We start from the raw sequence: 57,671 nt of genomic DNA, 5'->3' as shown, positions 1-57,671 counted from the left end.
GGGTAATGAATTCGGTCAGGAATTCATGCAAACCCACGTCGAAGATCGCGGATATGTCCTGATTTTGCAGGCTCGCATAGATTTTGTCCGCTGTCTCGTGGCACGCAACACGATTGCCATAATCTTTCGACAGATAATCCAGATGTTCGGCGATGCTGCGATAGCAATAATGGAGTGAGCGCGGCATGCGGCCATTCAGGATCAGATAGTCCGCCACCTGCGCCGGACGGTAATCACCATCATAAACCCAGCGATAGGAACGATGCGCAGATACCGATCGCAGGATCGATTCCCATTGATAATTGTCCAGCGTCGTGCCGACATAGGAAATGGCGGGTAGCAGGACATAGTATTTCACATCGAGAATGCGGGCCGTGTTGTCGGCGCGCTCGATAAAAGTACCGAGGCTTGCAAAATCGAAGATTTCGTTGCGCAACATCGTGCCATGGAAAGAGCCGCGAATGAGCGCAGTCTCGCGCTTGATCTGATCGAGAAGCTGCGGGAGATCACTTTCCTTCAACGGCCTGCACAACGATTTTTTGAGCGACATCCACGCTTCATTGACACTTTCCCACGCCTCGCGTGTCAGCGCCGTGCGCACCATGCGCGCATTGGAACGCGCGGTTTCAATGCAGGTCATTACACTTGACGGATTATCCGCATCGCGCAGCAGGAAATCAGCAACGTTGGCAGCATTATAGACATCGTATTTAGCGGAAAAACCCTGACTTGCACCCGCTGAAACCGCCACCGAAGACCATTCCTCCGGTGCATCAGACGTTTTCGTCAGTGCCATGCGAAGCCCCGCATCGACAAGGCGTGCCATATTTTCGGCGCGCTCGATATAGCGAAACATCCAGTACAGTCCGTTTGCCGTACGGCCAAGAAGCATAAATCATTCCCCTTTTCGTGCACTGATCTTGTCGTCAGTTGCAGCACTTCAATTCGGTTGTTTCAGTCGTCGAGCACCCACGTGTCCTTGGTTCCTCCGCCCTGGCTGGAATTCACGACAAGCGATCCCTCCTTCAATGCCACACGGGTGAGCCCGCCGGGTGTTATGCGGATGCGATCCGAAACCAGCACGAATGGGCGGAGATCGACATGGCGCGGCGCAAGCCCACTTTCCGTGAAGATGGGTGTCGTTGACAGCGCGAGCGTTGGCTGAGCGATATAATTGCGCGGCCTTGCTTTCAGTTTTTCCGCGAAAGCATCCCGTTCAGCCTTGGTCGAAGACGGTCCGACCAGCATTCCATAGCCACCAGAACCATGCACTTCCTTGACGACAAGCTCGGCCAGATTGTCGAGCACATAAGCGAGGCTGTCAGGCTCGGAACAACGCCATGTCGGCACGTTTTCGAGAATGGCTTTGCGGCCCGTGTAAAACTCTATGATTTCCGGCATGTAGGAATAGATCGCCTTGTCGTCGGCGATGCCGGTTCCGGGCGCATTGGCGATCGTGATATTCCCGGCCCGGTAGACATCCATGATGCCGGCAACGCCAAGCGTCGAATCCGGCCTGAATGTCAGTGGATCGAGAAACGCATCATCAACACGCCGGTAGAGCACGTCGATGGCCCGATAACCTTGTGTAGTCCGCATCGCCACACGTCCGTCAACGACGCGCAGATCGCTTCCCTCGACCAGTTCGACGCCCATCTGGTCGGCAAGGAATGCGTGTTCGAAATAGGCGGAATTGTAAATGCCGGGCGTCAGCACCGCGACAGTCGGCACATCCTGCGTACCCGGAGGCGCAACGCTTGCCAGCGACTGGCGCAGCAATTGCGGATAGTTCTCGACCGGTCGGACCTTGACGTTCTGAAACAGTTCGGGAAAGAGCTGCATCATCGTCTCGCGGTTTTCCAGCATATAGGAAACACCGGACGGCGTGCGGGCATTATCCTCCAGCACATAGAACTGGTTTTCGGCGGTTCGTACGATATCGACGCCGATAATATGGGTGTAGACGTTGCCCGGAGGACGGAAACCGATCATTTCAGGCAAGAAGGCTTCATTCCTGAAAATCAGCTCTTTCGGAATGCGCCCTGCCCGGACGATCTCCTGTCGGTGATAAATGTCATCAAGGAAGGCATTGAGCGCCATGACGCGCTGTTCAATGCCCTGCGACAGGCGCCGCCATTCCTGCCCCGAAATGATGCGTGGGATGATATCAAAGGGGATGAGGCGCTCGCCCGCCTCCTGATCGCCATAGACAGCAAAAGTGATACCCGTCTTACGGAAGACGCTTTCGGCGTCATCGCTTTTCTGTAGAAGTTTGTGCGGATCCTGTTGGTCGAGCCACTGCTTGAGAAATTCGTAAGGCTGGCGGACATTCCCGCCATGGTTGAGCATCTCGTCAAATGGCTTCACTTAATTCCCCTTCTTTTCCTTATTATTCAGTCCGGAATTAGGGAAAAGCAAGCACGGAAATCATGCAAAAGCGCAAAGCTGGGTTGCGCAGTTTCTTCGTGACAGATGATCTCAGGCGCGCTCTAATTCGCCCGCCAATGCAATTTCGATGATGGTTCAGCCTGGCCGGTGGGCCTTTACGACTGTCGGATCGGTATCGATACGTCCGGCCCCGATCAGGTCAAGACAATAAGGCACCGCTGGAAAAATCGCCTGCAAGGTCATGGCAATCGAAGCAGGTTTGCCGGGAAGATTGAGGATGAAGCTCTTGCCGCGGCTGCCCGCCGTCTGGCGGGAAAGAATAGCGGTAGGGGTCTGTTCAAGGCTGACACGGCGCATCAGTTCACCGAAACCGGGCAGCTCCTTATGCAGGACAGCCTGCATGGCTTCCGGTGTTTCATCGCGCGGGCTCGGCCCTGTGCCGCCTGTTGTCAGGATCAGGTCGCAAGCTGCCTTGTCGCAAAGATCGATAAGCGTATCGCGCACCGATTCCATGCCATCGGGAATAACGCGACGAATGGTTTCGTAAGGCGTAACGACAGCGCCTTTTAACCATGCTTCCATGGCCGGGCCGCTCAGGTCTTCGTATTCCCCGCGACTTGCACGGTCGGAAACAGTCACGAAACCGATCTTTACCATCACACCCTCACAGTAAGTTTTTGGATTTCAGCAGACTTCGGGCGATCTTATAGGCGTTCGCCGGTATGATGTGAAGGTTTGTACACCGCAAATGAAAACGCCGCCCGAAGGCGGCGTCTTGCATATGATGTAACCCGAAAATTACGGCGTAACGTCGAAGCCGAACCACTTTTCCGAAAGACGCTTGATCGTGCCGTCAGCCTTTGCGGCTTCAATGGCTTCGTCGAACATCTTCTTCAGTTCGGTATCGTCCTTGCGCAGACCTACAGCAACGCCACGACCCAGAATACCGCCTTTGAAGAATGGACCGGTCATGACAATGTCTTCATTGCCCGGCTTCTTGGCGGCGTCCGTGAGGTAAGCGAGCGAAGCCACGATGAGGTCAACACGACCGGCCTTCAGGTCGAGATCGTGCTGTTCCGTGGTCTTGTATTCGCGGATGTCGATGTTGTCCTTGAAGTACTTGTCGAGGAGGGTCAGGCCAAGCGAAGCGGTCTGGACGCCAACGGTACGCCCCTTGATTTCAGCCGAAACTTCGTCAATCGCCTTCTGCGCAGCCACTTCATCCTTGGCGAGATAAAGGGTTTCGCCGGTGTGTGGCAGCTTGGCGTAAGGGCTGTCCTTCAGCGTTGCGAAAGTCTGCGGCGTCAGGCCGTAGGAAATCGAGAAGCTGATGGTTTCTTCACGCTTCGGCGTTGCGGTAAGACCAGCCATGATCGCATCGAACTTGCCAGCGTTGAGCGCCGGAATGATGCTGTCAAAAGGCTGAGCGACCATCGTGCACTCGACCTTCATGCGAGTGCAGAGATCCTTGTAAAGTTCGACTTCATAGCCATCCAGCGAGCCATCGGGCTTGGTGAAGTTGTACGGTCGGAATGCGCCTTCCGTGGCGATGGTGATCTTCGTCCACTTCTTTTCCTCGGCATGGGCCGAGATGCTCGTCAGAGCAAGAGCGGAAATGAACACGGCTTTGAAAAGTCCGATGGTCTTCATTGCAGTCATCCTGTTGCGGTTGTTTCTGTCCGGCTGTCGCCGGAACACAGAATTTCGATGATTAAGCAGCGTTCTCGTGGCTGATGAACTTGCGGAAACGTTCGGATTTCGAGTTGCCGAACACATCTTCCGGCGCGCCGTCTTCTTCCACCAGTCCCTGATGGAAAAATACCACGCGGTTGGAAACGTCGCGCGCGAAGCCCATTTCGTGGGTCACGACCAGCATGGTGCGGCCTTCTTCCGCCAGGCTGCGCATGACGCGCAGCACTTCGCCGACCAACTCCGGATCGAGCGCCGAGGTCGGCTCGTCAAACAGCATGACTTTCGGCTTCATCGCCAGCCCGCGGGCAATCGCTGCGCGCTGTTGCTGTCCGCCCGAAAGATGAGCCGGATAGAAATCACGCTTGTCGGCAATACCGACCTTCGCCAGCAAGGCTTCCGCCTCGGCGATGCATTCTGCACGCGGACGTCCCTGCACGTAGATCGGTGCTTCGATGATGTTTTCCAGAATGGTCTTGTGGGACCACAGATTGAAGCTCTGGAACACCATTCCGAGTTCCGAACGAATGCGCGAAACCTGCTTCTTGTCCGTCGGGTAGGCTTCACCCTTCGAATTTTTCGCCATGCGGATGGTTTCACCAGAAACCGTCACAGTGCCCGACGTTGGAATTTCCAGAAGATTGATGCAGCGCAGGAAGGTCGACTTGCCCGAACCGGACGAACCGAGGATCGAAATGACCTCGCCTTCACGTGCTTCGAGTGAAATGCCTTTCAGCACTTCATTGGCACCGAAGCTCTTGCGCAGGTTTTCTACTTTCAGCGCCACCGGTGCATTGGGGGAAACGATTTTGCTCACGATGTTTGTCCTTCGGAGGAAAGCTTGACGACCGGCTGGCGCAGATAAGGGGTCAGCTTATATTCTGCAAACATCAGCGCACGCGTCAGAACGAAGTTGATGGCGAGGTAGATCGCACCGGCGATCACGAAGATTTCTATGGCTCGATAGCTCTCGGCGATCAGCTTTGCTGCGATGCCGGTCACTTCCATAAGCGTGATGATCGATGCAAGAGAGGTTGCCTTGATCATCGATATCATCTCATTGCCGTAGCCCGGCAGCGCCTGACGGATCGCCAGCGGCATGACAATGCGCCGGAAGCAAGTAAAGGACGACATGCCACAGGCTTTAGCAGCTTCGATCTGGCCATGCGGCACCGACAACAGGCCACCACGGATGATTTCGCTCGCATAGGCCGCATTGTTCAGTGTCAGCGCGATGATTGCACACCAGTAAGGTTCACGCAAAACCGGCCACAGGAACGAGTAGCGGATGGCCGGAAACTGGCTGAGACCGTAATAGATGATGAATATCTGCACCAGAAGCGGCGTTCCGCGGAACACAAAGACGTAAAGGCGCGCAATCCAGTCCAGCACCTTGACGCCCGACAGTCGCATCATGGCAAAAAGCAAGGCCAGTATGGCGCCAAATATGATGGAGCTTACCGCAAGCTTTAGAGTCAGCGGAACCCCGCCCAGCATCTGGAAGAATGCATCGGAATAGAATTCAAGGTTCATTTTGCCCTCCTGACGCCGCGTGAGAAGTGGCGCTCGGCCATCTGCAGAAGTCCACCGGAAACCGACGAAATCAGCAGATAGAGCGCACCGGCAATGAGGAAGAAGTTGAAGGGCAGACCCGTCGAGCCCGCTCCGATTTGGGCTTGACGGAGAAGCTCGACCACACCGGCAACAGATACCAGAGCGGATTCCTTGAGCGAAACCTGCCAGACATTGCCGAGGCCCGGCAGAGCATGCCGCAGAGCAAGTGGCGCGATGATGCGACGAAATTTCAGCATCTGGCCCATGCCGCAAGCGGTTGCAGCTTCAATCTCTCCTTTGGAGACAGCCCTGAATGCACCTCGGAACACTTCCGTGTGGTGCGCGCCGCAGGAAATGGCGATTGCCAGGACACCGGCCAGAAAGCCCGGAAAGCCGATAAAGCCTTCCGCACCGAAATACTTGCCGAGTGCTGTTACCGCCGCGCTACCGCCGAAATAGAACAGATAGATGACGAGAAGGTCTGGAATACCGCGAATGATCGTGGTGTAGCCGTCGGCGACAGCGCGAAGCGTGCGACCGCCGGAAATCTTCGCCCAGGCGGCGAAAACGCCAATGGCGGCGCCGAGAAGGAAGCCCAGAACGGCGAGCGCCACACTCACCAGTGCACCCATCATCAGCACATGGCCCCAGCCGTCCGGCCCGAAGCTCAAAATATCGAGAAAGCCCATCTGCTTCATGATGCGTCAGGCCCTGTTGGAATTGGGGGATTGAATGTCATTTCAATTTTCGAAATCTGCTTGCCCGACCACATCATTTTGCGGTTTCGGGCAGAGCGGGTTGAACGCTGTCCGGAATCGGATTGACGAAAACGGTTCCGTTGAGCCGTTTTTCATGATCCTGCTTTGCTTTCTCGATCTGCCCCGGATTACGGAACAATTCGATGGCTGTGCTACCCATGATCTTGGCAGCATGGGCCATCCCCTTATGCGCTGCCGGCAGCTTGCCCTGTGCCACCATTTGCCACGAATGAAGCGGCGTGCCGATTGCGCAGGTCGCGCCGCGCATCTGCACGGTAGGAACAACCCAGCTCACGCTTCCGACATCGGTGGAACCGACAAGGGTGTTATCGCCTTTATAAGGCGTATAGATATCTTCGCAAAGTGCCAGACCTTCTTTGGGTTCGACGCCGAAGCGACGGAAGGCATCGGAAATGTCTTCCCTGGAAAGCGTCCTCTGGAAGAGGCTTGCGGTTTCGCGGTCCCGCTCGTCAAAGTCCGGAGGCCCGAGACGTTCGAGCTGCAAATGCATCATCTGTTCCAACGGCGTGTTGCCGATCAGGTCGGCATCCCCGCTGACGATTTCGCTGCGGACCGTCGTTTCAGTCATCAGCCCAGCGCCTTCGGCGATCTTCTTGACACGCTCCAGAAGGGTCTGCATTTCCGGCAGGCTGCGGGCGCGAACGAGATAACGCACCGTTGCCTTGGCCTGCACCACATTCGGCGCAAAACCACCCGTATCGGTCACGGCGTAATGAATGCGCGCCGTGGATGGCATATGCTCGCGCATATAGTTCACGCCGACATTCATGAGTTCGACCGCGTCCAGCGCACTGCGCCCCAGATGCGGCGCCGACGAAGCGTGAGCCGCGCGACCGCTGAAGTGGAAATCGATTTCGTTGCAGGCGAGCGAAACCGGATCGTTGACGCCCGCAAACGGTGCCGGGTGCCAGCAGAAGGCAATGTCCACATCGTCGAACAGCCCTTCGCGGACCATGAAACCCTTGGCCGAACCGCCCTCTTCCGCCGGGCAACCATAATAGCGCACGCGGCCCTTGATACCCTGTGCGGCAAGATAATCCTTCACTGCCGCGGCAGCGAGCAGAGAGCCTGCTCCCAACAGGTTGTGGCCGCAACCATGTCCGTGACCACCTGCCTCGATCGGTTGTTCCTCAACCAGTCCTGATATCTGGCTCAGACCCGGCAATGCATCGAATTCACCAAGAATGGCGATGACCGGTCCTTCGTCGCCAGCCTCGCCCATCACAGCCGTTGGCAGGCCTGCAATGCCGCGTTCGACGCGAAACCCTTCGGTTTCCAGCATAGCCGCATGGGCATCGCTCGATTTGTATTCTTCGTAGTTTGTTTCAGGATTATCCCAAACCGTATCGCTCAGTTCGAAATATGCGGCGCTCTTGGCGTCGACGATATCCCAGATATCGTGATGGTTTTTCAACTCGGCTCCATCGCTTATTATACCGCCGTCATACGGGATGAAGGCGGGCATCAGGACGTCCCGGCAACGAACCTGCCGAAAACTTCCTCAGACTGCAATTTTTGATGATGCTGATAGAACTCGGGCCCTGCTCTCGCAAGGGCAGATCGGAGAGTTGACGCAGAATTGCTTATTTTCAGGCGATTTTCTGCCCTCAATTTGCTGTTTCGCTTCAATTCGTCCGATTGAGTTGGCTTCTGGCCTCCCACACGCCTCAATATTCCTCGCACCTGTACCCAGCAGTACCCGAGACGAATGGCGAGGAGTAGCCGTGATATTGGTCAAAATTATCGGATGTTTTTCCAATATGAAAGGTTCTGCCTGACAAATTGCCAACAAGTTCGTGGAGCAGCGCGATTACCGTCTCCATTACACTTGAGTGCCCGTGCGCGACACGATAGTTCGTTGAATGAACAGAACTCCCAAGGCAATGGTCATGGTACAGGCGACGAAACCAGCAAATTTCATCATCCGTCCACTCCAGCGAAGCGAAGTGACTGACATCTGGCAGATCGATCGTAGTGAGATCATTGAGGAAATGTATCGTCTGGAAGGAGAAAAGCTTCTTCTGGAGCCACAGTTCTATGACGTGCGAGGCTGGCCGGAAGGCGAAGCGGAGATCTATACACCTATCCTGCTCGACTGTTACGACCATGAAGGCGTATTTCTCGCAGCCTATCTCAATGACACCCTGGTCGCCATCGCGGTTACGGATGTGCGTCCTGTCGGCGCATATCCTGACCTACATCAGCTTGGTTTCATGCATGTTAGCAATGCCGTTCGGGGAATGGGGCTTGCAGGCGAACTCTATCGACGCAGCATCGCCATGGCGAAGGAAACCGGAGCGGAAGGCTTTTATATTTCTGCGACGCCCACACGGCGGACCATCGATTTTTATCTGAGGCAGGGCGCGAAGGTCACAACGATGCCCGATCCGCTGCTGTTCAACCGTGAGCCGGAAGACATTCACCTCATCCATCGATTCAACGCGCAAGCTTCTTGACGCGGAACTGAAACCGCTATCATCGTCAGCCATGCGTATTCTGCTCGTCGAAGACAATCTCACCCTCGCAAACTGGCTGGCAAAAAGCCTGCAACAGTCAAACTACAGCGTCGATACGGTGCACGACGCAGCCGATGCGGAACAGGCGCTTGCCTTCACGCAATACGATCTGGTGATCCTTGATCTTGGCTTGCCCGACAAGACCGGACTCGATGTGCTGGAACACGTCCGCCGCAGAGGCAATGAGGTACCCGTTATCATTTTGACAGCCAACGCGAGCCTCGACGGGCGCATCCGCGGATTGGATGCTGGTGCTGACGATTATCTGGCAAAGCCCTTCGAACTCAGCGAACTTGAGGCACGCATTCGCGCTCACCTTCGCCGGTCAAGCCAGCGGACCGCGCCAGTCGTAACCTGCGGCTTACTGCGTTTCGACACCAACACTCGATTATTCTCTCTCGGAAATGACCCGCTGTCGCTTACGCCTAAGGAACATGCGGTTCTGGAACAACTTCTGCGACGTATCGGAACGACCGTCAGCAAGGCCACGCTTGTTCAAGGCATCTACAATTTCGACAGCGAGACCGACGAGAATGCCATCGAGATTTACATTCATCGCCTGCGCAAAAAACTGGAAGGCACCAAGGCTGAAATCGTAACCTTGCGCGGCCTCGGCTATCTGCTGCGCGAAGCGAATTGAGATGAAACGGCTATTCACCCGCCTTTCCCAAAGTCTGCGCGCGCAACTCGTTTCGTGGATTGTGTTCCCGCTGATTATCGTTGCCGGGATCAATCTGTGGACCGCGTGGCGCGCGTCAGAAAACATGGCTGGCATCGTGTCAGACCGCATGTTGACGGCATCTGCACGCGCCATCGGCGAAGCAACCGCCGCCTCGCATAATGCTATCGATGCCGTCATCCCTCCGGTCGCATTGGAGATGTTTTCGACCGGAAATGGCGACCGGGTCTATTATCGTGTCGAGACGTCGGATGGCCGCTTGCTGGCAGGCTTTCCCGACCTGCCAAAACCGGCCAAAATCGCGGATTACGACCCGCTCCACTATGAGGGCACCTATCGCGACCATCCCTTGCGACTGGTTGTCGTGCGTCATCCTGTTGCCGCGCCACCCAACCTGCCACAAGCCGTCGACGTGGTCGTGGGTGTCACGCTTGCCGGATATACCGCCATGCAGCGGGAGCTATGGCTGAATTCTGTGCTGGAACAATCGCTGCTTATCATTGTCGCCGGTGCCCTTTCGCTATTGGGCTTGCGCTTTGTGCTGCGCCCGCTGATCCGGCTCCGCAACGAGGTCCGCAATCGCACATCCGAGCTGGAACCATTTGATCCGCAGACAGTCCAGACCGAACTTAGACCGCTCGTCACAGCGCTTAACCAGTATATGGAGCGCGTGCGCAAGCAGATGTCGGCGCAGCGCCGTTTCATCCAGAACGCAGCGCATCAGTTGCGTACACCGCTTGCGACGCTTTCGACGCAGGCCAGTTTCGCTGAACGGGCAACCGGTGAAAGCGACCGCAAGGATGTTCTGGCAGGAATCAAGAATACAGCCATGCAGCTCTCACGGCTTGCCGGGCAATTGCTCACGCTTTCGCGTGCCGAACCGGGCAGCAGGCGTCCCCGCGCCGACCGGGTTGATCTGGCGGAAGCGGGACAACAAATTCTGGAAAGCCTCGCGGGCAAGGCGTTCGACCGCAAGATTGATCTCGGGTTCGAACTTAAAGCGACCAAGCCGATGATTTCCGGCGATGGCACAATGCTGCGCGAGATGATCGTGAATCTGGTGGACAATGCACTCACCTACACGCCTGAAGGCGGCATGGTAACGCTTGCGATCGATCAAGATGGACGAAAAATCAATATCCGGGTCGAGGACAACGGTCCCGGTATCCCGGCTAGCGAGTATGAGCACGTTTTCGAACGCTTCTATCGTGTTCCGGGCACGCTTGCGGACGGAAGCGGACTAGGCCTTGCCATCGTGCGCGAAGTCGCTGACACGGCGGGCGGTCATGTGGAGCTTTCCCAAACGAAAGGCGGCGGGCTTACGGTGACTATCACCTTGCCCGCCGCCTGACATTCATGCATTTGACCGACGATCAGCTTCCCTGTTCGGAAAGCGCCTGTGGACGCCATTTCACCAGATGGTTTTCGACCAGTGTGATGATGTATTCCACGACGAGCGCCAGAACCGCCAGAATGACCATGGCGGCAAAAACGCCATTGGCATTGAACGTGCCCTGAGCGGTTGAAATCATAAGGCCTACACCCTTTTTTGCGCCGAGAAACTCGCCGACAACCGCGCCAACGAGCGCAAAGCCGAAGCTGACGTGAAGGCTCGCCAGAATCCAGCTCATCGCCGATGGTACGATGACAGTGCGCGTGATCTGCGAACGGGATGCCCCCAATATCTGCGCATTAGCGATTAGCGCACGGTCGGCCTCACGCACGCCCTGAAACGCATTAGCGAAGACCACGAAGAACACCATGACGACGGCCAGCGCAACTTTCGATGCCATGCCAAGGCCGAGCGCGATGATGAAGATCGAGCCCAGCACGACGCGCGGGATAGAATTGGCGATCTTGATATAGATCGAAAACACATCGGCAAGGAATTTGTTGCGGCCCAGCAAGATACCGCAAATGATGCCGCCTACTGCACCGATCAGGAAGCCAAGCGCGGTTTCCTCAAGCGTTACGATGATCTGTTCCGAAAGCGGCCCCTGAGACGTGCCTTCCGTGATCCAGATCCATATCTGATCGGCAATGCCCGAAGGACTTGCAAAGAAAAACGGATCGATCAGCCCGGTCCGCGCGCCGAGTTCCCAACCGCCCAGAACGGCGACAAGAATAGCAAGGCGTACGAGGATAACGACCGCGCGTCGGCGACGCGCATCGGCACGAAATTTCGCTTCGGTGCGCGCAAGTTCGTCAGCACTTGCACTGGCTTGCAAATTTGCTGACGCGGAGAGAGTTTGTGTTGTCATAGCATTTTCTCCGATTAGTTTCCGTTGGCCAGAGCGCGCTTTTGGCCGATCTGCACTTCTTCCCGCAAATCGTCCCAGATTACTTTGGCAATATCGACGAATTGACTGTCGTATCGGATATCCTCCATGACGCGCGGGCGTGGAATGTCGATGTCATAAACGCTCTTGACGGTGGCAGGACCTGCAGTCAGCACGTAAACCTTGTCGGCCAGCGCGATAGCTTCTTCGAGGTCGTGCGTGACGAAGATGACCGATGCGCCGGATTGCTGCCAGAGATCGAGCAATTCGCCCTGCATCAATGTACGTGTCTGCACATCAAGCGCGCTGAAAGGTTCATCCATGAGCAGGATTTTCGGCTCATTGATGAAGGTCTGCGCCAGTGCCACGCGCTTGCGCATACCGCCCGAGAGCTGGTGCGGATAATGCTTTTCAAAACGGGCAAGGCCGACGCGTGCGATCCAGCTACGTGCCTTGTCATAAGCCTCCTCCTTGCCCATACCGCGATAGCGTGGACCGGCACTCACATTATCGATGACATTGAGCCAGGGGAAAAGTGCGTCTGCCTGAAACACGAAACCGATATCGGGGCTGATACCTTCAATGGGTTTGCCCATCAGGCGAACTTCACCGGCACTTGGCTTGGCGAGACCGGTTACGAGATTAAGCGTCGTCGACTTGCCGCAGCCGGTTGGGCCGACAACACAGGCAAATTCACCCTGCGCAACATTCATGGTGAAGTCGCGCAATGCGGTCATCATCTTGCCGTCAGGGGTGACGAAACGGCGGGTCACATTGTTGAGCGCGATTGCAGGCACGCTATTGCCAGCTTTCTCACGCGCAATGGTTCTGGGGGCTTCCATCAGCATGGGTTCCTCGCGGGTATGCGGCACCGCTCGCACGCGAACCATATCGCGTGCCTTGCAATGCGGTTGAGTATGAAGGCAGCGGGACCGACGTTCGTGGTCGAACGTCGGTCGGGCGCTATTTACTTCGCAGCGTCGAGCGTTGCGTTGGCCTTGTCCACGAACTCGGTCGTGAATGTCTTCGAAAGATCGACCTGCTTTTCCTGAAGCGGCTTCTTGAAGGTCGCGAGAACCTTGAGCACGGTTTCAGGACCATCCTTCGGCATCCGTCCGTCCGGTGTGTACTGCGCCTTGCCCTCGGCAAGTCCCTTCACGTAAAGGTCCTTGTCGCCAACATAATAATCCTTGGGCATCTGGTCGGCGATTTCTTCAGCACTGTGCGAAGCGATATAGCGCATGGTTTTGACCAGAGCGTTGGCAAGTTTCTGCGCGTCTTCCTTGTGAGTTTCAAGCCATGCGCTCTGAACGTAGAACGACGCAGCAGGGTATGGTCCGCCTAGCGCTTCGATGGTCTTGTCCGGCGTACGCATGTCAACCAGCACCTTGGCGTCGCCGCTCTTGAGCATATTGGCGACAGTCGGTTCCGTGGTCATACCCGCCTGAACAGCATCCTGCTTGAAGGCTGCGATGAAAGTGTTACCCGCGCCGACCGGCAGTAACGTGTAGTCGCCCTGCTTCAAGCCATTACGCATGGCAAGATATTGGGTAAGAAAATCTGTTGAAGAGCCGAGACCCGTGACGCCGAGCGTGTGGCCCTTGAAATCGGCAGGCGACTTGATCTGGTCTGCATATTTGCTGGATACCAGCTCAACTTCGCCTGGAGCCTGACTGAACTGAACGATGGACTGGATGAACTTGCCCTTCGACTGCAGATCGATCGTATAATCGTAAAACCCGACCACGGCCTGAGCTGCACCGGCCAAAAGTTCGTTTTCTGCATCCACACCCGCGCGGCTGTTAATCAGCTCGACATCAAGGCCTTCGTCCTTGAAGTAACCGAGCTTTTCCGTCAGCACTGCAGGAAGATAAATCTGTTTTTCCATACCACCAACGATTACCGTCAGCTTCTCGGCATGGGCTGCGCCTGCGCCAAAAACCATCGCGCTGCCAATTAAGGCCGCACCAAACAAATGGCGGCATGAATCGATAAAGATTGTCATCTATGCTCCTCCGAGAGCTCCTGTTGGCCCAGCAAAGCCAAGCCCCTCCTAATATGCGCTGATTCCTCAATCGGTTCTGAATGGTTACCGCAGGCAAGCTTTCAACCAGCTTTCAACAAACTTACAGTGGGCTTGCAAACCCAACGAATTGGGAACCAGAGATTATCGCTATTTGCGCTCAGAGAAACCGAACCACCAGAAGTAATGCCATGATGCGTTTGATACCGCTGTCATAAAACGATCAGTTGCTTTCCCCCTGAATTAGGGGTTCAATCGGTCAAACGGGGAGGCAGTCATGCCATTTCGCGGCAACAAGTATCAGGGTACATACGCGCCAACGGATCTTCGGGTCCTGCAGGCTGCCTATAATCGGTGCTGCGTATTACTCGAGCCGTGTGCGACCACAAACGAGAGCAAAGAAGCCCTCGCGCGCGCGATTATAAGAACATATGAATCTGGTGAACACGACCCCGAAAAGATCGCCGAAATGGTCGCGAAGCTGCAGCTTGCTCGCGTCTAGAGTATTTCCAGCAAAAGCGTGAAGTGGTTTGCGTTTGGGAATGCTTTTAAAGTGATGGGAGAGCAGGTTGAACGGTTCAATTAAAACATGAGCCATGAGGACAACTATATTGACGGAGGGTCAGTTCAAACACGCTATTTGCTTCCGGCAAAGCACTAGTAAAACCCATATGAAAGCCTGAGCAATTTTACTGCAGACTGATTATTTTACATAAACTAAACAATTATCGGTTATAAGTTTTGCAATCGGCTGTCTTTTAGTATAGCGGATCGCACGAAATTACGGGTTTTCGGGTGGAATGATCTATCCGTCAGCCATCTGCGGAATGCGTAGAATGCCATTTTCGAGAGATTACTACTTCGGGCGTTTCAAACCCACCGAGTTGGAAAAGCTGCAAGCGGCTTATGTGAAGTCGTGCGAAACAATGACTCGTTGTCCTATCACCTCTCCCCACAAAGACGAAATGGCGCGCGAAATCATCCAGATTTATGAATGCGGTGTCGTCGATGCTGACAAGATCGCCGAACTCATGGTTCAGATTGAGGCGGTAAAACCGCGCCCTATGAGTGAACAGCTACTCGGCTTGACGACAAACGAGTCCAAGATCGCCTGACAAAATCACTTCAGGAAAAACACCCGGATGCGAAGGTCGCATCCGGGTGTTTTTTGTTCAGCGCTGCGCGACAGGACGAACAAGCGGGGTTACTCGACGGATAGTGACCCGGCGATTTTCCTGCTCTGCGGCTTGCGTGCGAATCTTGAGGAATCGCTCACCATAACCTTGCGTAACGAGATTTTCTGGCGGGATTTCATAGACTTCCGTCAGGAGACTTGCGACGGATTCAGCCCGCTTGTCGGACAGAACCAGGTTCGAACGATCCGAACCGACGGCATCCGTGTGTCCCTCAATAAAGAACGTCTCGCCAGGGTCCTTGGCCAGCACTTTCTGCATGGCGGTTGCAACCTTGCGCAGTGTCTTGGCCTGCGAAAGGGAAACCTCGGCACTTCCGGTCGCGAAGTGGATCGTATCCAGATCGATACGACGCACCTTGTCACGCAGGCGGGCGGAATGACGGACTTCGTCAATCGTGTAGACGCGTTCCACACGCTCAACTGGCGGCATGGCGAGGAAGTCATAGAAATCGCGATCCGGATCGTCCGCGACGTCGATGATGTAATCCCTAACCGGAATGGTCAGGCGCATCGGGGGCAATTCGTAGCCGACATCAATAATAGAGGCTCGCGGATTGTCGTCATATTCCGGCGCATAGATCATCAAATGTTCGTTGCCGTCCCGGTCAATACGGGAGCGCTGAAGAATGTCGCCATATCGATCATAAACCGTGACGATCTGATTTCCGCCCGGACGAACGATGGTTTCACGGGTGCGTCCGCGCGGCAGCTCATCATAATAGGTATCCTCCGCATCGCGGCGCAATCTCGGACGATCATCACCACGTACGAAAATACGGTCACCCACATCGAGAATGACGCGATTATCTACTTCCTCAATCACTTTGACGTTCGTGACATTGTTGGTCACGTTATTGACTGTCGTATTGTTGATAACCGTATTGTTCACCACTGTGTTGTTGATGATATTTGTGGTTTCCGGCACGGCAAAAACCGGTGCCTCCTTTATACGGGTACCCTCTTCCTTGAGATTGGCTTCGATTTTCTGCGGCAATGCGGCCTTCACTTCGTCCGGAATCGCAACCTGTGCCGCCGCATCATTTGGGGGCAGCGGTGCACTCTCCTCAGACGAACGCTGTTGTTCACGCTGCTTGCGACGCTCTTCACGCGACTGGCTCCCACCGGAATTGTCGGCATCCTTGTCGCTGTCGAGAATGGCGGCGCCATTTTCAACCGGCAAGACAACGGTGTCGTCTGTCTTGGCAGGGTCTTTCGCAATCTCTTGCTTTTCCTCGGTCGAACGCTGATCAACTATCTCCGGTGCTGGCTCCGGCGTAAGCTTTTGCTGGCCTTCGGTCGATTGCGGTTGTTCGACCGGCCGCACAGGTTGAGCCTCATTCTGCAGCTCCTCCGTTGCTTTCGGTTCCTGCGGTTGAGCTTCCTCGGGATGCTCTACAATCGATTCTTCTGCTGGTTCTTTCTGCGAAGGCGTTACCGGGTTTGCCTCTGCCGGTTGCTCGGCTGGCTTTTCCTCTTCCTGAGCGGGAGCCTCCTTGGCTGGCTTTTCGGCTGCAGGTTGCTCGGGTTTAGCTTCATGGTTCGCTGCTGGAGCTTCCTTTACCGGCTTCTCCGCGGGCACGGCTTGCTCTTGAGGCTCAACGGCCTTGCGAGCTGCATCCTCATCAGCCTTCTTTTGTGCTTCGGCTCGACGTAGGGCTTCCTCTTCGGCAGCCTTCTGCTGCTGTTCGCTCTGGCGCTGTGCCTCTTCCTCGGCCTTGTTCTTCTCGGCAGCCTGTTTGGCTTGTTCTTCAGCCTGTTTCTGCGCTTCGCGCTCCGCAGCCTTCTGTTGCTCCTCGGCTTGCTTCTGTGCTTCGCGTTCGGCCGCCTTTTGCTGTTCTTCAGCTTGGCGCTGCGCCTCTGCGTCCGCAGCGCGCTTCTGCTCTTCTGCTTGACGCTGGGCTTCCTCCTGAGCTGCCTTTTGCTGCTCTTCGGCTTGTCGACGGTTTTCTTCCTCGGCAGCGCGCTGTTGTTGTTGTTCAGCCCGACGTGCTTCTTCTTCCGCTGCGTTTTGCTGTTCTTCAGCCTCGCGCTGTTGCTGCTGCAACTGTTCGTCGGACGGCTGCTGGTCTCCATTTTCTTGCGCCAGCAAGATTGGAGCCGTCAACGTATCCGCCAGTACGGGTTGCGCAAGAATGGAGGCTGACAGAACCGGCACGGCAACCGTGGCAAGAAGCTTCGAACGAATAGACATATCCTTCTCCTTCTGGAAGGCAGAATTGATATGCGTCTCACCCACAGATTCGCGAGGAGAGACGCCATAGAGCCGCCAGCGATATCCATCGAATTGGGACAAATTCCGGCAGCTTCACAAATCCGTTATCGTAATCCACATGAACGCAGGCTGAACTCAAACTTTCCAGACCTACGAGATTTGCCGCATTCTCTTGGCCAAAAGCTCGATACCTTCCGCAATGCGATTAATCGGAATGGAAGAATAAGCGATACGGAAATAACGACATGGCCGGTCGTCGCTCCAGAAGAATGGCGACCCTGACTCGATTAACACGCCATCCTCGCGCAGATCGCGTGCGAGCTTGTCGGCATCCATACCTTCCGGCCCTTCGATCCAGAATGCCGTGCCACCAAAACCCGACTTGCCGGCGATTTTCAATCCTTCGCGATCAAGCGCGTCGATCATGACGATGTGACGCTTGTGATATTCGATCCGCATACGGTGGATTACCGCATCGTAATGGCCAAGCGCCAGAAAGTAAGCGGCCGTTCGTTGCAGATGACCGGGCGGATGGCGCAGCAAGAGCGCACGTAGTGCTCTCGCCTCGCGAATGACAGGTGCCGGTGCAACCAGATAGCCTAGCCGAAGTCCCGGAAACAGCGACTTGGAGAAGCTGCCTACATAGAGAACGCGACCATATTGGTCGAGCGACTTCAGCGCCGGTGTCGGTGGCTGCAGAAAGCTCATCTCGAATTCGTAATCATCCTCGACGATCACGAAATCACGTTCAGCAGCGGCTTCCAGGAGGGCGATACGTCGCGCGCGCGGCATGGTGGCGGCCGTTGGAGACTGGTGACTTGGTGTAACAAAGACCGCATCGATCTCATCTGGCAACAGTTCCGGCGGCAAGCCGCCATCATCAACGTCGAGGGCTGTTACACGAGCTCCCGTCAGATGAAGCGTCGCGCTGATATCCGGATGCCCCGGGTTCTCACATACGACATGCGAACGTCGCGTCAAAAGCAGATGGCTGACGATCCAAAGCGCGTTCTGTGCTCCCACCGTGACCAATATCTCGTCCGGTTCAGCCCGTATTCCTCGGCTAGGTAGCGTGCGTGAACGGATATAGTTGACCAGTTCGACGTCGTCAGCGGCAGCAAAATCTCCAGCCATGAGAATAAAGTCTTCTCGTGCCAAGGCGCGCCGGGCATAATCGCGCCATGCGGCAAGATCGAACAAAGTCTGGTCCATCTGGCCATATAGAAACGGGTAGCGATACTTCCGCCAGTCCAGCGGCTTGCGAATGGTCTTGGCAATATTGAATCCGAGACGCAATTTGGACGACCAGTCAACCGCGGTATCGGGTGTCTGCAAGAAATCTCTGTCAGGACGACTGATGGGAGGGGTTATGGCCACGTGATAGGCACTGCGTGACCGCACTTCCAGATATCCCTGGGACACAAGCTCCTGATAGGCCAGCGTTACAGTCAGGCGTGAGACTTTCAGATAATCTGCCAGCCCCCGTGTCGAAGGCATGCGCGCACCCGGTAAAACAGCACCGGAGAGGATGGCCGATACAGTCGTTTCACGGATCTGCGACTGCAATCCGGTGTTTCGGCTGCCATCTATGAAGAAGATCGTCGGCGAGACGGCGTCCAAGGCTTTACTCCATCAGTATATCTGTAATTTCGTCCAAATTTGCGTCGGTTTTTCCGCTTCACGCTCCACTTAGCAATAGTGTTTCTTCTTTCTGTTTCTCTACGTGGAATAATTTCGACGGCAAGGTGAGCGTGCCCGCCGATTTTCGGGCTGCGCCATCTTGATCCCCAAGCTGGACTTATTGACTATTCCAACTGGATATAAGGCAAATTTGATGAGATGGCTATCGTTTGTAACTGGAACTGCAGATTGGCGAAAAACGCCAACAGTCATGACTAAGTCAGGTATGGTTCTTAAATGGAAGGGGAACTCCATGAACTATTTCAATAGCATGAAACGGGTGGCGTTATTTTCGGCCGTAGCAGCGCTTTCTACGTCTGCGGCCTATGCCGAAACTACGGTCGTGGTTGGCTATCAACAGATCGTCGGTCCGTTTCTGACCGCGATCGCTGACGGAAAGTTCGATGCGGCAGTCAAGGAAGCCGGTTACACGATCGATTGGCGCCAGTTCGCATCGGGTGGTGATATTTCGACGGCACTTGCGTCCGGTAACGTGCCCGTCGGTGTGATCGGTTCAACGGGTATCGCAGCGGCCGCCACACGTGGTGTCGACCTGCAACTATTCTGGATTCTCGATAATATTGGCAAATCGGAAGCACTGGTAGCACGAGAAGGCTCGGGCATCGACAAACCGGAAAATCTTAAGGGCAAGAAGATCGGCGTGCCCTTCGTTTCGACCTCGCATTTCCATCTGCTCGTTGGCATGAACGATATCTGGAAGATCAATCCGCGTGATGCGGAGATCCTCAACATGACACCGCCGCAGATCGTTGCCGCCTGGCAACGTGGCGATATCGATGCTGCCTATGTCTGGCCCCCTGCTCTTTCCGAAATCCTCAAGACTGGCAAGGAAATCGCCAATTCTGAAGAAATCGGCGCAAAAAGCGTTCCAACCTTCGATGGACTTGTGGTGGACAAGAGTTTCGCCAGCGAGAATCCCAAATTCATGACCGCCTTCACCACCGTGCTGAAGGACGCTTATGCCGACTACAAGGCCAATGGCAGCCAGTGGACGGCAGATTCCGGACAGGTCAAAGGCATGGTCAAGCTGATCGGCGGCAATGCCGCTGACATACCGGGCGCACTCGCGCTGCTGTCCTTCCCGACAGCCGAAGAACAGGCCTCCCCAGCGTGGCTTGGCGGCGGCAAGGACAGCGGGGCGCTCAAATCCGTCACCCAGAGCGCAAAATTCCTCGTCGATCAAAAGCAACTCGACCAGGCTCTGGATGACTATAGCGGCAACGTAAATGGCAGTTTCGCCGAAGCCGCCGCGAAGTAGTTGCGTGAAGTAATTCAAGCACCTCCCACCAGCGGCATGCCCTGGGCAAGCCGCTGAACCGAGACGGTTCCTGCAGTGTTTTGCCTTTTGGCTCAAGCCGGAACCGCTCCTTCGTTCCCGAAAGGTGACGTCATGGAAACCTTGAACGTATCGAATGTCAGTCTGACCTATCCCGGTCTTTATGTGGAAGAAGCCGTGATCGCGCTGAAGGGTGTTAATCTGCGCATCGACAGCGGGGATTTCGTGGTGGCGCTTGGTGCATCCGGTTGCGGCAAGACCACACTTCTCAATCTCATGGCAGGGTTCATGATCCCGTCATCCGGTGAAATCACGTTAGGCGGAAGGCAAGTGCGCGGCCCGGGCGCTGATAGAGGTGTCGTGTTCCAGAAACATGCGCTGCTTCCCTGGCTCAATGTAATCGACAACACTGAATTCGGGCTCAAGCTTCAAGGTGTGCCAAAGGCGGAACGCCGTGCGCGTGCCACCAAGAATCTGGCTCTGGTCGGCCTACAGGATTTCCACAATCACAAAATCTACCAGCTTTCCGGCGGTATGCAGCAGCGTGTCGGTATCGCCCGCGCACTGACCTGCGATCCGGCGATGCTGCTCATGGATGAACCCATGGCAGCGCTCGATGCCCTCACCCGCGAAACGATCCAGGAACTGCTTTTGCGGGTGTGGCAAGTGACCAACAAAATGTTCTTCTTCATCACTCACAGCGTCGAAGAGGCCCTGTTCCTCGGTTCGCGACTGATCGTCATGTCACCGCGTCCCGGACGGATCACCCATACCTATGATCTGGATTTCAACCGACGCTTTCTGGAATGCGGTGACGCGCGCGCCGTCAAGTCCAGTCCCGATTTCATCAAGATGCGTGAGACAATTCTGGGGATTATCTATGGCGATGAACGTGCATCAGGAAACCCGGAACTGGTCCATGCTTGAGTTTGTAACTCGGGCAAGACCAGTCAAACCCGGTAAAATCTATGGCGCCCCCGGCGACGGCAACAGCGGCTTTATCAGCCTCGTAACCGCACTGATTTTGTTGGGGCTGTGGTTTCTCGTAACGGGAATGGGCTGGGTCAAACCGCTGTTTCTCCCCTCTCCTTTCGCGGTCTATGGCAAGTTCATAGTTGCCATGACCGACGGCGTAGCAAACTCCACTCTGACCGAACATACGCTCGTCAGTCTCGGACGCGTATTGGGTGCTTTCGCTATTGCCTGTATTACGGCAATTCCCATCGGTATCATGATGGGCATGAGCAGCTTCGTACGTGGCGTTCTCGATCCGATAATCGAGTTCTATCGCCCGCTGCCGCCGCTTGCGTATTTGCCGCTGATTATTATCTGGCTCGGGATCGGTGAGTTCCCGAAGGTGTTTCTCATCTTCCTCGCGATTTTCGCGCCGATGGCGATTGCGGCCAGAGCAGGCGTTCGCTCGGTCTCCACGGAGCAAATCCACGCCGCCTATGCAATGGGTGCCTCGCGGACGCAGGTGATAACACAAGTCATCATGAAAGCAGCCATGCCGGAAATCTTTACGGGCATGCGCATCGGGATCGGCGTAGGCTGGACGACGCTGGTTGCCGCGGAAATGGTGGCGGCCAATCGCGGCCTTGGCTTCATGGTGCTCAACGCGGCACAGTTTCTGGCCAGCGACACCGTCATCATGGGCATCATCGTCATCGGTGTGTTTGCTTTCGCCTTCGACCTTTTGATCCGTTACATGGAAAAGGTTCTCATCCCGTGGAAGGGTAAAGTCTGATGGCGGTGCAACCGCTTTAATCAGCCCGACCCAAATCTCATTCGCAATATCAATCGCGCGGCAATTCTGCCGCGCCACAGGGAAGCTTTGCCTAAAAGCGGGTTAGGCTTCAGACTTATCAAGGAGCATTGGAATGTCCGCCGGACAACTCACAGAGAAGCATTTTTCCGACCTCTTCGACGCCTTCAACCGGCACGACATCGACGCGATTATGGCCTTTTTCGCCGATGATTGCGTGTTCTACACCATCGGCGGCGAGGAAGTTTACGGCACCCGCCTCGAAGGCAAGGATGCCATTGCCAAGGCTTTCTCCGGCGTCTGGACCGCCATGCCCGATGTAAAATGGGACGGACACAGACACTTCGTGAGTGGCGACCGTGCCGTGTCCGAGTGGACCTTTCGCGGAACCGATACCAACGGCGCACGCGTCGAGGCCGAAGGCTGCGATCTTTTCACACAGCGTGACGGCAAGATCGTCCGCAAGCAGGCATTCCGCAAGAACCGGCCTTTGCTGAAGGCGTAAGCCCCAACAATGTCCGTCGGTGATTTGGAGGACCGACATATGGATACCCACACTCTCAACAGTTTCACCGCCACTCAGCCATTCGACCCCGCCTATGATCCGGTGGTTTCGAAGACGCCCGGACAGGGGCGTGACTATGCCCCGACCTACTGGATCGGCACTGCCGGACCGGCGCCGGAAGACGATGGCCCTATTCGCGGAGACGTCGAAGCCGATGTCGTGATTGTCGGCTCAGGTTATACTGGTCTTTCTGCAGCGATCCACCTCGCCCGGGATCATGGCGTCAAGGCCATGGTGCTTGAAGCAAATGGCGTTGCCTGGGGGTGCAGCACTCGCAATGGCGGTCAGGCGCAGATTTCCGCCGGTCGGCTCAAGCGTTCGCAATGGATCGAGCGTTGGGGCGTAGAGGTTGCCCGGAAGTTGCATAAGGAAATTGCCGAGGGTTTCGATCTCTTCCGCGCGCTTATTGCCGAGCCGGAAATCGATTGCGATCCGCAGGATGGCGGTCATCTGTACATCGCCCATCGCGACAAGGTCATTCCTTCGCTGGAGAAAGAGTCCCGCCTGCTGAACGACGTGTTCGGCTATCGGACGCGCATGGTTGGTCGCGACGAAATTCATCGCGATTTCATCCGGGATCAGGAAGCCCGCGGCGCAATGTACGAACCGGATGGCATGGGCATTCATGCTGCAAAGCTCGCCTTCGGCTATCTTCGGCTTGCCCGCAAGCTAGGCGCAAAGGTGCATACTGCAAGTCCGGTTCTCAGCTGCCGCAAGAACGGCAATGTTTTCCATCTCAACACACCGAACGGTACGGTCAAGGCGCGACAAGTATGTTTTGCAACAGCAGGATACACCTCGCCCGGCCTCCATCCTCTCACCCGTTACCGGCTGATGCCGGTGCTGTCGAACTCTGTTGTGACGCGACCGCTGACGCCGGATGAAATTAAAGCATGTGGCCCGAAGACCGGCATTCCGCTAACTGATACGCGCACGCTTCGCCACTATTATCGTTTTCTGCCCGACGGGCGGATGCAGATCGGTAGCCGCAGCGCCATTACGGGAGCCGATGCACCAAACCAGAAATATTACGATCTGTTGCTTTCGGGGCTTTACCGGAAGTTCCCGGCGCTGACCGGCATCAAGATCGATTACTCCTGGTGGGGATGGGTCGATGTCAGCCATGACATGATGCCCCGCATCTATCGTCCCGATCCGACGCAGGAAATCTATTATGCCATGGGCTACGGCGGCAACGGCGTGATGTATTCCGCACAGGCCGGACGCCGGGTCGCCCAATTGATGACCGGTCGTGGACAAGAATTGGACCTGCCGATCTTCACCTCCGAACTGCCGAGCTACGGCATGCTGACGCCATTTAGGCGCATAGGGCAGCGTGCGATGTATCGCTGGTATGCGCTGAAAGACGAAGTTCTCTGAATTGTAAGGAAAGGTATTCGCCATGAAGATGACGACGGAAGAGGCTTTTGTTAAGGTTTTGCAGATGCATGGGATAGAGCATGCATTTGGGATCATCGGATCTGCGATGATGCCGGTTTCGGATTTGTTTCCGAAGGCTGGCATTACGTTCTGGGATTGTGCGCATGAGACGAATGCGGCGCTGATCTGCGACGGCTATACGCGTGTGACTGGCAAGATGGGCATGGCGATTGCCCAGAACGGTCCGGGCGTGACCGGCTTCGTGACCGCCATCAAGACGGCCTACTGGAACCACACGCCGATGCTGCTCGTCTCTCCGCAGGCTGCCAACAAGACCATCGGTCAGGGCGGTTTCCAGGAAGTCGACCAGATGGCGCTGTTCGAGGAGATGGTCTGCTATCAGGAAGAAGTGCGCGATGCGACCCGCATTCCCGAAGTGCTGAACCGGGTGATCGAGAAGGCATGGCGCGGCTGCGCACCGGCACAGATCAACGTTCCGCGCGATTTCTGGACCCAGGTTATCGATGTCGAGCTGCCGCAGATCGTGCGGCTGGAACGCCCGAGCGGTGGGCGCGATGCCATCGCCGAGGCTGCAAAGCTTCTGACGGAAGCAAAATTCCCGGTCATTCTCAACGGTGCCGGTGTCGTCATCGGTGGCGCGATCCCGGAATCCATCGCACTTGCCGAAAGGCTCGATGCGCCGGTCTGCTGCGGCTATCAGCACAATGATGCCTTCCCCGGCACCCATCCGCTATCCGCAGGACCGCTCGGCTATAACGGCTCCAAGGCCGCGATGGAGCTGATCGCCAAGGCCGATGTGGTTCTGGCGCTCGGCACCCGCCTCAATCCGTTCTCGACGCTGCCAGGCTACGGCATCGACTACTGGCCGAAGGACGCCAAGATCATTCAGGTCGATATTAATCCCGATCGCATCGGCCTCACCAAGAAGATCTCTGTCGGCATTTGCGGCGATGCCAAACAGGTTGCGCGGCAGATCCTCGACCAGATGGGCGCCAATGCGGGCAATGCCGGTCGCGACGAGCGCAAGCAGCTCATCCATCAGCGCAAGTCCGCCTGGCTGCAGCAGCTTTCCTCAATGGATCACGAGGATGACGATCCGGGCACACACTGGAATGCCGGTGCCCGCGAGCGCGAGAAGGACCGCATGTCGCCGCGACAGGCATGGCGCGCCATTCAGGCCGGCATGCCGAAGAACGCCATCATGTCCACCGACATCGGCAATAATTGCGCCATCGGCAACGCCTATCCAAGCTTCGAGCACGGACGCAAATATCTGGCGCCGGGCATGTTCGGCCCCTGCGGTTATGGCTTCCCGTCCATCGTCGGCGCCAAGATCGGCCAGCCCGACACGCCGGTGGTCGGCTTTGCCGGCGACGGTGCCTTCGGCATCTCCATGAACGAGATGACCTCCATCGGTCGCAAGGGCTGGCCTGCGATCACCATGGTCATCTTCCGCAACTATCAGTGGGGTGCCGAAAAGCGCAACACGACGCTGTGGTACGACAACAACTTCGTCGGCACCGAGCTCAATCCAAACCTGAGCTACGCCAAGGTGGCGGATGGCTGCGGCCTCAAGGGCGTGACCGTCGATAGCCAGCAGGCACTCACCGAGGCCTTGCAGACGGCAATCGACGAGCAGGCCAAGGGTGTGACCACCTTCATCGAAGTCGTGCTCAATCAGGAACTGGGCGAACCATTCCGCCGCGATGCGATGAAGAAGCCCGTCGTCGTGGCCGGTATCGACAAGGCCGACATGCGCCAGCAAATGCCTGTCTGAACCAGTTCGTCAGAGCATTTCCTGTTTTGATTGTATCATTGGAAATGCTCCATCTGTTTGTTTTTACGCATGTCTTTATCCCGAAACCGGTTCCCACTTTCGGGAGACATGCTGTAATGATCAGGCCGGGAGCGCAACTCCCGGCCATTCCAGAGAAATATATATCCATGCTGCCGTTGGAAAAGATTTTTGAGAAAGCCCGGTCGAGGCCGTGCCACATCGTGCTGGCCGAAGGCGAAGACCCGCGCATCATCGATGCGGCGCTGCGTGCCGAACGTGAAGCCATTGCCCGCATCACGCTTCTGGGGTCCCAAAGCATCATCGGCAGACAGATCGACGGCTCGACAATTGCGATCATCGATCCCACAACATCGAGCTTGAGCGCGGATTATGCGCAAAAACTCTATCGGCTGCGTCAGGCCAAGGGCATGACAGAAGAACAGGCTGAGGCAATGGTGAAGACACCGCTCGGCTTTGCAGCCATGATGGTGCGGGAGGGCGATGCGGATGGGACGGTCGCCGGTGCAGTTGCAACGACAGCCGATGTGGTGCGCCATGCCCTGCAGATCATCGGCAAGGCCGAAGGCGCTTCTCTCGTCTCCAGCTTCTTCCTGATGCTGTTGTGCCAGTCGCATCATCAAAAGAAAGGCGCTTTCGTCTTTGCCGATTGCGGCCTCGTCGTGGAACCGGATTCCGCGCAGCTTGCCGATATCGCCATCCAGTCGGCCGATTCATACCGCCAGCTGACGGAAAAAGACGCAGCCGTGGCCATGCTGTCCTTCTCCACCGGCGGCAGCGCCGCCCATGAGCGCGTATCAAAGGTCGTTCAGGCAACCCGCACCGTGCGGGAGCGCAAACCCGATCTGTGCATCGATGGCGAACTGCAATTCGACACCGCTTTCGTGGAGGCGATCAGCCATGCCAAGTCACCGGGCTCCCCGCTGAAGGGCAATGCCAATGTCTTCGTGTTCCCCAATCTCGAAGCCGCCAATATCGGCTACAAGATTGCCCAGCGCATCGGCGGCGCACAAGCCATCGGCCCCGTGCTCCAGGGCCTCGCCAAACCCGCAAACGACCTCTCGCGCGGCTGCTCCACTGACGACGTCCTCCACATGATCGCTATAACAGTCAATCAGGCCAAATGAAGAACACCAAGCCGGGCGCGGGATACTGTCTGGCTACCGGAGAGGTTTCTTCATTATCAACGGCCCGTCCGATGCAGGTGCCATATATCGCATGACCACGCGGACTGTCCGAGACCTTACGGGAGTGTTGGCCGCGCATTCATTCAGCGCCTGCTGAGCGCTGATTGCAAATTCCCGACCTGCTCGCCGAACTGGCTGGTACTCTACCGTCACGATGCGCACCAACTCACCCTCGGCATTATATGTAACTTCGAAAGTTGCCGATGCTTTTTGATAGTCCATCTCTTCGGGCAACTTCCAACACTTGGCGGCCATATCGGCGACCAATTGCGCGTCGTTTGCCGCAGCAGGAAAAGCTGCAAGCAGCATCAGAATAGTTCCAACGACGCCAGTTCTGAGCATGTTTCTCCCTTACGTTTTCGTGGGTTACGATTTCACCCTTATACGTAGTTGTTGAATCGCCAAGGTGCTAGTCCGAGACAGTTTTTGACTGGAAATGTTGCATGGTTATCAAGCCTGGTATTTCCAGAATTTCCCTGTTCATCGTCAGTTCATGCGCTAGGTTTCAGGATGCGAACTTGAAAGGAGTACGCAGAATGAACCTAGTTAAAGGACTGATCGCCGGTGTTCTCGGTGTCGGAATGCTGATCGGAGCAGGTGCAGCAAACGCAGCGCCAACGCTTAACGTCGCAAAGCCAGACGTGAGTTCGAATGTCGAACAGGTCCGGGACCATCGGGGCCATCATTCACGGAAACATTGGAACAAGCGGCATCATTACAAGCGGAACCATTGGCGTTCGCATCACCGCCATTATCGCGGGCCGCGCTGGCATTCGTACCGTCATTACAGGCATAATGCGTGGCGCAGCCATCACAGACATCACTATTACAGCGGGCCACGTGTGAGGCGAGGCCATTACTAGCAACAAGGGCGCGTTTTCGCGCCCTTTTTCGTTCCCCACGACCTTGAATTTGCAGATCAAGTATCGGAACCCGATCTCCATCTGGTCGGACAGAAGATGAATTTGCATTCTCCAGCCGCATTCGGTGTTGAAAGCCAAGATCAACCGGCAAGAGAACCAGTCTTTCCTCAAGAATACGAATGGCAATATGCGCGTGTATCGCAAAAACTGGTGATATTTCTCCCAATGACTTGCCCGGCACTATCTGTGGTGTTTAATGCCGCCATGGAAAAATCATCCTTCATGCGTGTGCTCGGTATTTTTGTCATCGCAATTGGTGGCCTTGCAGCTTTCAGCCTTGTAGGAGCTATTCTTGTCTTTGGAATGCAGGCCGTTATCTTCGTCGATGGTTTTGCAAGCATTCTTCTTCTCGTGATTTGTTCCGCAATATTCTGGTTTGCAAAAATCGACTGGCGCCGACCGGAAGCTGCGGCAATAGTTGTATCATTCATGTCGTTTGTGGGTATGTGCGTCGATAGCAGGGGCAACCCCATCTACAACAAGCCTTTGGCATGGATTTTTGGAAGTCAGGGCAGTCACGTCAAAGTCAACGAAATCGTCAGTCACGGTGGCGGAAGCACAGGTGTAAATTACGATTTTCAGATCGTGAGCCTTCACGGCATGGTCGAACGCTCAATCAGCGGCTGGTTGGTTATGCCGATTCGCTTTGTCGAATATCTCATTGTTCTTTCAATTGCCGTTACGATCATTACCACCATCCGAAACTATTCTGGACGCAACTGGCTTCCCGATAGTGCCAGAGACTAGCCAGGAAAACATAACGTCTGGATTTCAGGAAGAGCTTCCTGAGGTCCTGTTTCAATACGCATCCTGCCTCCCCCTACACTTGATACGGGATGTGACCAAAGAGGGAAAAACAAATGAAACGCTTCTCGCCTCGTGCGGTCCTGTTCACATTGCTGGCTGTGATTTTGCCGACAGCAGCTTTTGCACAATCAGCCGACGACACCGATCCAAATGCCGCAATCGAAAAAATGAATGCCTACGTAGCGCTTCTCAATCGTACGATCCGCGCCTCGGAATCGCTTGACCGCTACGACAGCTGGGTCGACATGAAGAAGGGACCGACCGGCAAGGAACGAAACGTCTACGGACTTTACTCGCTCTATGATGTGCGCAATGAGATTGAGGCAGCAGAAGCTGCCACGACGGCAGAACCGAAACTGCCCGCACTCGACGAGGCGATGGTGAGCTATATCGCTATTTATCAGAAGCTTGCGCCCGTTATCGACAAGGCCAGCAAATATTATGATCGCAAGGACTACAAGTCCGACAAATTTGCTGGTGCCAAGGAGTTCCATAAGCAGATCGCGGAATATGCGCCGGACTTCACCAAGGAACGCAAGCGCGTCGATGAACTGCTCGGCGAAGAAAAGAGCAAGATCGATCTGGCAGAGCTTGATGCGATTGAAAAGGCTGAAGGCAAGAAGGCCAACTGGCATGTTCGCAACGTCATGATCCGTGCCAACACTGTTGTTGAGCTGCTGCCCGATAACGACAAGCCGGTCGTCGACATGGATACCTTTGGCAGAGCCATGGATTCCTATGCAGCTGCCGTCCGTGAAATGGATGATTACGCAACCGAACATCCAAACTCATTCCACGTTTTCGAATCTCGTCCTGCAAGCCTTCTTGGCAAGCTGCGTGACTTCCAGGAAAAGCTGGAAAAGACCAAGGGCGACGCACGCAAGGGTGGAGCCTCTTCTGATCTTCAGTGGATCGTCAACGACTACAATATGATGGTTACGACATCACAGAATGCGACGATTTTCTCTAAAGACTGACAGAATTATCTCCAAGACAATCTGTGTAGCGATTTTATTTGCGGGCCGGTTTTGACCGGCCCCTACCGTCTCTTCAGGGCCTTGGTCAATCATTGTCAGCGATAGCGTGACCGAAGTTTGCCGCGCTTCGCAAACGCAACAATTATCTTCATTTGACTTTCCTTTTGTTTTCGATTTTCATGATTTGGCTTTCACACTCGCAAAGGCTGAACGTGTGATCAGGTGGAGGAACATGTCAGTTTCTAATGCGCATGCCCTCTTCTTCGACAGTGGCGATAACGCTACTCGGCACTATCGTGAAAGCTATAAGCGATGTGCTTATTCAACTCATCCAAACCGAGTTTGTTCAAGCGTCAATAATCACAGTCAGACAGCCGCATCTGCGGGACGGTGCTCATTGAGCGCCTGGTTCGGTGTTGTGGTAAACTGGATGAAGCTTTTTGGGAAACATCTCGTTGGAGTATGCTTGTTTCCCGAACGAATGCAGAGACTGCCCGTAGAGCACAAATTGCTCATAAGGGGTAAGGCACAGTCCCTTGAAGTCCATATTGAGAGGATTTGCCAATAAGCGCAATAATTCCGACGGTTGGAGGAGGCCTCGGGACATATGCTGGAATTGCGAAATATCTCGAAGACGGTTGGTGGAGCCACGCATATCCATCCGACAAATCTGGTCCTGCCACGTGGGAGCCTGAATGTCCTGCTCGGACCAACCTTGTCCGGCAAGACCTCCCTCATGCGCTTCATGGCAGGCTTGGATAAACCAAGTGAAGGCTCGATCCTGTTCGATGGGCAGGATGTTACGGGCAGGCCTGTGCAGAAGCGCAATGTGGCGATGGTCTACCAACAGTTTATCAATTACCCAGCTCTGACGGTCTATGAAAACATAGCGTCACCGATGCGCATTGCAGGCAAGCCACAGTCGGAAATAGACAGTGAGGTTCGCAAGGCGGCAGACCTCCTCAAACTCACGCCCTATCTTGACCGAACACCGCTAAACCTGTCTGGCGGCCAGCAACAGCGCACGGCGATTGCCCGTGCCATCGTGAAAAAGGCCAATCTGGTTCTGCTCGACGAACCGCTGGCCAATCTGGACTACAAACTGCGTGAGGAATTGCGCGAAGAGCTACCGCGAATCTTTGCTGAATCTGGTGCTATCTTCGTCTACGCAACGACGGAGCCTTCGGAGGCCCTGCTGCTCGGCGGCAATACGGCTGCACTTTCGGAAGGTCACATCACTCAGTTTGGTCGGACAATCGACGTCTATCGCCGCCCGCTCGATCTCGTCACAGCACGTACATTTGCCGACCCGCCCTTGAACACCGCTCGCATGGTCAAATCAGGCGACAAGTTCCTGCGGGCAGATCGTCAGGCCATCGCCGTGCCGAGCCAATTGGCAAGTATCAGTGACGGTCCGCTGACCATCGCGTTTCAGCCGCATCATCTGCTCGTCCGCCCAGCGGAGAACGCTACGGTTCCCATTCGGGCCCGCACGCTGGTTTCCGAAATCGCCGGATCGGAAAGCTTTATCCATCTCGATTACGAAGGTGACCGCTGGGTCATGCTGGCACACGGCATCCAGATCGTTGAACCCGACCGCGAAATCGAAGTCTACCTCGACACGCGGCATCTCATGGCATTCGATGAGACCGGTCGCGCGGTCGGTTTGGCGGCATAGGAGGACGGCGATGGCACGTATCACTCTCGATCATATCCGCCACGCCTATAATGCGAAGGCACAGGCCGCAGGCGAGTATGCCCTCAATATGGTCAATTATGAATGGGAGGATGGGAGTGCCTATGCGCTGCTCGGCCCATCCGGTTGCGGCAAGACAACTCTGCTCAACATCATCTCCGGCCTTCTGCAGCCGACTGAGGGACGTATCCTTTTCGATGGCCAGGACGTGACCGGACTTGCCACCGAGGACCGTAATATTGCGCAGGTCTTCCAGTTTCCCGTCGTCTACGACACGATGACCGTGTTCGACAATCTCGCCTTTCCTCTGCGTAACCGTCGTATGCCGGAAACGGAAGTAGAACGTCGCGTCAAGGACATTCTGGAAATGACTGATCTCAGCGGCATTGCCGGGCGGCGCGCACGCGGACTGACGGCAGATCAGAAGCAGAAGATTTCGCTCGGTCGGGGACTGGTACGCGCGAATGTGAACGCAATCCTGTTCGATGAACCTCTGACGGTTATCGATCCGCACATGAAATGGGTGCTGCGTTCGCAGCTGAAGCGCCTGCACCGTCAATCGGGTTTCACGATGGTTTATGTCACGCATGACCAGACAGAGGCACTGACATTCGCCGACAAGGTCGTGGTGATGCATAACGGGGAAATCGTGCAGATCGGCACGCCTGCTGAACTGTTCGAGCGCCCGAAGCATACATTCGTCGGCTATTTCATTGGCTCGCCGGGCATGAACCTCATGCATGCACGGATCGATGGCCGCACTGCGACAGTGGGTGCACAGGCCATTCCGCTTCCCGGCATACCGCAGATTGGCGATGCGAAAAGCATCCAATTGGGCATCCGGCCGGAGTTTGTCAGGCTCGGTCGCGAAGGCCTGCCCATCCGCGTCGACAAGATCGAGGATATCGGGCGCTACCGCATCGTGCGGGCAGGCTTCGAAGGGCAGAAACTCGCCGTCGTGATCGGCGAGGACGACGAGATACCTGCCGAACCACGCGTGACTTTCGATCCGAAGGCCATCGGCATATTCGCGGATTCCTGGCGCGTGGGAATGGAGGGCTGACAGTGGAAAAAAGCTGGAACAACAAAGCCTGGTTCCTGGTTCTGCCCGTGCTGGTGCTAGTCGCCTTTTCCGCCGTCATTCCACTGATGACAGTGGTGAATTATTCGGTACAGGATACGTTCGGCAACAACCAGTTCTTCTGGGCCGGGACAGACTGGTTCGAGCAGATCCTTCATTCCGGTCGTTTCTGGGATGCGCTGGGGCGCAATCTCATTTTTTCGTTCATCGTTCTGGCGATCCAGATACCTCTCGGCATCCTGATTGCGCTCAATATGCCGAAAAAGGGCTTCTGGGTCCCCGTCTGCCTAGTCACGATGGCATTGCCCTTGCTGATCCCGTGGAACGTGGTCGGTACAATCTGGCAGGTTTTCGGACGTAGTGACATCGGCCTGCTCGGCTATTACGCCAACTGGTTGGGACTGGATTACAATTACGTCAACGATCCATTCGATGCCTGGGTAACAATCATCATCATGGACGTGTGGCACTGGACCAGCCTCGTGGTGTTGTTGTGTTACGCGAGCCTTGTATCCATCCCCGATGCTTACTATCAGGCCGCGAGGATTGACGGAGCATCACGATTTTCAGTGTTCCGCTACATCCAGCTGCCAAAGATGAAACGCGTTCTGCTGATCGCCGTTCTGCTCCGTTTCATGGATAGTTTCATGATCTATACCGAACCGTTCGTGGTAACTGGTGGCGGGCCGGGCAATTCGACGACATTTCTGTCGATCGATCTGGTCAAGATGGCGCTGGGGCAGTTCGATCTTGGACCGGCGGCGGCCATGTCATTGATCTACTTTCTCATCATCCTGCTACTGTCATGGGTGTTCTACACCGTCATGACCAGCCACGATCAGGAGGTGTGAGATGAATGCCGTACAGGGAACTTCTGTAGGTAGTGCGCCTGCAATCATGCCGGTCTCAAACGCCGTCCGACAGAAATCGAGCAGACGCGAGACCTCACGCTTTGGCTGGCTGATACCGACAATCTACATTATACTGCTTCTGATCCCGATCTATTGGCTCATCAATATGAGCTTCAAGACCAATCAGGAAATCCTGACGTCGCTGACGCTGTTTCCGCATGAGCCGACACTGCAGAACTATCGCGCCATCTTCACCGACTCCGCCTGGTATTCGGGTTATATCAACTCGATCATCTATGTGGTCATGAACATGGTGATTTCGGTTTCAGTGGCGTTGCCAGCGGCCTATGCCTTCTCACGGTACCATTTCCTGGGCGACAAACACCTGTTCTTCTGGCTCCTGACCAACCGGATGGCGCCTCCGGCGGTGTTCGCCCTGCCGTTCTTCCAGCTCTATTCGGCATTTGGGCTCATCGATACACATATTGCGGTCGCACTGGCGCATTGCCTGTTCAACGTGCCGCTGGCGGTGTGGATTCTCGAAGGCTTCATGTCCGGCGTACCGAAAGAAATCGACGAGACAGCCTATATCGATGGCTATTCGTTTCCAAGATTCTTCGTGAAGATCTTCATGCCGCTGATCGCATCAGGTATCGGCGTGGCCGCCTTCTTCTGCTTCATGTTCTCTTGGGTGGAACTGCTGATTGCACGCACCCTCACAACCACGGACGCGAAGCCCATCGCCGCTACGATGACACGCACCGTATCGGCTGCCGGAATGGATTGGGGGCTCCTTGCTGCAGCCGGTGTTCTTACGCTGATACCCGGCGCGCTGGTGATCTGGTTTGTCCGAAATTACATCGCCAAGGGCTTCGCCCTGGGGAGGGTATGACATGTTTCATATGCCTGACTTCTCGTGGATGGCCTGGACCTGGCAGACCGCAGCTTTTTTCTGCAGTATCGCCGCTCTGCTCGTTGGCATGGGTATTTGGGAATATGCTTCCCCCGGAGGGGCACCCCGCAACGGTATTCTGGGGTTCGAGACGACGCGCGGCGACCGTTTGTTCATTTCGTTGCTCGGCAGCGCATTCATCAATCTGGCATGGCTTGGGCTGGTTGGTCCGAACCTATGGTGGGCTGTCGCCATTTCAGTGGTCTACGCCATTGGCGTATTCCGCTTTGTATAAGGAGTCCGAAGCGAAATACGTCCGCTTCATGCAGTAATGGGCTCGGGGGACATACCGCGCCCAAAAAGTCGATATGCACTCGCAAGCTTTGGGAGGATCAACATGCGACGGCATCTAATGACGACTACGGCACTCATCGTGCTGGCAATGACAGGCGCAGCTTCAGCGGGAATGGATGAGGCGAAGCAGTTTCTCGACAAGGAAATTGGCGACCTTTCATCCCTTCCGCGCGCAGATCAGGAAAAGGAAATGCAGTGGTTCATTGATGCGGCCAAGCCCTTCCAGGGCATGGACATCAAGGTTGTTTCCGAATCCCTGACCACCCATGACTATGAATCCAAGGTGCTGGCACCCGCATTTACAGCCATCACTGGCATCAAGGTCACGCACGACATCATTCAGGAAGGGGATGTCGTCGAAAAAATCCAGACACAGATGCAGACCGGCCAGAATCTTTATGACGGTTGGGTCAACGATTCCGATCTGATCGGCACACATTGGCGGTATCAACAGGTCCGCAATCTGACAGACTTCATGGCCAATGAAGGCAAGGACGTTACCAATCCGGGCCTCGATCTGGACGATTTCATCGGCAGCAAGTTCACCACCGCTCCGGACAAGAAGCTCTATCAGCTTCCCGACCAGCAGTTCGCGAACCTCTACTGGTTCCGTTACGACTGGTTCAACGATGAAAAGAACAAGGCCGACTTCAAAGCCAGATACGGTTATGACCTCGGCGTTCCCGTCAACTGGTCGGCATATGAGGATATTGCCGAGTTCTTCACCGGTCGCGAAGTCGACGCCAAGAAGGTCTACGGCCATATGGACTATGGCAAGAAGGACCCGTCACTCGGCTGGCGTTTTACCGATGCGTGGCTTTCCATGGCAGGTAATGGCGACAAGGGTTTGCCGAACGGCCTGCCGGTCGATGAATGGGGCATTAAGGTCGATGACCAGTCGCGCCCCGTCGGCTCGTGCGTAGCACGCGGTGGCGACACCAACGGACCAGCTTCGGTCTATGCCATCCAGAAATATCTCGACTGGATCAAGGCCTATGCTCCGGCGGAAGCCCAGGGCATGACTTTCTCCGAATCCGGCCCCGTCCCCTCACAGGGCAACATCGCCCAACAGATTTTCTGGTACACGGCTTTCACCGCCGATATGGCCAAGCCCGGCCTTCCGGTCGTGAATGAGGACGGAACACCCAAATGGCGCGTTGCCCCCTCCCCGCACGGCGTTTACTGGAAGGACGGCATGAAGCTTGGTTATCAGGACGTGGGTTCCTGGACCCTGATGAAGTCCACCCCGGATGATCGCGCCAAAGCCGCCTGGCTCTATGCGCAGTTTGTCACGTCCAAGACGGTCGATGTGAAAAAGAGCCATGTGGGGCTGACCTTCATCCGCGATTCAACGATACATCATCAAAGTTTCACGGATCGTGGACCGAAACTTGGCGGTCTGGTCGAGTTCTATCGGTCTCCAGCCCGCGTCCAGTGGTCGCCGACTGGCACCAACGTACCGGACTATCCAAAGCTGGCTCAGCTGTGGTGGCAGGCAATCGGCGATGCGTCCTCTGGCGCGAAAACAGCGCAGGAAGCGATGGATTCACTTTGCGCCGAACAGGAAAAAGTCCTCTCGCGTCTGGAACGTGCAGGGGTTCAGGGTGACATCGGACCGAAACTCGCCGAGGAACATGACATCGAATACTGGAACAAGGATGCCGTTTCCAAGGGCAACCTCGCTCCTCAATTGAAGATAGAGAATGAGAAAGAAAAACCAGTCACCGTCAACTACGACGAACTGGTCAAGAGCTGGCAGAAATAAAGCCAACGCAAGACTTCGTCGGTCGGCCTGCTGCGCCGACCGACAAATTGCTCGTTGGAATCACATTGCGTGCAGCGATAATGCAATGTGGTTTACTGCAGAAAGCCGTTCAGGACTGAGGGTAGCGACAATCCACTCCCGAGGCGTGCAGGTTTATTTGATACACTGAATTTCCGAAACTAATCTATTATCATTGATATACAGACCAAACCCGCATTATTTTAACATGTTGCCATACAGTATCCGCTGATATTGACAAGAAAAACTGCATGATATTCTATCCTACGACTGCGTTTTACCAACGCGGATCACCACAAAGGGAGGACAGAATGGATATCAGGCCGTCTATCTTTGCCTGGACTTTGACTTGCTCGCTGGTAGTATCCGGCGTTGCATTTTCGCAGGAATCTCGCACCAAAGTCATTTTGGACGCGGACATGGTCGAACTTTTTGACGATGGCACCGCAATGCTTCTGCTCGAGCGCGCTCCCAACATCGACCTACTCGGCGTGACTGTCGTGTCAGGAAACACCCCCATGCCAGCCGGGGTAGCTGCAGGCGTCCGGCAACTGGAAGCGCTGGGCTCCGAAGTTCCCATCTATGAAGGCAGCCGATACGGTATTCGCAACTGGCGAGGAAACAAAGCCGCCCCGGAAGTGCTGGCAGCCGAATTGCAAATCAGCCCCATTACCGGCTGGGGAGGCTATCTGCGACCGGATGCCGGCAACGAGATTGATGCCGATCCCGCGGCAAAATGGTCCGATGTTTACAAACACAAATATGGCGAAGCACCATCCTATAAACGGGTATATGGTCTGGATATTCCGGACCCGGATGGCAACAGGGACGCCGTCGATTTTCTCGTCGACACAGTCAATAAATATCCCGGTCAGGTCAAACTGGTAGCAATCGGACCGCTCACAAATATCGCACGCGCCATTCTCAAGGACCCGAGCTTTCCGTCGAAGGTCGCCGAAATCGTCTATATGGGCGGCGCATTCTATGTCCCCGGAAACTCGTCCGCATCGGCGGAGTTCAACTGGTGGGCCGACCCTGAAGCCGCCAAGATCAGTGTCCGGTCAAAATGGGGCGATCCAAATTCCAAAACTTTCAAGGCATATGGAAATCAGGTGATCTCGGGTCTGGAAGCCAATGAACATACGGGCGGAATGCCGGAAGACCTCTATCGGAAAATGGTAGACGGCAGCCTTCCGGGCATTCAGAAACTCTGGCTTGCCCGGGAAGAACGGATCAAGGCGGAAGGCGGAACCACATTCGGACCCGACAATGTGTGGGACCTATTTGCAGCCGCTTATGTCATCGACCCGTCGATTGTGCTCGCATGGAACAACGCTCCCCGCCCGAAGGATGGAACAGCCGCACCCGCCACCGGTGTTTATGTCGACGTGAATACGGAGATGGGGCTGGACTATGGTCGAAGCCTTGCATTCACCAACAATGACATTGGTGGCAACGCTGAAGCAAAGCCGGGACCAATAGGCACTCAGAAGGCCGCCATTCAGAACTACATCGATGAAGATAAGTTCTGGAAAGAGATCGTGGTCCCGCTGACAACCGGCACGAAGAAATAAACTCCACTCCAAACCCGGCGCGATGCGAAATATAAAGCGCCGGGTTGAAGCCTTTCACTGGCTTCAACGTACCCCTTTGATAGCGCGGTCAGCGAATACGCCGCAACAACCTCTCACGGTAGGTATCCACAATCACCGCGAGGATAATCACCGTACCGATAATGATCGGTTTGTAGTTATCACCGATGCCCAGCAGTTGCAGGCCGGTCGCCAGCACCTGCAGGATACAGGCACCAGCCAGCGTACCAACGATTGATCCCTTGCCACCGAAAAGACTTGTCCCGCCGATGATGACGGCTGCGATCGCGTTGAGTTCGTAGCCGACGCCCGCAATCGGGCTGCCGATGTTCAGGCGCAGAAGATAGACAATCGCAGCAATACCGGCAGTGACACCGGAAATGACAAACGCGGCGATCTTGTAGGCATCTGGATTGTGTCCAGACAGGCGCACCGCCTCGTCATTGGCGCCGACCGCGTAGATCATGCGCCCGAAAACGGTAAAACGCAGTACAAACCAGCCAACGGCGACCACAGCCACCGCGATCAGGAAAATCGACGGCAGGAAACCGCCGACAATCAGATTACCGAAATCGACAAAACCCTGCGGAAGCCCCGTGATGGTGGAATTGTTGGAGACCACACGTGCCGCACCAGCTGCGATATTCAGCATGCCCAACGTGACAATAAACGACGGGATTTTCCAGTAGGTCGACACCTTACCATTGATGAACCCGCAAAGCCCGCCAACGGCAATACATGCCAGAACAGCCAGCGGAACGGACAAGGCAGGCTCTAGACCGGAGGTCATAATAAGCGCACCCACAACCGTGCATAAGGCAAGCACCGAGCCAACGGAAAGGTCGATGCCGCCAGTTAGAATGACAAAGGTCATACCTGCCGCAAGGACCGTGTTGATCGCAATCTGAACGAAAATCTTCAACGCGTTGCCCGGCGTTGCGAAATAGGGCGCAGTGACGGAAAATACCAGCGTTATCAGGATCAACGCCAGGAATACGCCGGCATCACGCAACAGGAAGCGCTTCAGCTTCTGGCGATCGACGGCACCGGGGTGTTGAGCGGATGGAGAAGTGGGTTCCGTCATGCGTGAACATGCTCCTGATAAGCGAGCGAAAGAATACGCTCCTGGTCGAATTGCGACCGGTCCAGTTCCCCCACCAGTTTGCCGTTGGAGAAAACAATGATGCGGTGACACATGCCGATCAGTTCGGGCAGATCCGAGGAAATCATGATGATTGCCTTCTGGTTAGCGGCCAGCATCCACAAAAGTTGATAAATCTCGCGCCTGGCGCCGACATCGACCCCACGTGTCGGTTCATCGAGTATCAGTGTTGATGAGCCGCGAAACAGCCATTTTGCCAGAACCACCTTTTGCTGATTGCCGCCGGAGAGATTACGTACCGGCGTGTCGATGGATGCCGTCTTGACGCGTAACCGCTCGACCAACTCAGCCACCGCACTTTTCTCCACGCTACCGTCCAACAGACCGCCATGTGAGATTTTTTTCAGGTCGGTGATCGTGGCGTTGACATAAACAGGCATGTCAAGCAGCAGCCCCTGGCTCTTGCGATCCTCGGTCAAGAAGCCAAGGCCGTTGCGCACCGCATCGCGCGGATCACGGATATTCACCGGCCTTCCATCTATATCAATTTCCCCTGCCGATCTTGGATCGGCGCCGAAGATTGCGCGCATCACCTCTGTACGGCCTGACCCGACCAGACCGGCGACGCCAAGAATTTCTCCATGGCGCACCGAGAACGAAACAGGCGGGGCGCCGTTGTTGCGCTTCACATCCCTCACCGCCAAGGCGACGGTACTAGGCTTGATATCCGCGTTGAAGCTGTACTCATCTGCAATGTCGCGGCCGATCATCATGCGTACCAAATCCGGCACGCTCAACCCCTGCAGATCGCGCGTCTCGACCAGCCTGCCATTGCGCAAAACCGTCACGCGGTCGCCAATCTCAAAAACCTCGTGCAGACGGTGGGAGATGTAGATGATCGTGACACCTTTCGCCTTCAGACGCTTGATGATCGCAAACAACCGCTCGATTTCCGGCGGCGTCAATGTCGCCGTCGGCTCGTCCAGAACCAGTAGTTTGCTGTCATAACCAAGCGCTTTGGCGATCTCGACCAACTGCATTTGCGCAACGCCCAGCTCCGAGACAGGCACACGTGGATCGACCGCCAAGCCTACCTCTGCCAAAAGCTCTTCGGCGCGGCGGTTCAGTGTCGCCCGATCCATGATCCCGAAGCGCCTCGGAAGGCTTTCCAGCATCAGGTTCTCGGCAATGGAAAGATGCGACAGCAGATTGAGTTCCTGATGAACGATGCGAATACCCTGAACCTGCGCATCATGCGGGGTCTTTGGCTTGTAGGGCTGGCCGTTCAGAAAAATCTCGCCCATGTCGGGCTGATATATGCCAGCGAGAAGTTTGATGAGGGTCGACTTACCGGCGCCGTTTTCGCCCAGAATGATATGCGTCTCGCCACGCTGCAGCTCCAGCGTGATACCGTTCAATGCAACCACACCCGGAAAGGTCTTGCCGACATTTTCCAATCTTAAAATGGCGTCGGCTGACTGCATGTCTGTTCCTGCCTGCCGGGTGAATAGGAGAGGCGCTACTCGCGCCGCCCCAGAATTGGCAATACTTCAGAAATTTCGGGTTCAAAGATCTTGGGCGGTGATCAGTTTGATATCCGTCTTGACCCAGCCGGAAAATTTCTCGCCCGCCAATTCCTTAAGGCCGTAATCAATGCCCATGGCCGCCATCTGCGCACCGAACTGATCGACGGTGGCAAGCATCTTGCCATCCTTGATCAAAGGCTGGACAGCAGGAATGTTGTCGAAGCCCACGACCTTGATCTGCCCCGATTTTCCAGCAGCATCCAGCGCCTTTACGACGCCGAGCGCCATGGAGTCGTTGGCTGCCATCACACCTTGAATGTCCTGATACTGGGTCAGGAAATTGGTCATCAGCGTGTTGGCTTCTTCCGTCTCCCAATGTGCAGTCTTGGAATCGAGCAGTGTCAGGCCGCCTTCAGCCACGGCGTCGTCAAACCCCTTCTTGCGCTCCTTGGCGTTGTCTGCTTCCGGATTGCCTTCAAGGATAACCACCTTGCCGCCCTTGCCGAGTTCCTTGGCAAGCGCCATACCGGCAAGCTTTGCACCCTCGCGATTGTCCGGACCAAAGAAGGCAAGATCGACACCAGCCTGCTTTTTCGCCACTTCATCGAGCGCCACGTCAATGTTGATGACTTTGATGCCAGCTTCCAGAGCCTTTTTAACCGGCGTTACCATGGCCTTGGAATCCGCCGGAGCGAGCACGATCACGTTGAACTGCTGCGTGATGAAGTTCTCAACCGCGTCGACCTGGGCGGCGAAATCACGCTCGTCCTTCATGCCGACAGCAGCAAAAGAGAACTTGTCGGTGTTTTTGGCAGCATAGTCCTCGGCACCTGCCTGCATCTGCTTGAAGAACTCGTTGGCGAGCGACTTCATGACCAGACCCACTTTGGGCTTGTCCGCTGCAAATGATGGCAAGGACGGTAGAAGCAGAGCACCCGCACCCAGTGCGCTCGATGTTATAAACTCGCGTCGTGAAATTGAAACCCGACCCAGTCCTGTAATAATTGAACTTCTAGTCATGAATTCCTCCCCTCACTTCAGTAAAAATCTGCAGTGTTACTGTAGCGTAGTGCTGTCGATAGAATACTGTCAAGACGGCAAGATGGAGGGAGACGTTCACGGTTTCCGACCAGCATGACGGAAACCGTGTGATATGGGCTGGATCGTGATCCGACGGGATTGGATCGTTGACATCTGATCCTATGGGCTGTCAGGCAAGGCGCCCATACTGGCGCAGCACAGCGCGAAGACGTTCACGATCAATGGCCTGAACCAGCAGCCGGTCATAGCATGTACCGCCCATATCTTCAGCTGCCAGCATCGCATTGATCACAGCCTCTTCCACACTGTCGACCGCTGCCAGATAAACAGGATCAAGCGGTTCGTCATTCACCATCTCCACTTCCAGAAAGGGTGCGGAGCGGTGCTGCATCGGGCGTTGATTGGCTGTTGAGAAGGCGAGAAAAATATCGCCCGAATTATTGCCACCCGGCGTTCCGTTGCGCCCGATGCCGATTGCAGCACGACGCGCCAGCCGCTGCAACTGATGCGGCATCAGCGGCAGATCGGTCGCCAGTACCACGATGATTGAGCCGCGCTCCTGCAACTGGCTTTGCGGGGTGCCATCGCGCATATGCTGGCCGACCGGAACACCAGCAATCGTCAGCCAGTCGCGCTGACCATGATTGGCCTGTACCAGCGCGCCAATCGTGAAGCTGCGGCCACCGAACTCCACGACGCGCGAGGCTGTACCCGTACCGCCCTTGAAGCCATAGGTAATCATCCCCGTGCCGCCACCGCAATTGCCCTCCTGTACCGGGCCGGAGGCAACACTGTCGAGCGCCTTGCGCACATCGGTTTCCGTGACTGGAAAGCCGTTGATGTCGTTCAATGCGCCATCATACGTTTCGGCGATGACCGGCATAATCCAGAGAAAATCATCAGTCTGGTAGGTCGAGGCATAGCGGTCCACCATCCAGCGTGTGGTAGCGTGATGGGCCATGCCGATGCCATGCGTATTGGTGATGACCACGGGACCGAGAAAATAGCCGCCATCGGCGATCCAGTGCGTGCCCGTCATTTCGCCATTGCCATTGAAGCGATGAACACCGGCATAAACGGGAACCGGCGTTTCTGACTGCATATGCGGCAGAATGGCGGTCACGCCGCTACGCACTGGACGCTTGCGACCTGGGCGCGGTTCGTTCTCGATGATCGTCTGAAAGCCGACGCCGACGCCGTCGACATCGGTGATCGCATTATTTGGGCCGGTACGCCCGGTAAAAGGAATGCCGAGGTCACGGCCACGCGGTTTACGAATAGGTGTCTGTGAAGTCATATTATTTCTGCCGAGAACGAAGATAGAGGCCGAGCGAAGCCACGACAAAAGAGAAAGTCAGCATCATGACGGCGATCGCATTGATTTCCGGTTTAATGCCGCGTCGTAGCATGGCGAAGATGAACATCGGCAGGGTCGTAACATCAACGCCTGCGATGAAATAGGTGATGACGAGGTCATCCATGGAAATAATGAAGGCAAGCAACGCTCCACCGAGGATGCCCGGCATGAGCTGCGGCATGACGACCTTGCGGAACGTGGTCCATTCATTGGCGCCCAGATCTGCCGATGCATGTTCCAGCGTGCGGTCCATACCGGCCAGCCGGGCCGAAACCACGATGAAGACATAAGAGATCAGAAACGTGCATTGCCCGATGATGATCGTCGTCAGTCCCAGATGAATACCCGCATTGACGAAGAAGATCAGCAGCGCAATGCCCAGCACGATATCCGGCATCAGCATCGGCATGAAAAGCGTCACCTGATAGAAGCGCTTTCCCAGAAAATTGTAGCGATGCATGGCCAGCGCCAATGCGGTTCCGAGAACGGTCGAGATGAGCGTCGTTGAAATCGCGATTTTCAGGCTGTTGAACACGGCGGCCACAAGCTGGTCGGTCGATTCAATATAGAGCGCGCTTTCGGAAACGCCTGTCTTGAAGCCCAACACCTGCGCATACCAGTCGGTGGTAAAGCCGCTCCACACCATCATGTTCACCGGATTGGAGTTGAACGAATAGACGATGATGAGTGCAAGCGGGATATAGATGAAGGCGAAGAACAAGGCGACGTAGAGCAGCAATCCGCCATTGAAGAGAGAACGGGCGATTTTCATGAGTATCTCCCCTTACCGCGATAGCGCTTCGGCGGCATTACGCCGATTGGTCAAAAGCACATAGAACAAGAGCAGCATCAGCATGACGGCCATCACCATCATGGCGAGCGCCGACCCGAACGGCCAATTGCGCGCCGAGAGAAACTGCCCTTCGATGAGATTGCCAAGCATCATCACCTTGGCACCGCCGAGTACGGCAGGCACAACGAAATTTCCAAGCGACGGAATGAAGACAATCACCGAACCGGCGGCAATGCCGGGCGCAGTTAGCGGCAGGACAATCCGGAAGAATGTCCGCACCGGACCCGCCCCTAGATCGAGCGACGCCTGCACCAAACGCCAGTCCAGCTTTTCGATGCTGGCATAGACCGGCATGAACATAAAAGGCAGGAATACATAGACCATGCCCAGCACGATGGCCCCGTCGGTATAGATCATATCCAGCGGGCGCGAAATGATACCGAGCGACATCAGCGTTTCATTGATGAGACCTGTCGGGCGCAAGATCATCACCCAGACGAACAACCGCACGATCAGGCTGGCGAAGAACGGCAGAGTAATGAGGAAAATGCAGAAATTCTTCCAGCGGTCAGGAAGCCTGCTGATGTAGAATGCAGCAGGATAAGCGACCAGTAAGGCGGCAATGACCGTCACGATGGCGATCCGTACCGAGCGAAAGAAAATCGAGAGGTAGATGGGGTCGTATTCCTCGAATGCCGGGTCGGCAAAGCCCAGAATGCGCCCGAAATTATGGGGATAGAACTCCCATTCGACCCCGCCATACAGACCAGGCGCGAGAAAGCTCGTCACTACCATAATTCCGAGCGGAACGGCGAAGAAGACGATCAGGAACAGTGTCGCCGGCCCAAGTAGAACCGTCAGTTGCATGCGGCGCAGGGCAGCGAGATTCATCACGCACCCTCCGCTTCACACAGAAGGTGGACCGTAGCCGGATCGTAATACCAGCGCGCAGCTTGCCCCGGTTGAAGATCATTGACCGAGTTTCTGTCCACCGCTGGAATCTGCGCCATCAGCTTGCGCCCGGAAGCGAGACGCCCAAGCAGTTCGAAGGACGAACCGACAAATACAATCTGGTCGAGCGTGACATCAAGCGCGCCATGTCTTTCATTGCGCGCGACAAGCGAGAAATTTTCCGGCCTCAGAAGTGCTGTGCCCCTGCCGTTGGCTTTGCTGTCACCGTCGTAATGCAGCACCGTCCCGTCCCCCAGCACGAAGCCGTTGGCGTCGGCTTGCCCTTCCAGCAGATTGCTGGCACCAACGAAATTGGCGACGAAGGCATTGACCGGGCGATCATACACAATACGCGGTGCATCCAACTGCTGGATGCGCCCATTGGAGAGCACTGCCACGCGATCCGACATGGTCAACGCTTCCTGCTGATCGTGGGTGACGAAGATGAAGGTAATGCCCAATTCGTGCTGCAAGGTCTTCAACTCGAACTGCATCGCCTCGCGTAGGTTCTTGTCGAGCGCGGACAGCGGCTCATCCAGCAGCAGAACTTTTGGCCGCGCCACAATGGCCCGGGCCAAAGCGACACGCTGCTGCTGACCGCCGGAGAGCTGCCGTGGCAGGCGAGCTTCCATACCGGCTAGCCCTACCATCTGCAAAACAGCCCTGACACGCTCCGTGCGCTCGGCCTTGCCGACACCGGCGACTTCCAGCGCATATCCCGCGTTTTGCCCCACGCTCATATGCGGAAACAGCGCATAGTTCTGAAAGACAGTATTGACTGGACGCCGATAAGGCGGACGGTCCGTCATATCGACGCCGTCGATTTCGATCCGTCCGCTATCCAAGGCAGCGAATCCGCTGATTGCCTGTAGCAAAGTCGTTTTGCCACAGCCTGACGGACCCAGCAATGTGATGAACTCATTACGACCGATATCCAGATCAATACCGTCCAGTGCCTTGACCTCACCGCCCTCCGGACTGGCAAAAGTCTTGGCGGCTGAAACCAGCCGCACAATTGCATCGCGCATTTTTCGTTCCCCGAAATGTTATCTAATTAACTCTTGCGTGATTTGGTTATGTTGATACCATATTCAGGTACAAGTCAACGCCTCGAAGACCCATCCTTTCCGTCACCAGCGATAAGCGGAAAAGGCGGCGGCCTTTGAGAAAAATGTGACAAACGACAAGGGGAACTACAATGACAACCTTCAAGGGTGCCGTTCAGCGCCTCGGGCTGATTGCGCTTACAGTCATGGGCATATCTACCGGTAAAAGCTTCGCAGACGAGCTGAACATCTATAACTGGGGCGAATATATCAATCCCGCCGTTCTTCAGAAGTTCGAGGAAGAGACCAAGATCAAGGTTAACCTTTCCACCTATTCCTCTAATGAAGAAATGCTGGCCAAGATCCAGGGCGGCGCCAGCGGCTACGACATCGTGTTTCCGTCCGTGCATATGCAGGACATTATGGCCAAGCTCGATCTTCTGGCCAAGACCGACATCAACACCTATGAGGGCTTCAAGAATATCGATCCGAAGTTCCTTCGCGCCAAAAGCGACCCCAAGGGCGAATATTGCCTGCCCTATGCCTTCGGAACTGTCGGCATTCTCTATAACCGGCGCGTGCTCGGCAAGGATATAACCGGCTGGAAAGACCTGCTGGCGACGGTCAAGGAAAAGGGGCTCAAGATTACCCTTCTCGACGATATGCGCGAAGTGCTGAGCGTTGGCCTCATCCTCAACGGCAATTCCGTGAACTCGACCGACCCGGCGCAGCTTCAAAAAGCCGCCGATACAGTGATCGAGATGAAGCCTTATGTGGCCGCTTTCACCTATGATTCCCGACCGATGGTCGGCGCAGGCGATGTTGCCGCCGCGCATTTCTTCGTCGGCAGCATGATCGACGTCTTCGGCAATCCGAAAGACCTCGGCTATGTGATCCCAGAAGAAGGGGGCACCATGTATCAGGAAGATATGTGCGTCCTCAAAACGGCCCCGAACAAGGATAATGCCGTTAAGTTCATGCAGTTCTACACACGGCCTGAAATTGCCGCGCTCAATGTTGCCCAACAGACCAACGGTACGCCCAACGTGCCTGCCCGCCAGCTGACGCTAGACAATATCAAGAGCAGCACGGAAATAAACCCGACCGACGAAACGATGAAGCGGCTACAGATCTTCGAAGATCTGGGTTCCGGCGTTCGCCAGCTCGACCGTGTCTGGACAAAGGTAAAAACGGCACAATAAGCTGTTGTGCCACCCCCAGTCGCAGCAATAGCGACTGGGGCACACCGTGAAAATGTGAGACCTTTTCGGACAGGGTGCACTCAAAAGCAAATAGATCGAGCGGTTCAGATAATTCAATTCTACGGGGAGCCGCTCTGGTGCTCACGGGAGGGGTAAGATTTGGCTAAAGACATCCTCGCACGCCTGCAAAGTGCCGAGTTACGTAAATCCAAGGCCGATAAGCTGATTGCCAGCTTTATTGAGCGCAACATTGCCGATCTTCCATTTGAGACTGCTAAGTCCATTGCCGAACGGCTTGGCATCTCTCAGATGACGGTGGGCCGTTACCTGCGGCGGCTCGGCTTTGATGGACTTGAAGAGATGAAAACGGCGCTCAGGCGCGGCCGTTCCAACCCGGCTTGGCAGGTTAAGGGGCCAGTTGCCCGACTGCAGCAGGATTTTCGCGAAGGCAAATTGCTCGCCGGTCTGGTGCAGCAGCAGATCGAGAATCTCGGCACCGTCTACGAGCTGACCACCCGTCCGGAATGGCAGCAAACCATCGACGCGCTGATAGACGCGCGCGAAGTCTATGTCGCCGCCTATCAGAATGTACGCGGCATTGCGCAATATTTTGCATCGCAGCTTTCCTATTCACGTCCCGGCGTCTCCTTCGTGGACGGGCTGAACGGCACCTATGCTGAACTTCTGGATGGCTCCGTCCAAAACCGTGTGCTGTTTCTGCACGATGTACGCCGCTTCGCCTCCAAGGCGCGCCCTCTGGCGGTCGAAGCGCGCCGTGTCGGCGTGAAGGTGATCCTGCTAACAGACGAATTCTGCTCTTGGGCAAATGAAGTCGCCGACATCGCGCTCATCGTTCCCGGCTCTCACGGTCCGCTCTGGGACGGCGCGGCGACGATGACGGCGATCATGGACCTCATGCTTTCGCATATCATTGTTCTGCTCGGCAGTGCAGTCGACGAACGGGTGCAAAGTCTGACCCGCTTGCAGGATATTTTCGGTGACTTTGAAAGTTAGAGCGGCCCAGTTAAAATGGGGGCGCTGAAACCGCTCTAAATATTAGTTTTATCGCCACGGAATATTCGCCTTCCACCAGGCTGCAGACGATCATCAGATGTGCTGGATGGGACAGTGTCTTTAGTAGGTCTGCCCACTTCACCCCGCGCGCATGGAAAGCTCTGCTGGAGATAGCACGGCCATCATCATTGCCGTTATGTCTTCGGTCATTCCCATACAGCTCCTTCCAATGCATCCAGTGGAAACTTCAGGTAGCGTTTGCCGTTGGCCTCCGGTTCAGGGAGGCGCCCACCGCGTATGTTCACTTGCAGCGCATGCAGGATGAGTTTCGGCATCGGCAACGTCTTGTCCCGCTTGGTTCGTAAGGTAACGAAGGTCTCTTCCGTCATGTCGGCAAGGTGCGAGTTGAGCTTTCTCTGCTCCGCCACGGTGCTTTCCCAACGCGGTGCCCGGCCACCCGGCAGGTAATCATGTCCGGTGAACAGCCGTGTCTCGTCGGGAAGTGCGAGGATTTCCTGGATCGACTTCCACAAAACTCTCGCGTCGCCGCCAGGAAAATCTGCGCGTGCCGTACCGCCGTCTGGCATAAAGAGTGTGTCATGCACAAACGCGGAGTCACCGACAACGTAAGTGATTGAGGCGAGCGTATGCCCCGGCGAAAACATGACCCTGGCATTGATGGAGCCGATCTTGAACGTCTCGCCACTGGCAAACAGCCGATCCCATTGCGAGCCATCGGTAGCAAGCTCGGGCCAATTATAAATCCCCTTCCAAAGCTTCTGGACGTCGATTACATGCTCGCCTATCGCTGTTTTTGCACCGGTTCTCTCCTTCAGATACTGGGCTGCAGAAAAATGATCCGCATGTGGATGGGTGTCGAGAATCCATTCGACAGTCATGCTGTTGTCGCGAACGTAATCAAGAATTGCGTCGGCATTGATCGTCGCCGTCGACCCCGACTTTTCAACAAAGTCGAGAACGGGATCCACTATTGCGCACATAGCAGTTGCCGGATCGGACACTACGTATTGAACGCTCGAGGTTCGCTTATCGAAAAATCCTTTTACCTGCGGGCGACTGTCAGCAAAGCGTCTAAGCCAAGCTGTAGCAGCACTGGTATCAAAGCCGTGTTGGCGTCCGAACGATATCACTTCCTCGACAGACATGCGTTCGTCTAATACCTCGCCGATAAGATGAAGGCTAAGCGAGCGCATACCCGTCTTGCAATGGGCGAGCACCGGACCTTCAGACTTTCTGATTGCCGCCTGAAACGCACGCACGTCAGCTTCAGTGATCGAGTTCAAGGTGACGGGAATGAAAGCATAGGAAAGATGGCATTGATTGGCTGAATCGCATTCGACCTGGTTTCCAGGCTGGTCTGTATCCTCGCCGTCAAGACGGTTGTTGATCAGCGTTTTAAAGCCGCTGCGATGCAGTAAACTGAGCTCGTTCCGATTTAGCTGCGAAGATACCGATAGCTTCTCGGATATTGTGGTGATGGGCATTTTTGCCTCCGATACACATCATTATATAATATATAATAATATATATTGTTTGCTTTTCAAGCGTTCAGTGAAATTTTCCGAAGGCCAGAACACGACTCTGGGAGTCTGCGAAGGAATCGCCTCAACGGCCAGCTTAACTATGAGCGTTGCATCCGCCGCCGATGGAACGACACAAATACTGGTTGCTGGCGATACGCATATTGTGACGGCCAGCGCGCTGGCAATGGCACTCACTGTGGTCATCGGTGACTTGGTCCGCACTGCAATCTGATGGTCTCTGTTAGTTTTTGGTAGCAAGTTGCTTGAAGGGGATTGATCATAGTCAGCGTAAGGCAAGACAATGCGCTCTATAATCTGTTCATTCTGCATGCTGGGGAAATGTTAGTAATGCGACTTTCGATTGAAGATCGAACAAAAACAATCCTTTTAGTTTTGGCCTTCTGCGGGCTTGTGATCGGGCTCGGCTTGCACTTCTTCGGCTACTCATACGGCGCGCGGCTAACGTGGACTATCGCCACCCTGCCTGTGCTGGCGGCTTTGCTCGTCGAAATTCTCCGGAGTTTAGGGCGGAAGGAGTTCGGGCTGGATATCGTCGCGGCGATGTCAATGTCGGCAGCGCTGGCATTTGGGGAAATGCTGGCGGCTTCAATTGTTGCCCTCATGTACACCGGCGGAGCCTTTCTTGAGAGTTTTGCTGAAGGACGAGCGCGTCGTGAGATGCATGCTTTGCTGTCTCGTGCCCCGCGAACGACAATGCGTTATATCGATGATCATCTCGAAGAGACTGCCGTTGATACTGTTCGTCCCGGTGACCGACTGCTGATCCGTCAAGGGGATGTCATTCCTGTCGACGGAAGTATCGCCTCCTTAAAAGCCTTCGTAAACACGTCCGCGCTCACCGGAGAGTCGCTTCCGGTCTCGCTTGCGTCGGGAGCCCATGTGTTGAGCGGATCAACCAATGCTGGCGATGCTTTCGATATTGTTGCCAGACACGAAGCGAAAAATAGCACTTATGCTGGCATAGTTCGCCTCGTAGAAGAGGCCCAGCGTTCGAAGGCTCCTATGTCGAGACTGGCGGATCAGTGGTCTGTCGGCTTTCTGATCGTGACTGTCATGATCGCCTTCACTGCATGGTGGTTCACGGGAGACCCGATAAGGTCGGTAGCCGTTCTCGTCGTGGCGACACCGTGTCCTCTCATCCTGGCGGTGCCCGTCGCTCTTGTTGCTGGACTGTCGCGCTCAGCTCATTTCGGGGTGTTGGTGAAGGGCGCGGGTCCACTGGAGAATATGGCTCGCATCAATACGCTGGTGCTGGACAAGACCGGCACACTGACCGACGGCCGGCCACAGATCACCTCAATCTACCTTGAGCCAGGATTCAGCGAAAACGAGGTATTGCGGTTCGCTGCCTCCCTTGATCAGGTGTCGAAGCATCCGATGGCACAGGCTCTTGTATTGGCAGCTCAAGGACGCGGTTTAGATCTTGTATTGCCGACGGACGTTAGCGAACTGGCAGGGGACGGAGTGGCTGGCCGGGTTGATGGTAGAAGCGTTATTGTCGGCGGACATAGCTTCGTTGAGAGACAAGCCAACGCAAAGCCGATCGAAATCCCTCGTACAGAAGCTGGGGCAGCCGTGGTTGCAGTCGCAATAGACGACGGTATTGCAGGCTATATCGTCATGGCCGATCCGTTGCGCGGCGATGTGGTCGATACGTTACGCGGTTTACGCAAGGACGGCGTAAGGCGAATAGTGCTAGCAACGGGCGACCGCGCAGCGGTAGCTAAACGCATAGCCAAAGGATTGGGGCTTGATGCCATTTACTCCGAACTTTCGCCCGATCAGAAGGTGCTGACCGTACTTAGTGAGCGCAAGAATGGCCCCGTCATGATGGTGGGAGATGGCGTCAACGATGCACCTGCGCTTGCAGCGGCAGATGTCGGCATTGCTATGGGTGCCAGAGGAGCGGCTGCGTCGGCTGAGGCCGCCGACGTCGTTCTTCTTGTTGACAGGATAGACAGGCTTCGCACCGGGATAGAGATCGCGAAGCAGTCGAGACGTATTGCTATCGAAAGTGTTGTGGTGGGTATCGGCCTTTCGGTTATCGCCATGATAGCGGCAGCGTTCGGTTATCTGTTACCTGTCCAAGGTGCATTGCTCCAAGAGGTGATTGATGTTGCGGTTATCCTCAATGCGCTTCGGGCGTTGAGAATCTCACCAACCATCGGCTGAACAACGTCGCAGTATACCAGAATATGAAAATGGCGAATAAACTGCCGACCGCCTCACGTGGTATCACGCCTCTCTGAACCGCCATGACTGCGTGCGCTTCAAAAGAAACCGTGACACCGCGAAATAGGCCAGGCGGGCAATCACATTGGTATAGAATATCATCATGCCCATCGCCGCGGCCGGGGCCACATCTCCTGCATCATCCATGTTGAGAACGGCAATCGAAGCAAGTGCAGTATGTGCCGAGTAGAGAAATACTACCGCCGATACGGTGGTCATGGCATTGACGAACAGATAGAGTGAGACATCAAGAATGGCAGGCAGGCAGACCGGCACAGTCACTCGGGCGAACAGTTTATAGAATGGCTGTTTCAGTGAAGCCGATACGGCTTCAAACTCTGAATCCATCTGCTTCAATGCCGTGAGTGCTGTGAGATGCGCGACGCTATAAAAATGCGTTACCGTGCAGATGACAAGTATGGCCATGGTTCCATAAATGCCATGAAGCGGATTAGCCGGATTGTTGAAGAAGAAGATGTAGGACAAGCCCAGCACCATGCCCGGCACAGCCATTGGCAGCATCGCCAGAAACTGGAACAGCATCCGCCCCTTGAAAAAGCCATCCGTTTTTTCTACGGCATATGCGCCGACGAATACAATGATTGTACCAATGATCGCCGTCAGGAAGGCAAGCTGGATCGAGTTGGCATAGGCCGCCCACCCTCCACCATCCATGCGGCTGAAGTCGAAGTTGCGTAGGCTCAACGTCATGTCGTAGGGCCAGAAATTGACGACGGCTGCCAATTGGCACACAGCCATCAAACCGACGATGAAAATGGCGATCAGAGTGCAATAGAGAAGGCTCAGATTGTCGGCAACCGGCTTCTTCTTCGGCACCAGCGGTACGGCACGGGCAGACAGAAGGGCGACCTGTTTGCGCTGGATGGCACGATCGACAACAAAGGCGACGATGGCCGGAAACAGCAACATGACCGATACCACCGCACCAATCTCGAAATTCTGTTGGCCGATGACCTGTTTGTATATGTCGACGGCCAGCACATTGAATTGCCCCCCGATGACCTTGGGCAGGCCGAAGTCGGTAATCACCAGATTGAATACAACGAAAGCAGCCGAGATCAGACCATAGCGGGCTCCCGGAACGGTTACGGTCCAGAATGTGCGCCATTTTGAAGTGCGCAGAGCTTCCGCCGCTTCATAATGGCGGGCATCAGAGACGGCGAGCGCCGTCGATATGATCATTAATGCGTGTGGAAAGGTAAAGAATACAGACCCGAGCACAATCCCCAATGGTCCATAGATGGGTACGCCAAAAAGCAGTTCCCTCAATATGCCCTGATTACCGAACAGGTAGATGAGCCCGATCCCCGGCAACAATGACGGAACAAGAATTGGCATGACCGCGATCAGCTTGAAGAGCCCCTTGAACCGCATCTGCGAACGGTTGAGCGCATAGGCGAAACCGAAGGCGAGCGTCACAGTCAGGATCATGCTGGCGACCGCAATCAGAAAAGAGTTCTTGATCGATAGAAACAGCGTTGGCGATGAAAAATAGGTCCGGTAGTTTTCGAGGCCTCTTATCTGCGACGGAACCAGCATGACGCGCCGGAAAGTATTGGAATCCATCTCCTGCCAGGCTTCACCTTGATGCGGCGTCGAACCGATCAGGAAGCGCGCATCCGGTGTCAGACCGCGCATCCGGTAATGTTCCGGCCCACGGAAGCTGAAGTCCGGAAACAGATCCGTTGGCGACAACCGACCGCTATTGGATGTAGCGAGGTCATCGGGCTTGAGGACGTCAAGCGCTTCATTCAGCGCGGAAAGCGTTTGAGGGTCTTGCCAGTTTCCTTTTCCATCGCCGACCTGAACTTCAAAATTGCCGAGCTGAAACTGGTAACTGTTGAAAGACTTGGTCAGCATGACGTAAAGCGGCGCGGCCAGTGTCATGAGAAGATAGAGACCGATCACCAGCATCATGCCGCGCTTGATCCAGTCATCCGTGCTGACTTTACGGAACAGAGCTTTTCGTGAAGCGGCTGGCATGGCCAGATGATCGCTGACTGTGCTCATTTATTGCGCCCTCTTGCCGAAGACCAGCATACGGCTCTTGGGGAGCTGAACCAGGATAGACATGCCTTCGGCCAGCCGGAGACGCCGCTCGGCATTGACGGAAAAATCTGCAATCAAAGGCTGGTTCTGAAGATCGGGACTGCGCATATGCGTGCGCCAGAACGATCCCAGGAACTCCATGGATTCGATCTGCACCTCGATCAGGTTCTCGCCATTTTCGGCAAAAGACCGATCGTCGATCAAACGACCGTGGGGGACGATGTCGTTGGGACGAATGACTGCGACCGCTTCAGAACCGGCGGGCAGATCGTGATCATGACAGTGGAGAGAAAACCGCCCTAATCCGACCGCGCCTTCATTGCCGACCACAACCGGATACTTGTTGGTTTCGCCGATGAAGTCGGCCACAAACAGCGTATTTGGCTGGCGGTAAACCTCCAGCGGCGTTCCGATCTGTTCGATTGCGCCGCCGTTCATCACGACAATGCGGTCAGCGGTCGCGAGTGCTTCTTCCTGATCATGGGTGACCATGATCGTGGTGACGCCGAGCTTGCGCTGCAGTTCCTTTATTTCATGCCGCAGATGAACCCGAACCTTGGCATCGAGCGCCGAAAGCGGCTCGTCCAGCAGAAGAAGACCCGGCGAGATTGCAATGGCGCGCGCCAGAGCGACACGCTGTTGCTGGCCGCCCGAAAGCTGGGCGGGATATTTGCGCGCCTGATCAGCCAGACCGATCAGCTCAAGCAATTCTTCAACGCGTGCCTTGATCTCGGCGCGCGGACGCTTCCAGTTTTCCAGCCCGAAGGCGATATTCTTCTCGATCGTCAGATTGGGGAACAAGGCATAGGACTGGAATACGATGCCGTAATCCCGTTGTGAGGGAGGCAGGACGGAAATATCCCGCCCCGCCTGCCGAATGCTGCCGCGCGTTTGCAGATCCAATCCGGCAATTGCCCGCAGAAGTGTGGTCTTGCCGCATCCGGAAGGGCCGAGAAAGCAGATGAACTCACCTTCGCCTATTTCAAGATTGATGTCTTTCAGAGCCTGAAAGTCCCCAAAATTTTTCCATAGGCCTTCAATCTGAAGGTAATCCTTGCGAACTGGATGTGCGGGAGCGGCTGAATATAACGTGTCGTTAAACGGCGCGGACTCCGAAGCGGTATCGTTGTTCACACTTAAATTCCTCTGGATGAGCATATGTTTCTCCCATGCGGATCTGGCAGTACACGGTTTACGCCGCGGCAAAGCATTGAGCTGGCTTCACGTATTGCGCGGCGCAAATCGACTTTCGTTTCTGCAGAAAGTGCTTCAGCCTTTGGATTCGGACTTGGAATCGTAGCGTTTCGTCCACTCATCCAGAATTGCCTTCCGATTATTGGCGGCCCATTCCAGATTGTTATCGATCATCTTGGATTTGAGATCGGACGGAATATACTCCACCGGCTTGGCGACGCCTGGTAGGGCCACCACAGCGAAACTCTGGTTGAGAGCTTCCATCGCATTGGTGGTCAGCGTCCAGTCCATGAGAGTCTGGGCAGCTTCCAGATTGGGTGTACCTGCCATGATCGCTACCGCTTCCGACTCCCAGCCGGACCCTTCCTCGGGGAAAATGATATCGATCGGCGCGCCCGCCTTCTTGACCTGCGATGCAGGGAATTCAAACGAAATACCAATCGGTATTTCGCCGGCTCCTGCCATCTTGCACGGCTTGGAACCGGAATGGGTATAATTGGCAATATTGGCGTGAAGGGCGTCCATAAAACTCCACCCATTCTTCTCGCCGAACATTTGCAGCCAGGACGATACATCAAGGAAGCCGGTTCCCGATGAAGCAGGGTTCGGCATCACCACGTGCCCCTTATATTCCGGCTTGGTCAGGTCCGCCCAGCTCTTTGGCGGCTTCAGTCCAAGCTTTTCCGCTTCAACCGTATTGAAGCAGACGGCGGCGACATAGGCATCGAGCCCGATCCAACTCGTCGGGCGATCCTTGTCCACGAAACGCGGATCAAGCTTGTCGACCTCCTTCGGCGTATAAGGCTCCAGCATTCCTTCGCTTTTCAGAACCAGCAATGACGTGGCAGCAATCCCCCAGATGATATCGGCCTTGGGATTGTTTTTTTCCGCCAGCAACTTGGCGGTCATCACACCGGTGGAATCGCGCACCCAGTTGATCTTGATATCCGGATGGTCCTTGTTGAAAGCGTCGGCGAAACGCTGCAGATCGACAGCCTCGAACGCAGTATAGACCGTCAGTTCCGACTGTTGAGCCTGCGCGCCGTAGGGCAAGCTCAGGGCAGTCACGAGCGATAATATGAAAGCACCTTGTTTCAACATGTGAAATTTCCCCATTTTCAGCCTTTGGCGGCTTGGTTTTATGTTCCCTGTCTGATGGATCTCAGACTTTTCCTCTTTTTGAGCAGTATAGTGTGGAGTCAGGTTGAATAAGTAAAATCTATTTATCTTATGAATTCCAAGGCAGAACTTATACCAAAGTCCGTTGAGTGAAACTCATTGGACTTTGGTTAAGCCCGAGTGGCGATTAAACTTTTTCAAGGCGTGATGCGTAGCATCTCAGCGCCTTGGTATTATAGCGGCGATCAGCGGCTACTTGCCGCGAGAATAGCTCCTTCGATGATATCCAAAGCCTGATCCAGCTCGGTTCGGGTGATGATCAACGGTGGCGAAAGCGTCAGCACATTGCCCTGGCTGATCTTGAAACTGACGCCACCATCAAGGCAACGATAGTAAACGGCTTCCGCCATTTCATGATCGGGCATCCGTGTGTCGTGGTCTGTCACCAGCTCCAAACCGAACAACAATCCCCGCCCGCGCACATCTCCGACACGATGACAACGGGCCTGAAGCGCACGCAAACGGCCCATCGCATAAGCGCCAAGCTCTGCCGCGCGCTCCACCAGGCCCTCCTGTTCAATGATCTCAATTGTCGTGAGCGCTGCACGAGCCGTGACGGGATTCTTCTCATGCGTATAGTGACCGATCGCAAAGTCGCCGCAAACATCGAGATCGCGACGAACGATGGTGCTGGCAATGGGAAGCAACCCTCCGCCCAGCGACTTGCCAAGAACGATCATGTCAGGTGTAACGCCGTCATGATCCGACGCAAAGAACTTGCCCGTCTTGCCCAACCCGGTCGGTATTTCGTCGAAGATCAGCAAGGTTCCGTGCCGGTCGCAAGCCTCGCGCACCTTCTTCCAGAATCCCGGTGGTGGCGGATAGGGCGTTGCACGCATGGGTTCGGCAACGACAGCCGCGATATCGCCTTCCCGCTCCAGCACAAATGACACAACATCGGCGCAGGCAATGCCGCAACTATCCGGACTCTTGTGCTTATAGTGACAGCGATAGCAGGCAAAAGGCGGCACATGCTCCGTTCCCGGCAGCAGCGGCCCGGCAATACCGGACCGGAATGTCGCCTCGCCGCCGACCGAGGATGCTCCAAAGCCTGCACCATGAAAGGCATCCCAGAAGGACAATGTCTTGAAACGTCCCGTGGCGGCGCGCGCGACCTTCAGGGCGACTTCGATGGCATCCGATCCTCCCGTTGTAAACAGCACCTTGTCCAGATTGCCGGGAGCAAGAGTGGCCAGTTTTTCGGCGAGCAGCACGGCAGTCTCGCAAGTGAAACGACGAGGCGCAAAGCAAAGCTCGTCCATCTGTTTCTTCACGGCTTCAATCAGACGTGGATGCGCATAGCCGATATGATGAGCGCTATTGCCATGAAAATCCATGAAGCGCCGTCCATTGGCATCCTCGATCCAGATGCCTTGCGCCCTGACAATCGCCGTCAGACATGGGCTGGACAAACTTTGATGCAGGAAAATATCAGCGTC

The 57,671-nt window shown here is 55.4% G+C and carries 51 protein-coding genes and 1 pseudogene (2 of these 52 only partly in view); 25 read left to right on the top strand and 27 right to left on the bottom strand.

From position 1 onward, the window contains the following. From MKS82_RS19310 to MKS82_RS19275, 8 genes are all read right to left on the bottom strand, one after another. Positions 1–892, bottom strand: the 5' portion of a protein-coding gene (locus tag MKS82_RS19310) for an alpha-E domain-containing protein (protein ID WP_240579185.1). The gene continues 50 nt to the left of window position 1, outside the view; 892 of the gene's 942 nt are visible here — the first part of the coding sequence; it begins with the start codon at positions 890–892; the stop codon falls past the left edge of the window. A 62-nt stretch (positions 893–954) separates the two neighbouring features. Next, on the bottom strand, positions 955–2,367 hold the full coding sequence (locus tag MKS82_RS19305; protein WP_240579184.1) for a circularly permuted type 2 ATP-grasp protein: 1,413 nt from the start codon (positions 2,365–2,367) through the stop codon (positions 955–957). Between the two features lie 156 nt (positions 2,368–2,523). Further along, positions 2,524–3,045 carry a molybdopterin adenylyltransferase gene (gene mog / locus MKS82_RS19300; RefSeq protein ID WP_109988777.1) on the bottom strand — a complete coding sequence of 174 codons (522 nt, stop codon included), beginning with the start codon at positions 3,043–3,045 and terminating at the stop codon, positions 2,524–2,526. Positions 3,046–3,186: 141 nt separating this feature from the next. Next, positions 3,187–4,038: a transporter substrate-binding domain-containing protein gene (locus MKS82_RS19295; protein ID WP_109988778.1), complete on the bottom strand. Its 852-nt coding sequence runs from the start codon at positions 4,036–4,038 to the stop codon at positions 3,187–3,189. A gap of 61 nt (positions 4,039–4,099) precedes the next feature. Next, entirely contained in the window at positions 4,100–4,894 is a 795-nt protein-coding gene (locus tag MKS82_RS19290) for an ABC transporter ATP-binding protein (RefSeq protein ID WP_109988779.1), read from the bottom strand. Beyond that, entirely contained in the window at positions 4,891–5,610 is a 720-nt protein-coding gene (locus MKS82_RS19285; protein ID WP_109988780.1) for an ABC transporter permease, read from the bottom strand. Before MKS82_RS19285 ends, MKS82_RS19290 begins: the two co-directional genes overlap by 4 nt. Further along, positions 5,607–6,329, bottom strand: coding sequence for an ABC transporter permease (locus tag MKS82_RS19280; RefSeq protein WP_109988781.1), 723 nt, complete (start codon positions 6,327–6,329; stop codon positions 5,607–5,609). The genes MKS82_RS19285 and MKS82_RS19280 overlap by 4 nt, the downstream gene beginning before the upstream one ends. Positions 6,330–6,402: 73 nt before the next feature. Continuing rightward, entirely contained in the window at positions 6,403–7,875 is a 1,473-nt protein-coding gene (locus tag MKS82_RS19275) for a M20 family metallopeptidase (protein WP_109988782.1), read from the bottom strand. A 397-nt stretch (positions 7,876–8,272) separates the two neighbouring features. Between MKS82_RS19275 and MKS82_RS19270 the strand changes: the two genes are divergently transcribed. From MKS82_RS19270 to MKS82_RS19260, 3 genes are read left to right on the top strand one after another with little or no spacing between them, the layout of a single operon-like run. Continuing rightward, positions 8,273–8,866 carry a GNAT family N-acetyltransferase gene (locus MKS82_RS19270; RefSeq protein WP_235969039.1) on the top strand — a complete coding sequence of 198 codons (594 nt, stop codon included), beginning with the start codon at positions 8,273–8,275 and terminating at the stop codon, positions 8,864–8,866. A 31-nt stretch (positions 8,867–8,897) separates the two neighbouring features. Then, positions 8,898–9,566: a response regulator gene (locus MKS82_RS19265; protein WP_109988783.1), complete on the top strand. Its 669-nt coding sequence runs from the start codon at positions 8,898–8,900 to the stop codon at positions 9,564–9,566. Position 9,567: 1 nt separating this feature from the next. Further along, positions 9,568–10,956: a sensor histidine kinase gene (locus MKS82_RS19260; RefSeq protein ID WP_109988784.1), complete on the top strand. Its 1,389-nt coding sequence runs from the start codon at positions 9,568–9,570 to the stop codon at positions 10,954–10,956. Positions 10,957–10,978: 22 nt separating this feature from the next. On the opposite strand, the gene MKS82_RS19255 is transcribed toward MKS82_RS19260, so the two are convergent. From MKS82_RS19255 to MKS82_RS19245, 3 genes are all read right to left on the bottom strand, one after another. Next, positions 10,979–11,866, bottom strand: a complete 888-nt coding sequence (locus MKS82_RS19255) for an ABC transporter permease (protein WP_109988785.1) — start codon at positions 11,864–11,866, stop codon at positions 10,979–10,981. A gap of 14 nt (positions 11,867–11,880) precedes the next feature. Then, on the bottom strand, positions 11,881–12,732 hold the full coding sequence (locus MKS82_RS19250; RefSeq protein WP_181394313.1) for an ABC transporter ATP-binding protein: 852 nt from the start codon (positions 12,730–12,732) through the stop codon (positions 11,881–11,883). Positions 12,733–12,851: 119 nt separating this feature from the next. Continuing rightward, on the bottom strand, positions 12,852–13,889 hold the full coding sequence (locus MKS82_RS19245) for an ABC transporter substrate-binding protein (RefSeq protein WP_240579183.1): 1,038 nt from the start codon (positions 13,887–13,889) through the stop codon (positions 12,852–12,854). Between the two features lie 854 nt (positions 13,890–14,743). Here MKS82_RS19245 and MKS82_RS19240 point away from each other — a divergent pair. After that, positions 14,744–15,022, top strand: a complete 279-nt coding sequence (locus MKS82_RS19240) for a hypothetical protein (RefSeq protein ID WP_109988788.1) — start codon at positions 14,744–14,746, stop codon at positions 15,020–15,022. Positions 15,023–15,079: 57 nt separating this feature from the next. Here the strand turns inward: MKS82_RS19240 and MKS82_RS19235 are convergent, their stop codons facing one another. Continuing rightward, on the bottom strand, positions 15,080–17,293 hold the full coding sequence (locus MKS82_RS19235; protein WP_109988801.1) for an OmpA family protein: 2,214 nt from the start codon (positions 17,291–17,293) through the stop codon (positions 15,080–15,082). Positions 17,294–17,464: 171 nt separating this feature from the next. Further along, positions 17,465–18,934: a MocR-like pyridoxine biosynthesis transcription factor PdxR gene (gene pdxR / locus MKS82_RS19230; protein WP_240579182.1), complete on the bottom strand. Its 1,470-nt coding sequence runs from the start codon at positions 18,932–18,934 to the stop codon at positions 17,465–17,467. 313 nt (positions 18,935–19,247) lie between these two features. Between pdxR and tauA the strand changes: the two genes are divergently transcribed. From tauA to pta, 7 genes are all read left to right on the top strand, one after another. After that, positions 19,248–20,273 carry a taurine ABC transporter substrate-binding protein gene (tauA, locus tag MKS82_RS19225; RefSeq protein WP_109988790.1) on the top strand — a complete coding sequence of 342 codons (1,026 nt, stop codon included), beginning with the start codon at positions 19,248–19,250 and terminating at the stop codon, positions 20,271–20,273. 132 nt (positions 20,274–20,405) lie between these two features. Further along, complete coding sequence (locus tag MKS82_RS19220; RefSeq protein ID WP_025091973.1) at positions 20,406–21,218, top strand: taurine ABC transporter ATP-binding protein; 813 nt, start codon at positions 20,406–20,408, stop codon at positions 21,216–21,218. Next, the gene (locus tag MKS82_RS19215; protein WP_109988791.1) at positions 21,211–22,038 is read left to right on the top strand and encodes an ABC transporter permease subunit; all 828 of its coding nucleotides are present in this window, start codon (positions 21,211–21,213) and stop codon (positions 22,036–22,038) included. Before MKS82_RS19220 ends, MKS82_RS19215 begins: the two co-directional genes overlap by 8 nt. Positions 22,039–22,171: 133 nt before the next feature. Next, a complete protein-coding gene (locus MKS82_RS19210; protein ID WP_109988792.1) occupies positions 22,172–22,561 on the top strand; it encodes a nuclear transport factor 2 family protein in 390 nt (129 codons plus the stop codon). A gap of 39 nt (positions 22,562–22,600) precedes the next feature. Further along, positions 22,601–24,001, top strand: a complete 1,401-nt coding sequence (locus tag MKS82_RS19205) for an NAD(P)/FAD-dependent oxidoreductase (RefSeq protein WP_109988793.1) — start codon at positions 22,601–22,603, stop codon at positions 23,999–24,001. A 22-nt stretch (positions 24,002–24,023) separates the two neighbouring features. Beyond that, on the top strand, positions 24,024–25,799 hold the full coding sequence (gene xsc, locus MKS82_RS19200) for a sulfoacetaldehyde acetyltransferase (protein WP_240579181.1): 1,776 nt from the start codon (positions 24,024–24,026) through the stop codon (positions 25,797–25,799). Positions 25,800–25,966: 167 nt separating this feature from the next. After that, positions 25,967–26,944, top strand: a complete 978-nt coding sequence (gene pta / locus MKS82_RS19195; RefSeq protein WP_109989348.1) for a phosphate acetyltransferase — start codon at positions 25,967–25,969, stop codon at positions 26,942–26,944. A 33-nt stretch (positions 26,945–26,977) separates the two neighbouring features. Here pta and MKS82_RS19190 read toward each other — a convergent pair whose 3' ends face one another. Then, positions 26,978–27,313 (bottom strand): hypothetical protein, encoded by a 336-nt coding sequence (locus MKS82_RS19190; protein ID WP_240579180.1) that lies wholly within the window; start codon positions 27,311–27,313, stop codon positions 26,978–26,980. 342 nt (positions 27,314–27,655) lie between these two features. Here MKS82_RS19190 and MKS82_RS19185 point away from each other — a divergent pair, with 342 nt between their 5' ends. The 10 genes from MKS82_RS19185 (at position 27,656) to MKS82_RS19140 (ending at position 37,942) form a co-directional block, all read left to right on the top strand. Next, positions 27,656–27,850, top strand: coding sequence for a hypothetical protein (locus MKS82_RS19185; protein ID WP_109989342.1), 195 nt, complete (start codon positions 27,656–27,658; stop codon positions 27,848–27,850). A gap of 113 nt (positions 27,851–27,963) precedes the next feature. Next, the gene (locus MKS82_RS19180) at positions 27,964–28,674 is read left to right on the top strand and encodes a hypothetical protein (RefSeq protein ID WP_240579179.1); all 711 of its coding nucleotides are present in this window, start codon (positions 27,964–27,966) and stop codon (positions 28,672–28,674) included. A gap of 113 nt (positions 28,675–28,787) precedes the next feature. Further along, positions 28,788–29,711, top strand: coding sequence for a YiiG family protein (locus tag MKS82_RS19175; RefSeq protein WP_109989340.1), 924 nt, complete (start codon positions 28,788–28,790; stop codon positions 29,709–29,711). 607 nt (positions 29,712–30,318) lie between these two features. Then, positions 30,319–31,389: an ABC transporter ATP-binding protein gene (locus tag MKS82_RS19170; RefSeq protein WP_109989339.1), complete on the top strand. Its 1,071-nt coding sequence runs from the start codon at positions 30,319–30,321 to the stop codon at positions 31,387–31,389. A gap of 10 nt (positions 31,390–31,399) precedes the next feature. Continuing rightward, positions 31,400–32,470, top strand: a complete 1,071-nt coding sequence (locus tag MKS82_RS19165; RefSeq protein WP_109989338.1) for an ABC transporter ATP-binding protein — start codon at positions 31,400–31,402, stop codon at positions 32,468–32,470. Positions 32,471–32,472: 2 nt separating this feature from the next. Next, a complete protein-coding gene (locus MKS82_RS19160) occupies positions 32,473–33,339 on the top strand; it encodes a carbohydrate ABC transporter permease (protein ID WP_061345731.1) in 867 nt (288 codons plus the stop codon). 46 nt (positions 33,340–33,385) lie between these two features. Continuing rightward, entirely contained in the window at positions 33,386–34,231 is an 846-nt protein-coding gene (locus MKS82_RS19155) for a carbohydrate ABC transporter permease (protein WP_235813484.1), read from the top strand. Between the two features lies 1 nt (position 34,232). Then, positions 34,233–34,526 (top strand): DUF2160 domain-containing protein, encoded by a 294-nt coding sequence (locus tag MKS82_RS19150; protein ID WP_109989337.1) that lies wholly within the window; start codon positions 34,233–34,235, stop codon positions 34,524–34,526. A 102-nt stretch (positions 34,527–34,628) separates the two neighbouring features. Continuing rightward, positions 34,629–36,350, top strand: coding sequence for an ABC transporter substrate-binding protein (locus tag MKS82_RS19145; RefSeq protein WP_109989336.1), 1,722 nt, complete (start codon positions 34,629–34,631; stop codon positions 36,348–36,350). 269 nt (positions 36,351–36,619) lie between these two features. After that, positions 36,620–37,942: a nucleoside hydrolase gene (locus MKS82_RS19140; RefSeq protein WP_306461011.1), complete on the top strand. Its 1,323-nt coding sequence runs from the start codon at positions 36,620–36,622 to the stop codon at positions 37,940–37,942. Between the two features lie 88 nt (positions 37,943–38,030). Here MKS82_RS19140 and MKS82_RS19135 read toward each other — a convergent pair whose 3' ends face one another. The 7 genes from MKS82_RS19135 to MKS82_RS19105 all read right to left on the bottom strand — a co-directional run bounded on the left by MKS82_RS19135 (position 38,031) and on the right by MKS82_RS19105 (position 45,758). Then, positions 38,031–39,044, bottom strand: a complete 1,014-nt coding sequence (locus MKS82_RS19135; protein ID WP_109989334.1) for an ABC transporter permease — start codon at positions 39,042–39,044, stop codon at positions 38,031–38,033. Beyond that, positions 39,041–40,546 carry a sugar ABC transporter ATP-binding protein gene (locus MKS82_RS19130; protein WP_240579177.1) on the bottom strand — a complete coding sequence of 502 codons (1,506 nt, stop codon included), beginning with the start codon at positions 40,544–40,546 and terminating at the stop codon, positions 39,041–39,043. The genes MKS82_RS19135 and MKS82_RS19130 overlap by 4 nt, the downstream gene beginning before the upstream one ends. 81 nt (positions 40,547–40,627) lie before the next feature. Beyond that, positions 40,628–41,608: a sugar ABC transporter substrate-binding protein gene (locus MKS82_RS19125; protein WP_109989332.1), complete on the bottom strand. Its 981-nt coding sequence runs from the start codon at positions 41,606–41,608 to the stop codon at positions 40,628–40,630. Positions 41,609–41,798: 190 nt separating this feature from the next. After that, positions 41,799–42,926, bottom strand: a complete 1,128-nt coding sequence (locus MKS82_RS19120) for a DmpA family aminopeptidase (protein ID WP_109989331.1) — start codon at positions 42,924–42,926, stop codon at positions 41,799–41,801. 1 nt (position 42,927) lies between these two features. Beyond that, positions 42,928–43,758, bottom strand: a complete 831-nt coding sequence (locus tag MKS82_RS19115) for an ABC transporter permease (protein WP_109989330.1) — start codon at positions 43,756–43,758, stop codon at positions 42,928–42,930. 12 nt (positions 43,759–43,770) lie between these two features. After that, positions 43,771–44,670 (bottom strand): ABC transporter permease, encoded by a 900-nt coding sequence (locus MKS82_RS19110; RefSeq protein ID WP_109989329.1) that lies wholly within the window; start codon positions 44,668–44,670, stop codon positions 43,771–43,773. Continuing rightward, positions 44,670–45,758, bottom strand: coding sequence for an ABC transporter ATP-binding protein (locus MKS82_RS19105; protein ID WP_109989328.1), 1,089 nt, complete (start codon positions 45,756–45,758; stop codon positions 44,670–44,672). The genes MKS82_RS19110 and MKS82_RS19105 overlap by 1 nt, the downstream gene beginning before the upstream one ends. A gap of 170 nt (positions 45,759–45,928) precedes the next feature. Between MKS82_RS19105 and MKS82_RS19100 the strand changes: the two genes are divergently transcribed. Then, positions 45,929–46,978 (top strand): polyamine ABC transporter substrate-binding protein, encoded by a 1,050-nt coding sequence (locus tag MKS82_RS19100; RefSeq protein WP_109989327.1) that lies wholly within the window; start codon positions 45,929–45,931, stop codon positions 46,976–46,978. Positions 46,979–47,137: 159 nt separating this feature from the next. Next, on the top strand, positions 47,138–47,992 hold the full coding sequence (locus tag MKS82_RS19095) for a MurR/RpiR family transcriptional regulator (protein WP_109989326.1): 855 nt from the start codon (positions 47,138–47,140) through the stop codon (positions 47,990–47,992). Between the two features lie 55 nt (positions 47,993–48,047). Here the strand turns inward: MKS82_RS19095 and MKS82_RS19090 are convergent. Both MKS82_RS19090 and blh read right to left on the bottom strand, forming a co-directional pair. Next, positions 48,048–48,178: pseudogene (locus MKS82_RS19090) on the bottom strand (transcriptional regulator); the annotation flags it as partial. A 20-nt stretch (positions 48,179–48,198) separates the two neighbouring features. Then, positions 48,199–49,497: a bifunctional sulfur transferase/dioxygenase Blh gene (gene blh / locus MKS82_RS19085; protein WP_109989325.1), complete on the bottom strand. Its 1,299-nt coding sequence runs from the start codon at positions 49,495–49,497 to the stop codon at positions 48,199–48,201. A gap of 139 nt (positions 49,498–49,636) precedes the next feature. Here blh and MKS82_RS29550 point away from each other — a divergent pair, with 139 nt between their 5' ends. After that, the gene (locus MKS82_RS29550; RefSeq protein WP_276313411.1) at positions 49,637–49,768 is read left to right on the top strand and encodes a hypothetical protein; all 132 of its coding nucleotides are present in this window, start codon (positions 49,637–49,639) and stop codon (positions 49,766–49,768) included. A 116-nt stretch (positions 49,769–49,884) separates the two neighbouring features. After that, positions 49,885–51,729, top strand: a complete 1,845-nt coding sequence (locus MKS82_RS19080) for a heavy metal translocating P-type ATPase (protein ID WP_109989347.1) — start codon at positions 49,885–49,887, stop codon at positions 51,727–51,729. 63 nt (positions 51,730–51,792) lie between these two features. On the opposite strand, the gene MKS82_RS19075 is transcribed toward MKS82_RS19080, so the two are convergent. From MKS82_RS19075 to pbfA, 4 genes are all read right to left on the bottom strand, one after another. Then, entirely contained in the window at positions 51,793–53,820 is a 2,028-nt protein-coding gene (locus MKS82_RS19075) for a putative 2-aminoethylphosphonate ABC transporter permease subunit (RefSeq protein ID WP_240579176.1), read from the bottom strand. Then, positions 53,821–54,993 carry a putative 2-aminoethylphosphonate ABC transporter ATP-binding protein gene (locus MKS82_RS19070; RefSeq protein WP_286166684.1) on the bottom strand — a complete coding sequence of 391 codons (1,173 nt, stop codon included), beginning with the start codon at positions 54,991–54,993 and terminating at the stop codon, positions 53,821–53,823. A 135-nt stretch (positions 54,994–55,128) separates the two neighbouring features. Beyond that, positions 55,129–56,154: a putative 2-aminoethylphosphonate ABC transporter substrate-binding protein gene (locus MKS82_RS19065; protein ID WP_109989323.1), complete on the bottom strand. Its 1,026-nt coding sequence runs from the start codon at positions 56,152–56,154 to the stop codon at positions 55,129–55,131. A 263-nt stretch (positions 56,155–56,417) separates the two neighbouring features. Then, positions 56,418–57,671, bottom strand: the 3' portion of a protein-coding gene (pbfA, locus tag MKS82_RS19060; protein ID WP_109989322.1) for a (R)-1-hydroxy-2-aminoethylphosphonate ammonia-lyase. Its footprint extends 105 nt past the window's final position; 1,254 of the gene's 1,359 nt are visible here — the last part of the coding sequence; its start codon lies beyond the right edge, outside the window — the gene reads right to left on this strand; the stop codon is at positions 56,418–56,420.

This window comes from Ochrobactrum sp. A-1 (assembly GCF_022488005.1).
GTDB lineage: Bacteria > Pseudomonadota > Alphaproteobacteria > Rhizobiales > Rhizobiaceae > Brucella.
This window is presented reverse-complemented; position numbering and strand designations above follow the sequence as displayed.

Coding starts and splice junctions, on each gene's coding strand:
- mog (WP_109988777.1), bottom strand. CDS start 3,045: ATGGTAAAGATCGGTTTCGTGACTGTTTCCGACCGTGCAAGTCGCGGG.
- MKS82_RS19295 (WP_109988778.1), bottom strand. CDS start 4,038: ATGAAGACCATCGGACTTTTCAAAGCCGTGTTCATTTCCGCTCTTGCT.
- MKS82_RS19285 (WP_109988780.1), bottom strand. CDS start 5,610: ATGAACCTTGAATTCTATTCCGATGCATTCTTCCAGATGCTGGGCGGG.
- MKS82_RS19280 (WP_109988781.1), bottom strand. CDS start 6,329: ATGAAGCAGATGGGCTTTCTCGATATTTTGAGCTTCGGGCCGGACGGC.
- MKS82_RS19275 (WP_109988782.1), bottom strand. CDS start 7,875: ATGCCCGCCTTCATCCCGTATGACGGCGGTATAATAAGCGATGGAGCC.
- MKS82_RS19270 (WP_235969039.1), top strand. CDS start 8,273: ATGAACAGAACTCCCAAGGCAATGGTCATGGTACAGGCGACGAAACCA.
- MKS82_RS19265 (WP_109988783.1), top strand. CDS start 8,898: ATGCGTATTCTGCTCGTCGAAGACAATCTCACCCTCGCAAACTGGCTG.
- MKS82_RS19260 (WP_109988784.1), top strand. CDS start 9,568: ATGAAACGGCTATTCACCCGCCTTTCCCAAAGTCTGCGCGCGCAACTC.
- MKS82_RS19255 (WP_109988785.1), bottom strand. CDS start 11,866: ATGACAACACAAACTCTCTCCGCGTCAGCAAATTTGCAAGCCAGTGCA.
- MKS82_RS19250 (WP_181394313.1), bottom strand. CDS start 12,732: ATGCTGATGGAAGCCCCCAGAACCATTGCGCGTGAGAAAGCTGGCAAT.
- MKS82_RS19245 (WP_240579183.1), bottom strand. CDS start 13,889: ATGACAATCTTTATCGATTCATGCCGCCATTTGTTTGGTGCGGCCTTA.
- MKS82_RS19240 (WP_109988788.1), top strand. CDS start 14,744: ATGCCATTTTCGAGAGATTACTACTTCGGGCGTTTCAAACCCACCGAG.
- MKS82_RS19235 (WP_109988801.1), bottom strand. CDS start 17,293: ATGTCTATTCGTTCGAAGCTTCTTGCCACGGTTGCCGTGCCGGTTCTG.
- tauA (WP_109988790.1), top strand. CDS start 19,248: ATGAACTATTTCAATAGCATGAAACGGGTGGCGTTATTTTCGGCCGTA.
- MKS82_RS19220 (WP_025091973.1), top strand. CDS start 20,406: ATGGAAACCTTGAACGTATCGAATGTCAGTCTGACCTATCCCGGTCTT.
- MKS82_RS19215 (WP_109988791.1), top strand. CDS start 21,211: ATGCTTGAGTTTGTAACTCGGGCAAGACCAGTCAAACCCGGTAAAATC.
- MKS82_RS19210 (WP_109988792.1), top strand. CDS start 22,172: ATGTCCGCCGGACAACTCACAGAGAAGCATTTTTCCGACCTCTTCGAC.
- MKS82_RS19205 (WP_109988793.1), top strand. CDS start 22,601: ATGGATACCCACACTCTCAACAGTTTCACCGCCACTCAGCCATTCGAC.
- xsc (WP_240579181.1), top strand. CDS start 24,024: ATGAAGATGACGACGGAAGAGGCTTTTGTTAAGGTTTTGCAGATGCAT.
- pta (WP_109989348.1), top strand. CDS start 25,967: ATGCTGCCGTTGGAAAAGATTTTTGAGAAAGCCCGGTCGAGGCCGTGC.
- MKS82_RS19190 (WP_240579180.1), bottom strand. CDS start 27,313: ATGCTGCTTGCAGCTTTTCCTGCTGCGGCAAACGACGCGCAATTGGTC.
- MKS82_RS19185 (WP_109989342.1), top strand. CDS start 27,656: ATGTCGAACAGGTCCGGGACCATCGGGGCCATCATTCACGGAAACATT.
- MKS82_RS19180 (WP_240579179.1), top strand. CDS start 27,964: ATGAATTTGCATTCTCCAGCCGCATTCGGTGTTGAAAGCCAAGATCAA.
- MKS82_RS19175 (WP_109989340.1), top strand. CDS start 28,788: ATGAAACGCTTCTCGCCTCGTGCGGTCCTGTTCACATTGCTGGCTGTG.
- MKS82_RS19170 (WP_109989339.1), top strand. CDS start 30,319: ATGCTGGAATTGCGAAATATCTCGAAGACGGTTGGTGGAGCCACGCAT.
- MKS82_RS19165 (WP_109989338.1), top strand. CDS start 31,400: ATGGCACGTATCACTCTCGATCATATCCGCCACGCCTATAATGCGAAG.
- MKS82_RS19155 (WP_235813484.1), top strand. CDS start 33,386: ATGCCGGTCTCAAACGCCGTCCGACAGAAATCGAGCAGACGCGAGACC.
- MKS82_RS19150 (WP_109989337.1), top strand. CDS start 34,233: ATGTTTCATATGCCTGACTTCTCGTGGATGGCCTGGACCTGGCAGACC.
- MKS82_RS19145 (WP_109989336.1), top strand. CDS start 34,629: ATGCGACGGCATCTAATGACGACTACGGCACTCATCGTGCTGGCAATG.
- MKS82_RS19140 (WP_306461011.1), top strand. CDS start 36,620: ATGATATTCTATCCTACGACTGCGTTTTACCAACGCGGATCACCACAA.
- MKS82_RS19135 (WP_109989334.1), bottom strand. CDS start 39,044: ATGACGGAACCCACTTCTCCATCCGCTCAACACCCCGGTGCCGTCGAT.
- MKS82_RS19130 (WP_240579177.1), bottom strand. CDS start 40,546: ATGCAGTCAGCCGACGCCATTTTAAGATTGGAAAATGTCGGCAAGACC.
- MKS82_RS19125 (WP_109989332.1), bottom strand. CDS start 41,608: ATGACTAGAAGTTCAATTATTACAGGACTGGGTCGGGTTTCAATTTCA.
- MKS82_RS19120 (WP_109989331.1), bottom strand. CDS start 42,926: ATGACTTCACAGACACCTATTCGTAAACCGCGTGGCCGTGACCTCGGC.
- MKS82_RS19115 (WP_109989330.1), bottom strand. CDS start 43,758: ATGAAAATCGCCCGTTCTCTCTTCAATGGCGGATTGCTGCTCTACGTC.
- MKS82_RS19110 (WP_109989329.1), bottom strand. CDS start 44,670: ATGAATCTCGCTGCCCTGCGCCGCATGCAACTGACGGTTCTACTTGGG.
- MKS82_RS19105 (WP_109989328.1), bottom strand. CDS start 45,758: ATGCGCGATGCAATTGTGCGGCTGGTTTCAGCCGCCAAGACTTTTGCC.
- MKS82_RS19100 (WP_109989327.1), top strand. CDS start 45,929: ATGACAACCTTCAAGGGTGCCGTTCAGCGCCTCGGGCTGATTGCGCTT.
- blh (WP_109989325.1), bottom strand. CDS start 49,497: ATGCCCATCACCACAATATCCGAGAAGCTATCGGTATCTTCGCAGCTA.
- MKS82_RS29550 (WP_276313411.1), top strand. CDS start 49,637: ATGAGCGTTGCATCCGCCGCCGATGGAACGACACAAATACTGGTTGCT.
- MKS82_RS19080 (WP_109989347.1), top strand. CDS start 49,885: ATGCGACTTTCGATTGAAGATCGAACAAAAACAATCCTTTTAGTTTTG.
- MKS82_RS19075 (WP_240579176.1), bottom strand. CDS start 53,820: ATGAGCACAGTCAGCGATCATCTGGCCATGCCAGCCGCTTCACGAAAA.
- MKS82_RS19065 (WP_109989323.1), bottom strand. CDS start 56,154: ATGTTGAAACAAGGTGCTTTCATATTATCGCTCGTGACTGCCCTGAGC.